Raw genomic sequence first — 57,671 nt, 5'->3', positions numbered from 1 at the left:
ACTTCTTTTGTCACGACAAATCCTCCACATGCTGGTAAGAAGGAATCATGCAGGTGAAACCAAATTGCTGTTCAATCTTGTCTTTGAGCGATTGTGCACTGTGAGGTTCACCATGAGTGATAAAGACTTTTTTGGGTGGCCGAATAAAGTGCTTTAGCCAACCTAACAGCTCCTGATAATCGGCATGCGCAGAAGTACTGCTCATGACAACGACCTTGGCACGTATAGGAATCATACTACCATGAATTTTGACCTCACGTTCCCCATTGACAATCCTGGCACCACGAGTGCCTCCTGCTTGAAAGCCGGTAAAAAGAAGGGTGCTCTTAGGATCAGGGGCAAAGGCTTTCAAATGATGCACAATACGACCACCTTGGGCCATCCCACTGGCGGCTATAATGATTTGAGGCATTTTATGACGATCGAGTTCTTTTGACTCCTCAGGGGTATTGATATAAGTAGCTGCGTTACATAAGCCATGGCATTGTTCCTCATTTAAACGATGATCCTCTTTATAAGTGCAGAGCAAATGGGTCGCATTGATGGCCATTGGGCTGTCTAAAAACACTGGAACGTCTTTGTGAATCTCTCCTTTTTGTTTCAGTTGATAAATAAAATAAAGAAGACTTTGCGCACGCCCTACGGCAAAGGCTGGAATGACGACAGAACCCCCTCGTTTGATGGTTGTATTAATCACTTGCCCCATTTGCGGCAACGGATCAGTTGCATCATGCAATCGGTCGCCATAAGTGGATTCCATGATCAGATAATCCGCTTCTTGAATGGGGGTTGGTGCCTTCATGACCGGATCATAAGGTCGACCAACATCCCCGCTAAACAAAAGGGAACACTTGCTTGTTTTTATTTTGATCATCGCGGCACCCACGATGTGTCCTGCACGATGAAATTCGAAGCTAAATCCATTAAATAATTGGTGCGGCGCATTAAAATCAACGGTTTCAAAATGTTTTAATGCCGTTCTCGCGTCTTTTTCGGTATAAAGAGGAAGCGCTGGCTTATGTTTCGAGAAACCATATTTATTGGCTAATCGTGCTTCTTCTTCCTGAAGATGACCACTATCCGGTAATAAAATAGCACACAATGCTTTTGTGCCGGGTGTTGCATAGATTTTTCCTTGAAATCCATTTTTTACTAATAGGGGCAAATAACCGGTGTGGTCAATATGCGCATGAGTGATAATCACAGCATCAATATCGCGCGGGTCAATAGGCAATGAAGCCCAGTTACGTAATCGTAATTCTTTATACCCTTGAAAAAGACCACAATCGATGAGAATTTTTTTAGAATCGATGGTCAAAAGGTATTTTGAACCAGTAACGGTTTGGGTTGCCCCTAAGAACGTTAATTTCATCTTGCCTCCATTAGACTTCCTTGTTTTTTCAAATCCACTTGCCAGCGCCACATCACATAAACCACGGGAATCACAATTAAAGTCAGCAATAGTGCTGAAAAAATCCCACCCACCATGGGAGCCGCGAGGCGTTTCATCACATCAGCACCAATACCTGTCGCCCACATCACCGGTAACAAACCCAGTATATTCGCAAGCCCTGCCATCGCCATAGGGCGAATACGCGATACGGCGCATTGCTGCACCGTTTGAATCAAGTCCGGCAAGGTTTTGAGTAATCCTTTTTCTTTTTGCTCGTTGTAATCAGAATCAAGGTAAGCGAGCATCACCGCACTCGTTTCAGCAGCCACTCCAGCAAGTGCAATCATCCCAACCCAGACCGCGATACTCATGTTGTACCCTAATAGAAGGAGCAGCAAAAATCCGCCAAGTAGAGCAAAGGGTACACCTAGCATCACCATCAATGTCTCAGTGATGGTGCGGAAGGTAAAGTAAAACAAAATAAAAATAATGGCTAAGGTGAGTGGTACAAAAATTTTAAGTCGTTCATACACGCGTTGCATGAATTCGTATTGACCTGACCAGGCAAGCGTGTAGCCCGGGGGTAATGTGACTTTTGCCTTGACCACTTGCTTTAACTCTTCCACGTAGCTTCCAATGTCTCGTCCGCTAATATCAATGAACACATAACCTGCTAACATCGCATTCTCATCGCGAACCATGGCAGGACCTGAACGAAAGGTTAAAGTCACCAATTGAGCAATAGGTATTTCAGCACCACTGGGTGTTTTCACTAAAATACGATTGATCTTATCCGGATCATCGCGTAATTCTCGCAAATAACGCACATTAACAGGATAACGTTCACGGCCTTCAATTGTGGTCGCTATGTTTTCACCACCCACGGCTGATTCGATGATACGATTGACATCCATAATGGTTAAACCATAGCGCGCAAGCTCGTCTCGATGGATGTCAAAATCAAGAAAATACCCTCCAGCCACCCGTTCCGCATACACCGTACTTGTCCCCGGTACTTCTTTGGCTACCATTTCGATTTCTTTGCCAATGGCTTCAATTTTTTTAATGTCAGGACCAAAAACTTTAATCCCTACAGCGGTTCGAATTCCTGTGGTGAGCATGTCATTACGCGCTTTAATGGGCATAGTCCAGGCATTGCTCACACCGGGAAATTGCAAGGCTTTGTCCATCTCAGCGACCAGGCTTTCATAGGTCACGCTTTTGCGCCAAAATTTCTTAGGCTTAAGTTCAACAATCACTTCCATCATGCTAAAAGGAGAAGGATCGGTTGACGTATTAGCCCGTCCCGTTTTTCCAAACACATAAGCCACTTCCGGGAATGATTTTAATTTCTTATCCATTTCCTGGAGCAGTTCTGTGGCTTGTGTGACCGATATGCCAGGTAAAGTAACAGGCATATATAAAATCGTACCTTCATACAGAGGCGGCATGAATTCTGAGCCAATGAGTTTATAGAGGGGAACCGTGGCTAATGCTGCTACCACAGCAATCGCTACTACAACACCACGGTAATGCAGTGCTAATTTCAAAACTGGTGCGTACATTTTTTGCATCACGCGGGTAATGGGATGTTTTTGCTCGGGGATGATACGCCCACGCACCAAAATAGGTAATAACATGGGGATTAAAGTAATGGCCAGCAAAGCACTCATAAAAATGGCTAAATTTTTTGTATAGGCCAAGGGTGAGAATAACCGTCCTTCTTGGGCCTCCAGGGTAAAAACCGGCATAAACGATATGGCAATAACCACTAATGATGCAAAAATGGCAGGGCCTACTTCTTTCGCTGAATCAATCAACACTTTGTTGCGATCGCCGGGACTTCCTTTTGCTTCCCAATCGGCTAACCGTTTGTGTGCGTTATCGACCATGATAATGGCCGCATCCACCATATCCCCAACCGCCACAATGATGCCGCCAATGGACATGATATTAAGGCCAATATTGAAAAAATAAATGGGAATAAACGAAATCAAAATAGCAAGCGGCAAAGTAATAATTGGAATCAAAGCGGAACGAAAATGCCCCAAGAAAACAATGATTAATAACCCAACCACCACAAGTTCTTCAATCAAATTCCAGTTGGCCGTTGAAATGGCTTCTCGAATCAGATTACTGCGGTCATACACATTGACCATTTTTATTCCTTCTGGAATGGCAGTAGCCAATTCTTTGAGCTTATCCTTGATTCGACCAATCACTTCCAAAACGTCTTCCCCAAAACGCATGATGACGATGCCACCAACGGTTTCGCCTTGACCATTTAAATCGACCACACCACGACGCATGTCTGAGCCTAGCTGCACGGTTGCCACATCTCGTAATAAAATCGGCGTCCCATTGGCATTCGTACCAATGGCTATTTTTTCAATATCATCTGTCGACGTGATATAGCCTCGTCCACGAACCATGTACTCTGTCCCTGAAAATTCAATGACACGCCCACCAGTATCATTATTGCTCATACGAATTTTTTCAATAATTTGGGGTACAGAAAGTTTATAGGAAAGTACTTTGACGGGATCTAAATTAATTTGATACTGCTTAACAAAACCACCCACGGTGGCGACCTCTGATACACCAGGTATAGCTCTTAACCAATAACTTAAATACCAATCTTGAAAAGTGCGTAAATCGGCCAGATTATGCTTCCCGCTTTCATCCACTAAGGCGTATTGATAAATCCAACCGACTGGTGTGGCATCAGGGCCTAATTGAGGGGTCACGCCTTCAGGCAGTTTTCCACTCAATTGGCTCATGTATTCTAAGACACGTGAGCGCGCCCAATAAATATCGGTTCCGTCCTTAAAAATGATATAAACGTAAGAAAAACCAAAATCAGAAAAACCGCGAACTGCTACAACGTTCGGTGCGGATAACAATGCCGTTACAATGGGGTAAGTGACTTGATCTTCCACCAGATCCGGTGCTCTGCCCATCCATGTGGTATACACAATCACTTGCGTATCTGAAATATCAGGCAAAGCATCCATGCGAGTATTTTTTAAACCCCACCAACCGCCCAAGGAGAACCCCACGACAAATAGCAACACGATAAATCGATTGTTTGCGCAGAATTCAATTATTTTCTCAACCATGTAAATCCTTTTATCGTATTAATGCTGCATACCACCCATCGCAGCCTTTAACTGACTTTCAGAGTCAATGAGGAAGTTAGCAGAGGTAATAATGTTATCTCCCTCTTTGATGCCTTGTACCACCTCGATCAAATCACCAGCACGCACACCCAATGTCACATTGCGCCACTCAATTTTTCCATCCCCATGATAAATAAACACCACGGCACGCTCACCCGTTATCAAAACAGCATTTTTGGACACTACAAGTCGCTTGCCTAAAGGAATTTTTAAGTCAATATTGGCGTACATCCCCGGTTTTAATTGATCCTTGGCATTATCCACCACAAAACGAACCTTGGCGGTACGAGTTTTCATATCGACCGTTGGATAAATAAAATCAAGTTTGGCTTTAAACAATTGATTAGGCAAATACGACAAGGTGACATCCGCTGTTTGATCGAGTTTAATATAAGGTAATTCATACTCATAAATGTCGCCTAAAATCCACAAACGAGATAAATCGGCTATGGTATACAGTTCATCTTCTGGTTTGATTCGCATGCCGACTAATGCCATTTTATGAGTAACCGTTCCATTAATTGGAGAATTAATGGTCATCGTATTGGTAATTTTACCGCTTTTTGTCAAATGCTCGATTTCCTTCTCAGAAATTCCCCACAGCAAAAGTCTTTGTTTGGCTGCCTCAAAAGACGCCTGAGAGCCTGATATAATTGAAGTGTTTTTGTTTTTACCAAGAATTTTTTTGGCTTGTAAAGCCAATAAATATTCTTGTTGAGTAGAAACCAGATCAGGACTATAAACAGTAAATAAAGCTTGATTTTTTTTGACTTTCTCTCCGGTAAAATTGACGAATAATTTTTCTATCCAACCATCAAAACGCACATGAATATGGGCAACCAACCGTTCATCTGCTTCAACATAACCCACCGTACGAATCGTTTTTTCAATCCATTGGCTTTTTACCGGCTCCGATGTAATGCCTATGGCTTGTAAGCGAACTGGGTCTATCATGATTAAATTGTCCGAGGTGGATTTTTTCATATCCATCTTGTCATGAGTACTTGTTGTTGATTGCGCAATACCTATTTGAACGGCGATCAATAACACAATAAATAAGACGATTGGCTTTCTAGACTTCATGTGAGCTTCCCTGTAATTTCTTCTATCTGCGTGATGGCTTTTTCGTGATTTGCCAACTCATTATGCAATTCAATTTCATTTTCTTGTAACGTCAGCAGGTTATTAAGCAAGGTTAAAAAATCCACTTTACCAACTCCATAATTGGCTTGTGATGAATTAAACGTTAGTGTGGCCAAAGGAATGATGGAGCCTTGGATCAATTCAATTAACTTTGCAGAACGCTGTTCCACTAAAAAAGCGTTTTTGACCTGGAAAAGAAGCGCTTGATAGGTGGTGTGCAAATCTTCTACTTCAGCATTGTAACGAGAAAGGGATTCTCGCAAGCCATTATTTTGCTTCTCCATAAAATACAAAGGAATAGTGGCTTTCAAGTTGACCATATATCCGTCATTATTCGTTACTGTGTTATGTAATTTTCCTCCTTCAATTTCAACATCAGGAAAATAATTCATTTTACTTAATTTAACCGTTTGGCGTCGTTGCTCAACGCTTCGTTCGCGTGCTTTTAATTGTGGAGAGCGCTGTTTGATGAGGTTATTGAGAAATGCCAAATTATGACGATGATGGGTTACAGATAACTGCGATGGGGTATGAATTGCAATATCCAAGGGTCGATTTAAAAGACGGTTAATATCCGCCTCAAGCGATTCCCGCTCTTGTTTTAAGATAACCAAACGCATATCCAGGCGAGCGATTTCGGTCTGTGCCCGAAAAATATCTTGTTGCGGAACTTTTCCCACGCTGTAATTCACTTGAGCACTTTTTTCAAGCTCTTGCAGAAGCAGTAGGGTTTTTTGCAGGATTTCAATTGATTTATTAACCGAATAAAGGTTGTAATAGATACGCTTTAATTGGGCAATAACAACCAGGCACGTGGCCTGGAAGTCCGCGGCAGCCCGTTTTGCCTTCTCGACTGCTATTTTCCCACGAACTGCCAGCTTCCCTGGAAATGGAATTTCCTGACTTGCACCAATCATTTGTAGCCGCATGGGATCAATATTCATCGGGGAACCAACACTGACTTTAGGATCAGGGAGTGAACGGGCTTGGGGTGCAACACGATTGGCAGCGATCCAGCGCGCATGAGCCGCCTTAATTTGTGGGTTATTTCCCTTAGCCTCTTCAATCAGCTTCTCTAAAACTGGTAATGGCGCAGCATGGCTTAAAGAGAAAACAGGGTAATTGATCAAGCTGGTAATCAGGATGACCCAGAAGCCTTTTTTAAAATTAAAACGCCTCATGAGGTGAATTCCTTAATTTAATCATTTTCTTCAATTCCAAAATCAGTAAAGGGATGGTTCCTAAGACTATCCAAAGCAAGCATTCAGATAAAGTCACTGGACTAATTCCAAAAAGACGTTGCAAAAAAGGGACATGATGAATGAAGATCTGCAACGCAAAACTAATGCTGACAATAAAAAACAAGCGCATGTTTGAAAACAGCCCTACTTGCCATATGGTCTTGGTTTGACTACGAGCCCCAAAGGCTCTTAATAATTCTGCAGTCACTAAAACAGAAAAAGCAGCGTCCTGAGCCTGTATCAAATCCGCATTGACTAAATATTCGTAAGCAAATACACCAAAGGTGACCAGTGCCGTTAAACAACCTATAAAAGATACCTGCTTGAAAAATGAAAAATTCATCAGAGATTGTTGTGATGATCTTGGCGGACGTTTAAGAATTCCAGGCTCAGCCGGATCGGTTGCCAAAGCCAATGCCGGCAAACCATCCGTCACTAAATTTATCCATAACAATTGGATTGGCAATAGTGGTAAGGGCCAGCCGATTAAAAGAACACTAAAAACAACCAGCAGTTCACCCATATTTCCCGCTAATAAATAAGCAAGCGTTTTGGCAATATTGTCATAAATTGTCCGCCCTTCTTCAATCCCATCGACAATAGAGGTAAAGTTATTATCCATGAGAATAATATCGGCAGATTCTTTAGTCACTTCAGTGCCTGTGAGCCCCATTGCGATACCAACCGAAGCTTCTTTTAGTGCCGGTGCATCGTTTACACCATCACCAGTCATTGCAACCACCATGTGATGTTTTTTCCAGGCACGAACGATTTTTAATTTATGTTCAGCAGTAACGCGAGCATAAACAGCAATCTGTTTCACACACGCCATAAAGTCATCATCAGACATCTTATCCAGTTCATTACCTGTCATCAGGCGATCGCCTGGATTCAGTATCTCTAATTCACGAGCAATTGCTTTGGCGGTATCGGGGTGATCGCCTGTGATCATGACTGGTTTAATGCCTGCCATTTTACAACGCTTAACCGATGCTTTTGCATCAGCATGCGGCGGATCCTGGAGTCCTATGAGTCCTAGTAAAACAAGATTATTTTCAATGTCTTCATCAGCAGCCTCCAATAATGAAGAATCGCATTGCCGTTGTGCAAAGGCCAAGATTCGCAATGCTTCACTGGCCATCAATTGACAGGATTGTTGCATACGGGCACGTTCTTTAGGGGTTAATTTTTTGATGCCCTCTCGAGTCAAAATATGGCTACAGCGTTCGAAAATCACTTCAGGTGCCCCTTTGACAAACGCAGTCAGTTGCTCTGCTTGCCTACGGATTATCGTCATACGTTTTCGTTCTGAATCGAAAGGCAATTCTCGTATGCGAGGAAAAGTCGACTCCAGAATATCACGCCAAATATCTCCTTTGGCAGCCGCTACTAATAGTGCAATTTCTGTTGGGTCCCCAACAGTGGATAGTTGTCCTTGTTGCAAACGAATTTCTGCATTGTTACACGCCGAAGCGGCGCTCAAAACAGTCTGTAACAAATTATCTTTGGCGACATCACTCTCTTGACCTTGGGAAATAAAATGACCATCCAAGTGATATCCTTCACCTATGATACTGTACACTTCCTCTGCGGTAATGAGTTTACGGGCTGTCATCTCACCCACTGTTAATGTCCCGGTTTTATCCGTACAAATGACTTGGAGACAACCCAGAGTTTCCACAGCTGACATACGCCTTACCAAGACAGCACGTCGTACCATGCGTTGAACACCTAAGGCTAAAGCAACAGTGACTACCGCAGGTAAACCCTCAGGAATAGCCGCTACAGCCAGACTAACGGAGCTCATAAACAATTCAAAAAATGGAATACGACGTAACCAACCGAGAATAAAAATCAGTAGGACAATGGAAAAACAAAGCCATAATAGCCGGGAACCCACATGATTAAGCCTTTTTTGTAATGGGGATTCATCACGAGAAGCCTCATTCAACATGGTCGCAATACGTCCCATTTCGGTACTCATACCGGTTGCGACTACAATGGCTCGACCTGTACCATTCGCCACGGATGTTCCCATAAAGACCATGTTTTTGCGCTCAGCCAGCGGTGTTTCAGCACTATAAAAATTGAGATTTTTTTCAATAGGCAATGATTCACCGGTTAAAGGGGCTTCCTCCGTCTTTAAGGAAGACAGCTCAAAAAGACGAGCATCAGCTGTAACTAAATCTCCTCCTTCAAAAAGAAGAATATCGCCTGGCACTATATCGGAAGTAGTGATTATCCTGGCATGACCATCCCGAATTACCCTGGCTTTAGGGGAAGCCAATTTTTGCAACGCTAAAATAGCACGATCAGCTCGAAATTCGATAATAAAGCCGATAATGGCATTCAAAACCACAATGGCAAAAATGGCAATGGCATCTACTGTTTCACCAAGTAAAAATGAAATGACTACAGCGCCTAAAAGAACCCAGGTGACTAAACTGTTTACTTGTTGGAAAAGAATTTTCAAAAAAGAAGTTTTTTTCTGTTTGACCAATACATTAGCGCCAGACTCTTCTAAGCGTCGTTGTGCTTCTTCCTCAGTTAAACCAACTGATAAATCAGTTTTAAGTACTTTGGCCACTTCTTGGGGCTTCTTGTCATGCCAAATCTGCGTCATTGTCCATCCTTTGAATCTGCTCACCTATTATTCATGTGAGTTTAATTTCCCTAAAAATTCAAACGCCTAAGTTGGTATTATAAGAGAATCAATACTCATGACAAACCCTTACAATTCAGTCTAAAGCCCCTGATGTTAACGACCACTGCCACCTCCATGGCCTTGCGCGACATGAATATTTTAATTCTTTGTACTATCGTTGGCAGCTCCACTGTTTGTACAAACAGCAAGTAATAAACAGCAGGCTAAAATAAACCAATGACTTTGTTTTATGATGATTTTTATCCATGATTTTAAAAGGAAATAATTAAAATATAGACTGTCATTCAATCACCAGTCAAAATAAATAGCTCTAATTGATTGAACGGATAACATCAAACTCTTCTTCCCAATCCAAAAGATAGACTAGATTATTTTGTGCATGATTACTATTTTTTGGGTGAAAACAGAGAGCTTTTTCTTTTTCCTCTTCGGCTCTTGCTTCAGGAAAATACTCCAAGATCTCCATATCACTCATGATAGTTCCATCGATAAATAGATTACCTAATAATAACTTAAAATAAAGTGAATTATCTTAAGCATATCTAATTTTTCTTATACTTTAATTCGCTAAACTGATTTAAGCAATTGAATGAGATGTTGTATAAACTCTAAAAAAAACAGTAATCATATAAAGCGGTTAATTGAAACCTAGGTAGTTAGTGTTTATCTACGATATAATGATACAGAACGGTTGAGTGTCCTTGGAGCCAAAATTATTGTGAAAAAATTTATCATTGCCCTCATTGGTTTGCTATTAAGCAATTCGTATTATGGAATTGCTATTGCTGGAAATTCACATCATCATGCGATGAAAAATCCCTCAAAAAATTCATCGAAGTCACAGCAAAGTGCTACCATGCGATTATCAATTCAGAGGATAATTGAAAAAAAGGATAAGAAACTAGTCTTCCTCAAGTTATCTAAAACAACAAATAATAACCCAGTTACCCTAAACGATCTTGTTGAGGCACATACACAAAAGATTCATTTATTGATTATTGATGACAATCTCATGGACTACAGCCATGTTCATCCAGTTGAAACAACGACACCCGGTGTTTACCAATTTGAGTGGCAGCCTATCCTCAAAAATGCTTCTTATCGTGCATGGGCCGATCTATTGCCTGCGAATACAAAAATTCAGGAATATATTATTGCTGATTTTCCATCTCCTAAAAACATTAAGGGATTAGGAGGTCATATTGATCACCAGCCTTTATTTGAAAGCACTGTTGATGGCTATCAGTTCAAATTATCTTTTGATAAAACACCATTACAAGTGGGGCAACCAGCCATGGGTAAAATAGATATTGTTGATGCCAAGGGAAACCCAGTTCATACGTTAGAACCAATTATGGGTGCCTATGCTCACATCGTTGGTTTTAATGAAGACTTTAAAACCGTTACCCACGTTCATCCTATGTGGAAAGAACCCCAAAATAAGGCTGAACGTGGAGGACCCGAATTACAATTTCATATTGAGCCCAATAAAGCGGGATTTATTAAATTGTTCACCCAAGTACAAATTAATGGGAAAACACTTTTTGCCCCGTTTGGAATCCCAGTAAAAAATACAATGCAATATTAGATCCGCAATACTGGATACATCACTTGAATCACGAATCCATTCATCTCATATTGAACAAATAAAACTGGAGAAACCATCCATTGGCATGGTGGGTTAATTTTCTGGTAGTTGATTGATTTTCAATTTCATTGAATAGATATCAGATGACTTATCTTTGTGGCTTAAAGGTAAAGGAACTCTTACTTTATAAAGTTCTCCCCCATTTACTAAAACAAAAGCCTGCCCCTTTGGCAAAGAAATAATATCCTCTACTCCAATCATAGGCACAGAAGAAGTTTGTACTCTGTCCTCATTGGTTGTATTAAAATAAACCCCATCTTCCCCATGAGGTGTATCATTAACCATAGAAACTTGGGTATGTCCAATAACTCCAACTTGAGGCAGCACTTTAACCAGTAAATTGGCTGTTTCTTCATTTTTAACACGCAGCATAATTAGGGTATTAAAATTTCCCTCGGATACTTCTGCTTTAGCCCTGGAACCCAGTGCAACTTCCATATCTTGAATAGTTTGAGCGTAAGCGGTCACTTGAAAACCAGCACCGCCCGCTTTATTGAGAATCTTCACAAAAGAATCCTGGATAATCTCTGACAGCTCATCACAATGCAGATTCAATATATAACGAGCATTGGGTTCCTTGTAAATTTTACCAGCTGTAGAAACCAGATCTGACAAAAAAGCTTTACCCACTGCTTGGGCAATATTAGGATTAGTTAAACTATCTAAACCAATATAAAGCACTTTCTTATTTTTAATCACATCCATCAGCTCAATGTCACCTGCTTTGGCCTTTGACGATAGAATTTTTGAAGCATTACTTTTATTGATTTCAGACAATACAGGGCCGACGCTGGCTGTGATTTTTTCATAGTAGTGTTTATCCATAATAGCTGCATCATAAAGGTCTATCAGGATTTGGTCGTGAAGCGCTTCGGCATTGTTGCTTTTGATGGTTTTGTTGATGTGGTCTTTGACATATTGAATGACTGCCTGGTGGCGTTCCATAGGGGATTTGGTTTTATTGTTTTTACCAATCTTGCTGTCATGTTCCTCTATAATAGCTTCAATCTCTTGATGATATTTGGGATAGTGATTGGGTAGAATGGTGTCGGCATATGTCATCAATAGTTGATCTAATCGACTGATATAAAAGGCTATGGATTGGTAGGTAATGGGTTGTTTCATTTCTTCAAGACAAATGGCAACGATATTAACATATTTCCATGCAAAGGCTGCAAATTGCTTCCCTTCACCTTCTGCGGATATTGCATCGGTGATTCGTGTAGCCACTTCACTGATTTGGTCGAAATTTTTGAGAGGATTATATCGTGCGGATTTCTCTGGAAAGCCTAAGTGAACGATTTTGAAATCTTCTGTTCTGCCTGATACCTTACAGGCAGCCATCATGTCTCTAACCAAGTCCTGGTCGCCTTTAGGGTCTACAACAATAACGGCATCACCGTTTCGGATGTCCTGGTTAATCAGAATACTGGCTAATCGAGTTTTGCCGACTCTGGTAGTACCAACCACAAAAGTATGACCTACACGTACATCTTGAGGAATGTAAACTGGTTTATCTTCTTCTCCAACTCCGTGAAGGAAAGGACTTCCTCCGACGGGAGGATCGGGTCTGAATGGATTTAACTTGGAGCGGTTGTTAAGCCATTTTGCTAATCGAGTGTGTTCATGGTTTTGGCAGAATTGTCTGGCCAGCTGATAGCTATAGCTCCTTTGCATGAACTTTTCATTTTTGACCTGTTTGATTTGATGCAGCTTTTGGGTATGGCTTGGTCGCCAGCGGAAACCTTTACCTAGAAATAGCCAGTTTTTGGATAAAGGAATTTCTGTGGTGGATAGGGCATAGGTTGGCATGGCTAAAAGTCTGTGCTGATATCGCTTAACCTTTATTGCTTGCCATGCTCTAAAGACACCAGGGATTGATAGTGTAATCGCTGCATATAGACTCATTGTTTGCGTAAGCAAGAACAGATGTGGTTGGCTATAAGCGAGTAGAGCCAAAGACAAACAGGTAATCGCTGACCAGGCTTCGGTTGGTTCCCGAAATAGGTTATTAATAGGATATTCGCTCATAACATTCTCCAAATCATCAGTGCATCAATAAATAAGAAAATAGCCAGTAGATACCAGCGGACTTTGAGGGCTGTTTTGAGTTGTTCGGATGAGAGTTGATTATTAATCTGTATGCGTGTGACCAGCTTTGGCCATAACAAAATCAAAGCCAGATAAAGTAGTCCATGTAAGCCTAGAAACAACGGTTGTATATTAGCGAATGTATGTTGCCAACGAGTAAGAATATTTGTATTGATAATCCAAGGAGCAATTATCAATAAACCAATGATTGGTAAAATGGCTTGAATCAGTACTATAATGAATGAACGGATGTAATGTTTAATCATAGGGATAGCTCCAAATGAGAAAGGTATTTCGCTTGTTGGCGGTAGTTCTTGATGCCCTTGTTGGCGTAGCCGAGGATAAACCTGCTAAACGCTATTTGACTGTTTATGAGGCTCAAGAAAAATTTGATAAGGGCTTGATTAGTATTCGTGAATACAATGAATCCCTTGAGTCTAAATAAGGTCTTCATCGAAGACCTCCTGATATCACTTTAACGCCTGTTTTAGCTACCTGCATACCTGATTGACTTACGTTATCGCTATGGCGTTCAGTACCGCTGACTAAATCCATAAGACCTGCACCAGCGTCACCGCCAAAATGACTAGATAATCTGAGTAACAAAACGGGTGCTACAAAGTAAAACATTACAGCCATATTCTTCATGGCCGAAATAGCATCGTTTTCCCCTAATGGATCAAGCACAGAGCGTTCGAGAAATCCGACCAGATGCCAGAGGTATTGAAGAAAGATAGCCATAACAAACAAGGCGCACAGACTGCCCAACGCTCTTGGACTATAGCAACTTAAGGACAATACCATTGGCGTTAAAATGATTAAAAAGAACATGAAAAACGCTTGCATGACGGGCAGGGTTTGCATGATTGCTTCTCTTTTTAATGGGGTGGATGTCCATGATTTTGTCCATTGTCCGACATTGACCAGGCTATGGGTAATGGCAGATGCGACCTTTCCATTGTTATTATCCATGAGGTTTTGCACAGAACTGGTCTGCATGTCTTTGCTTTCTTGCAAGAGCATTTTCGCAATAAAATCTTCTGCGCTGATGTCTGCTTTCCAGGCTTTTGGGTGTTTCACTTTATATTGGCGAACTCTATCGAGCATGGCGTAGTAATTTAGATGCTTGTTAAAAACACTGGCCTGATTAGAGACTTCAACCAGGTCAGTTTTGATTTTGTTCCACCATTGCTGACAGCTTGGATATCCATCTTCTGGCAATCGTTCGGGTGGAATATCGCCACGATTAGCTGCTTTTTCAAGATTGCGATTTGGGGCTTGATGAAAGGTAAATCCTGACACGGGTTGGCGAGCGTGAAGTTTGCTGTAATACATCTTTTGCAGAATTTTAGAACCCATCCAGTTTAAATCATCTTCACCACCATAGCGTTTGAGCATAGGATCTAACTCACTGGCTTCATGCTTTTCACTATTGAATTGAGTTCTTGCTTCAATAAAACATTGCCTATGAAAATCCAATGCTTGTTTGCGAACGCTTTGGGGTAGATAGGTTGATACCAAATCGCCTTGAATAGATTGCAAACTATCGGTGCAACCCGTTACCTTCATAAGGCTGTAAGTGAAGCTCGACATGAAATTCTGGATAATGGCAAAGCCTATAGGAATTTTGACCTGGTTAGTCAGTAGATCTGCAAAGGCTTCATCATAAGTTGTGCCGCTGTCGCCAATGACCGCAGTCGTTGGGTTCTTTAGTCCACATAGGGGTTTAAATTGTAAGGCTTTGGTTTCCAATGGTACGCAAGGATAGACAAATAAACTGCATATCAGGAAAGTGACTGCCAATTCATAAAGGAAATTATTTAAAGCATGTTCCACAGCATAAAAAGCGCCAGCTGGATTAAGCACATTTTTAAGAAAGCGATAGCCAATGGCCAAAAAGCCAAGATATAACAGCCCTGTTTGCCACAGGGCGTTAAATAGAACCTCATACTGTTGCCAGCCTAGATAGGTGGTGTAGAGGGATAAAGGGTTAAAGACGATCATGATTAAGCTCCTTTATTTTCTTTGACGTAGATTGCACCATTTTTTACTGTTGGCTGTTCATGATCCTGGCCTGGGATATTTTGGTTTTGTGCTTGGTGGCGAATGTCCATGATGGTTCCCAAAGTCTCATTCATCATTTTTTTGCGGACATCGTTTTCAAATGACAATGAGTGAATGTCATCATCCAGTTTTTTCAGTGCAAAAAGGACCATGTTCATAGCAGGTTTTAAGTTTTGTACTTCTTGTACTTGCAGTCCTGCTTGTAAAATACGACGCATCATTAAGGCTTTATCCAACATGTTTTGGACAGCAATTTCCTCAGCTAACTTCGAGACAGTGAGCATCTGTTCTTCACGAGGTAAATGTTGAATTGTGATAATGACTTCATCAGTAATCAGTAAATTGGAGGCGCTGACTTTATGCAGATTTTCTTCGGTCAGTGTCCATGTACCATTGACTAAATTCCATAAGGCTTTGGCAATGTTCTGACTACAGGTATTAGCGTTCGCACAGCTTTGCAATAAGGCTGATAAGCCTATCCCTGCTTTAGCATCGTGATTTTGTTTGTTTTCACTGCTGCTGACTTGAATATCACCTAGAACCTTAACTGCCCAATTGGCAGCATCAGTAGGCGTTGGCCAGCTTAGTGTCATAGGGATTTTAGTACTTGGTTTCTCCAAGGAATTTAAAGGTTTTCTCTCCAAAAGAATGTTGTACCCAGCAATGACTACATCATTAATCACCTTAATGGGGCGTTGGAATTTACCGCCAGCATTGCCTTTATCGCTGCCTATCCAGGGTAGACCGTATTCATCTCGTTTTTGGGCAATACTTTTTGACGTTTCGGTCACATCGACGTTTTCCTTCTTAGCCCGTTTGGCAGCATCGAGCCATCCCTGACTATCTGATACTGATAAGATGCCTTCCATAGGAGATTGGTTTTGTTCCAATGCTTGTTTGACTTCCTGACAATCTTTAACTTTGAGGGTAAATTCATTTTGCGCGCTAGATGCAGCATTTTGTAGAACATTGTATAAAGCAGGCATGGACTGTTGTAGCTTATAAAGCGGAAATCCTGCGACAGAGCCTTTCAAATTATCAATTACACCGCCAGGGATATTTAATGCTGATTTCTTTAAATCCTGAAAAGTATTGGTAATGGATACCACAGGATTAAAACCGCTACAGGAAAAGCCCATACGGCCATCTATATCTGCACCAATAACCAGTGTTTGATCTTTATTGACGGGTGGAATAAATAAATTAGATGTTCCTCCTAATTCGTAATAGTAATCAGATTGGCTAGGCATAAAGCTGCCAGCTTGGATCAGAGAGGGGATTAGTAAACTAAGTAGTAGTGATTTCTTCATGGCATCGTCCTATCGTTTTTGAGGTTGTTCTACTTTGGGAAAGGTTAAAAAGTTCACGAGTTTGCCTTCGTGCTGGATACAGCCGCGGTATTTACGCCAGAGGACAAATACATAATTACCATTACCCGCTTTGTCATCTTCTGTACCAAAGTCCTGTGCATCCCCTGGGTGAATATTTCGGTTAATGGGGTAGATTTCCTGCCAGATGACCTTGGTGTTTCTGGGGTCATAAATGGCATTAGCTACTACACAGTTTCTCCCACAGGAATTACGAGTTGATTTGGTGACATGTAAGGGATTTTTATTGGTGACGATATCCGCTGCGTGCATGGCCGCTACAACTGAGGCTCTATAGTTATAGGGCTGAGTCACTCGCATTAATCTTGGAATTTCAGAACCCCAATTTTGGGTGAATGTGCCAATGTCATGATTAATTAATAGGTATGGATGAGTTCCCATATACAACAACTCAGCGGCTTCTGTTCTATCCATGACTGCATCAGCTTCGGCAAGATAATAAGGAACACCAAAACCTGTTTCAGGTCTATGTGACAGGTAAGGGATACGATAGAAAGCAGCAGGGCTGCCAATAACATCAACGATACGGGTGCGTTCATCATTAATATGAAGATCGGTGGTTTGGCCGCTGTCATTGCCAAAACCTAATTCAGAACCAGTCGCAGCTTTATAAGCTTGTTGATACAGTGTTCTTGCTGCTTTATTTTCGTAAAGCGTTCGTGCCTCAAGCCAGGGATTTTCTTCTGGCTTATTGCTGACAGTAATGATTAGATCAGGCAAGAATTGCTCAACCGCGGGCGTGACTTCAAGCCTGGGCGGTAGACGGCCTACAGCCCAGGTACAAGAACCAATCACTTTATAATGGCTGTTTTGAAATAGCTTTTGCAAGACCCGTGTGGCTATGATGAAGGTGTTCACTGGGTGAGGAGGGCTAGTGCTTTCTAAAGCAAAGGACAAGTTAGTCATAAAAATAAGTCCTATTGTGAATAGCAGTTTTAGGTTGTTCGAGTTTTTTAGCCATGATTTCGGCTGCTTCAAGTACATCATGTTCTTTCTCCAGAAGGTGACGTTGAGCTTTTTCTGATTTTTCGGTCATTAACAGTGCTAGTAGGTAGCGAGGTGGAATGACGCGAAACAAACCCTGATAACGTGACCCTAATAAAACCGCTTCTGCATACAAGCCTTTTTGCGAATCAATATCTCTGATTAATGTTTCCTGCTGTGGTGTTAGGGATTTAAAGCGTTTTACGTCAGTGATTTCTTTTTCATCTAGTCCCAATAAAATCCAGGTTTCAATCAACGATAAAATTTTGGTGGCCTTTTCTGAATTCATGTCCGTGACGTTTTGGGTAATAGCAACCAGCCAAAGACCGAGCTTTCTTGCTACTTTGGCAATCAGTAAACAAACGGTCACAACAGAAGGGATTTGAAATTGCAAATGGGATTCATCAATAAAGAGAAAGGTTGGTCTGTTATCGTTTTGAGTAGCTTCTGCCATAGCCAGTATTCTTGGCAATAATGAAACCATTACCAAGGCCAGCTTTCCGGTATCATCCTTAATGGCTGAAATATCAACATGAAAAATATCAAAGTCACCTAAAGGCTCTGTCGACACATTAAAAAAACGAGATTTGGCACTGTTAATCACATAACTGTTAAGTCGATCGTGCATATCAAGGATGCGGTCTTTTTTGCGAGCAACTGTTTCTCTATCAAGTCGTCGTTTAAAAGCACTTACAATATGCTCAGTGAGCATTTGCGGTATGTCATTGTTAAAGGACGTTAAAATCGCATCACTTAACACTTCGATTAATAGAGTTTCATCAGCCAAAGTAAATTGTTCTTCTTCCAAAGCATTAGCCTCAGTAATCATGGTACGTAAAGCTAAAGCAAGCTCGGCCAGATAGGAGCGGTGACCATCACCACAGACCACGTCTTCTGAATTAGCAGGTTCTTGAAGGTTGCTCTTTAATTCCATGATTTTTTGAGCAATTAAGGTAGCCTGCTTTGTACTTAAATTATCTGTGATTTCGGGAATAGCTTTATATGCTTCACAAAATGGATTTAATGGGACTGCTTCATCTTTCTTATTGCTTAGTAATAACTGTTTGGTCTTTTTACCGTGCGCTTTGGCGTGAATGAGTATCCTGTCAAAAGAGTTCCCCATTTCAAAAAGCACTATTCGGGCATTTTTCATGGCTAATAAAGATTGAATCATCCAACCCGTTAAAACCGACTTGCCACCACCAGAGTTTGCAAAAATAGCGCAATGAGAATTTTGGCTAACAAAATCATGATGCAGTAAGTCAAAAAAAACAGGTTCACCCAAACGATTGAAAAAGGGGAAACAAGGTAAATGCCTTGCACCTTGGTTGCGTCCATAGACCGGAAGCAGTGCTGCCAGCTCAGTGGCATACATCAGACGATCAAAACATAAATATTTACGGGCATAGTGGGGATCAAAATTAAAGGGCAGAGCATTGAGCCAGGAATTTAGAGGATGGAGATCATAGTTGGAATGAATCAAGGGCATTTTGGCATCGTTGAAAATCGCGTGCAGATTTTTTTCTATGATTTGAGCTTGTTGCTCATCTTCAGCTTGATAGAAAATGGCCTGATTAACCCAGAACAATCGATTGCCCATACTTAACTCATTACGGGCTGTCCTAATATCATCTCGGACTTCCTGAGGTTTTAGACTGGTTCCTACGATTCCTTTTTCCAATCGCGTTAAATGGGAATCAAGATTTTCATCATGACTAAAGACGACTTGGATTGTGTAGATGCTTCCTTCTGGCAAGGTATCTAAAAGTGCGTATCGATGTTTGGGATTAGCTTGCTGTCTTTCTCGTGAGACTAATCCAATGATAGGCGCTTCTTTTAACCCGTCAACATACAGAATTCTTTGTTTGTTTCCTTCAAAAACAAACCCATCTTCATCGCTTACAGGTGGCGTAAAGAATACATTTTGCGCTAGGTTAAATCCTGCTGGTATGGGATTCGGATAAGGGTATTGTTCTAATATCTCGTCAGCTGATTTGGGATTAAACCAACGTATCCACCACTGGTAATAATCTTGCCCTTTGAGGCGTTTGATTTCCAGCCCTGGTGAGCGCAGTTTGGTTTCAATCTGACTAATGACTTCTTGATGTTCGAGAAGAATTTGCTCTCGGGGTAGATTGGTTTGGTGTAATTGTCTATAAAACAAAACTCTGATTCTTCGTCTTCGTCCACGGTAGGGTGCGCCTGTTTTGGGATCAATAAATAAGCCTTCGGGTCGGGTCATTTTATTGTAAAGATCGTGCAGGCGTTTTAAATAATCTTGCGTTAATGGACTGTCTCTAAATTGTTGGGGGATTTGGGTTTTAATATGAGTAATAACGGGATCAAGGCAATATTCGTCTTGAACAAACATCTGCATGACCCAAGGATCAACGGCATGTAGTGGAACTACGGATGCAAAGGTATCCCGAATTTTATGAAATACCGCTTGTAAATACTCAGAGGAGGCTGCTTCTGCCTGAATATCACCTAATTCAAATCCTGAGCCTAGACTTTTGCCATCGGCAAATAAAAAGACCTGCTCTTGTTCATTAAAATCAACAATAGTCAATCTATCGGCAAAAGAAGGTAAAGGATTGGCGTAACGCTTTTTAACAGCTTGTTCTTTTATAGCTTGGGGATTCATTTCTCCAAGCAACCAGTTAGATAATCGTTTCATCATGTCTCCTTAATACAGTTCTGATGCCAAGGCATACTGGTTTTGCTTGTAAAGGAAAAAGCGAGTCGTGTAGGCAGGCTTGATGATTTGTTCATCACCCAATTGCGCCACATGCGCAAAAACATGGATAGGCACTTCGGGGTTAGGCAGTTGCTTAAATTCTTCTCCCGAATCATCAAGACGCATCTGTTGGTAAACAGGCTTTTGTATTGGTTGTTGCAGGCTCTGCTGATACAATTGGCTGACTGTTAAGCCCTGCTCAGGAATGGCGTTTTGCGACATCCTGGCAGTGGAACAAGCGCTTAATGCCAGACTAGCGCAAAGCATTATCAAAGTTTTTTTGTTGATGGTAACCATAATCTAATACCCTCCCTTGGTGTTCTTTATCAATGGCTATGGTTTGGCTGAAATGTAAACTGAGTTGATTAGGGACAAACCCTGTATGGCCGCGGATACTTGCAGGAACAAAGACCATATCGAAGCTGCCCTGGATTCTTTTCTCAAGCCAGTCAGTAATCTTTTGGCTGCCTTCGTTGATTGCGCCACCAGCAGCAAAGTGTGCTAAGTCGCCTGTAGGTGTGGCAATGGCAGAACCTCCGTCTGCCTGATAACTCATTTGCCATTTAGATAGGGCATTTCCTGCACCTTGAATACCGCCAGCTGCCATGAAGGCTGTTAATACTCTAGGGGCATTGGTGATGTATTGTCCTTTGATACAAGGATTACCGAATTGCGTGGTCAGGTAACCAATGCTGTCGTTATTCACCAGCTCTGCGGAGCTTTTCATTTGTTCTTGGCCGACATTCACAAAATGCCCATCCTCAAAGACAAATAAGGCTGAGGTGACATAGGCACGAACACAGCTGATGTTATCGAGAAAGGAACCAACGCCAATCGAATAACCGCTGATTTTCATACCAGTGATTTCTTCGGGTAGTTGCATCCCATTGGCTGTCATTAAATCCCCTCGACTGACAATTGCTGTGAAGGGAAATAAAGGCTGCATGAGTTTGCCTTCAACAGGAACTTCGCCGATTAAAGCTGATAAGAGCGTGATTTTGCTGAAATCGCTGCCAGCTGGAATAGTATAGAATGGCGTTTTTGTTGGACCTTCTTCCTTGATAGGGGATTCATGTTCATTGAAGATTTTGCTTTCAGTTGGGGCTTTATCTAGCAAGGTATCTAAATCTTTGATTTGACCTGTTAAGGGCACTGGTTTTCCTTCCATTGGATAAGATTGTGATTGATGTTCAGTCAGTGCAGTCAGTTGTTCTTTAAGCGCTTGTAACTCATCTTGCAGTGTATGGCTGGCTTCTTGTTTGGGTTGTTTTAATTGTTTTTGCAGCGATTTATTCTCTTTGTGCATTTGATCTAATTTCTTTTCTGTTTCTAATAATCGCGCGGAAACATCACGAATATTGTCATTGAATTGGCTTGCTATAGCTTCGCCAAAATTATTAGGATTGGGCGTGTTGTTGTTAACCGGTGCGCTATGACGGCTATTAATAAGAATCATAATGACCGCAAAAACCACCGAGCCTGCCAGAATTTTAATGCCATTGTTTTTATTCATCGGCTGTACCTCGCTTGTTGAGTTAAAGCTGCTGCAAAAGGCTGATCAGAGACTAAAAAGACAGTGGTGCTTTGATGCTGGTTGCGTGCTGGCAATTCATTTTTGGGATAGAAGCTCGCGGTTTGCCAATGCCCCATCAGTTTGGTGAATGGCAGCTTTATAGGTTGATTCAGCAAATTTTTTAAATCGACTGCGGTGACGTAAAGATTGCCGCCACGCCATGAAGCCAGAGGATGAGCTTCAATGCTTGCACCATAAAACAAAGGGATGGTTTTATTGGTTTGCATAGGTGAGCGGTAAATTCCCTCTGGAATTTCTCTGACCCGTTCAGGCGAATACAAGGCTTGAATGGCAAAACGGGTTAATTGAATAGCGTTGTATTCATATTGACTGGCTCCTGCATTAAGGTTGATTTTGGGATCATCTATCAGAATCTCAATCGGCGTGGTGTTGATTGCTTTCTCATTGGCATTAAGATTAAGAATAACCACTTCGCCTTCAGGCAATAACTGGACAATCAAGCGAGAATCTTTGAATGATTCTTTGGCTTTAAGATACAAGCTACCTTTGACTTTCAGAATATCGAGGCTGGCACTGAGTTGTTGATCAATCACCTTAATGGCTTGGGGAAACTGGACTAACCGCTCTTTATTGATCGGTAATTCAATTGTTAAAGGAACTTTTTCCCAAACCAGGTGTTCACTTTGCAGGGCATGGCTTAGGTGCATCACAGCAAAGCACAGAGCGAATAAGCTAATTTTAATGAGTTTCATGGTGTTCCTCCGTGTCGACCAGTAAATCTTGTAAACGTTCTTCAGGACGGGTATAGCCATCCAGAGCTAATTGAAAAGGGTTGTGAAGACGCGACAGGTTGAGCTTGACCACACGAAGGTGATAAGCCACTACTTTGTCAGCAATGACCATGGCAGAGTTGTCTTTGAGCCTTTGCGTAATGCGTAGTATCAGCTTGACTTCCCAGGTATCGGGACCAATTTTTTTAATGTCTTGCGGTTCCATAAAGCGATAGAGACTTGCTACTTGAGTGCGGTCAAAGAGTTGAGCGTTTTTATAAGCTGCCAGGGTTTCACGAAGTAACTGCTCATGCCGTGATGTGAAGTAATAATGAAAGGCTTTAATGTTTAGGTTGAATTCTTCTTTGCCTTTATTAGACCAGCTGTAGAGTGTCGGCATTAAGGAAGTCACATATCCTTGCACGTATTCATTCGGTATTTCGCTTGCCTTCATTAAACCGCCATTAGCAGCCATATTAGGACTAAGCCAGAATTCATAGCGTTTGGGCATGATCATCAGGTTAATAATTAATGCTAAGATGATGATTGATAACACACCGATAAAAGCCAGTAATAAACGATTGTGATGTTGTAGGCTGTCGATTTTTTTCCAGTAGTTAAACATGCGGCTCTCCAACAGATTTATTCTTTTGCCAAGTTCCCTGGTAATGAATCCAAGGTGAATGTTTGAGCCTTAATCGCACCATCCACTGAATCGTTTTCTTCATCACATAACCATAGGGCTTACCTGCTTTGATGCGGGAAACTCCTTTAGGCCACACAGTAATAGACAGAATGAATCCAATCACAAAACCGATGCAGCCAGAGGCCAGCGGAAACTCAACCATTGCTCCTAAGAGAACGAAGAACAGGGTAGTTGCTGGGGTTGTGGTGATAACAATCCAAAATAATTCACGAAGACTTAAACCTTTCCAGGCTGGGAAGTCGTGTGACAGATGGCGCGAAGAAGGCTGACTCATATTTCACCTCCTATATTTTGAACTTGGTAATCATGGTGTAACCCACATAACCAGAAGCAATGCTAATGGCTAAATAGGTGATGCCCATTACGGCAAAAGTACCGAAGGCCACCATGGATCCTTCGTTCTTTTTAGACTCTTCAATACCGTGTTGTACCGTGGTAATGAATTTAATAAAGGTCACAACAGCGGTAATGAAGAGCAATAAACCCAGACCTTGTTTGACGTAATTCCCTGTCACGGTCATCATGCTTTTAGAGCCGTCCCCGATGTTGTCCGCGTCGGAAATTTTAGGGAACCAGTTATCTGCCAATAGCACAGGGGCATATAAGATATTTACTACTCCAAGGCAGATTGAGCGAAGCATTGTTTTCATGTTGTCTCCTTAACAAATAAAACTAAAATGAAGATCATCAGACCAATCACTAATCTGATGAGCCGAGAACCCAGACGCAGTAAGTATCCATGTTGTTGTTTTTCCTCTGCGTCCATCATGTGGTTGACAGACCACATCACCGCTAATATCACCAGGGCTATGGCAATAAAGCGGATACTGCCGGAAAAGACTTGTGCCGATATGTTATTGCTTGCTTGTTTAAAGGTGGTGGCAAACATTCTGGCTATTTCGTCTTTACTCATTAGGGTTTCCTCACAAAGTCCATTTCCAAGGCCTTGATCTTGCGTGGTGCAATGATTGGTTGATTGATGTAATCAATCAGGCCATTGCGAATATTCAGTAAATCTTCTCTTAAACCTGCATGATATTGGCCTTGGACATCTTCAAATCCTTCAATTTGTAATTGGATACGGGTATTGGGGGTTATCTGTGTTTGTGCTTCATCAAGCAGGGGCATGATGGCGTTAATCTGGTTAATGATGCGCACCAGCGTTTCATTTAAATCAGGGTTATTCGCCCAGCTGTGTAGGCTTATCATCATAAAGGTCAAACAAAGCAATCGTTTCATGGTTTCTCCCTATAAATACTTTTTAAAGCGACTGGCCGTCATGGCCACCATTAATCCCATCAATAAACTGATAGGAACAAAGACATAAGCAGGGGTGATGCTGACAGGCAGGGCAAGCCAGAGCATGAGTAAAATCACAAGTCCCTTTTTTAAATAGTGGTTAAGTCTGTGGAATAAATAAGAGGATTCACGGCCTAAGCAAGCGGTGCGTATTGCTCTTTGGTTAAGACCATCAACTAGACCTGCAACCATAGTCAGGGCAAATAAAGGCATGGCAGCGAATAAAATAATAAGTTTGATTAATAGACATTGACTGCTTAATAAAACCAGCTGGAAAAACTGTTGTGATTTTTCGAGTAAGTCTGCTGCAAATTCATTAATCGCTAATTTGTTTAAATAGGGAATAGTCAGCGTCCAGCTAGGTTTGGCATCTAAGGGTAGGGCTGCCAATAGTGAACCTTGATAAACAGGGGTGATGGCTTCTCGTTGAGTATTTACAAGGACATTGACCTTATCAAAGGCAAATGGATAGCCATGAAGCATCCATTGACTTACAGCCCAGATAAGCAACGCTAACCAACCCAAGAAAAGAACTAAAGTCAGCTGCATAGTCATTTGTCTGGAATATTGTTTTACTGCCATACAGCCCCCTCAGCAATGATTAAGGGGTAATGTTGTTCACGGATGTAATTCAGCAATGGATCAACATTGACGGGTAATAGTGGCAATTTAAACTTTTCTTGCAGAGCTACAATGGTTTCAAAGTCATTCACATTGGTGATGAACCCAGTGGCTTGCATGGATTTTAATTGCTCTTGATGTTGTTCTAACCATTTGATGGATTCTCTATCCGCGCCTATGACAAATAGAGCCATGTTTAACAGATTGGTATCCAATTTTTTGCGGCTTACTTTGCCAACAGTGGCTTTGCTCTTTGCTGGTACGCCAATAGGGCTAGACAGATTAAGTCTTAATGACGCATCACTTTGTGACAGCGTTAAAGGAATCACATTCATGCTATGAACATTTAAAGCGACCAACAGCAAGAGCAAAATCCTAATCATTAAAATCTCCCTAAATCGACGACTTGCGAAGTTTTGCCTTTTGCCAGTAAGAGCAAGGGTGTTTGTTTCTTGTCGAGTTTTAAGCCCTCATACTGTTGGCTACCTGGGTTCAAGGTGATTTGTTGACTGGTCACCAAATGGATAGGGATTTGATGTCTGTTAGCCCAAAGTTGGATAGCGCTATTGTCCATATCCAGAAAGAGAAGATTGAGCTTGGTGTTTGGTGTACGGCTAATAGCATCGACCAGTTGCAGTACAATGGTGGTTACAGCGTCATCGGCTCTTATAAAGAAATAGAGCGTTTCACTTTCTTTTAATTGAATGGGTTGATGTGCATAGGGAGAGTAAGGAGATGGATCAAAATCACCGACTACAGGCACATCTTTAAACAGTTGGTTATAGGCTTTGTAAAAGGCATTATTCCAGGCTATGTTTTGCGCGACCTTTTGGGCTTCTTGAAGGGCAGCAAGTTCGGCGAAATGAGCTCGTTCAGCGTCATTCTTGGCATTTAGTCCAAGAATATCAACGGGTGTCATACGTAGGTCTTTGTAGTAAATACCACTTCTGCTTTGTATTAATTGCAGATAGCGTTTTTCTTCTGCCTCACTTAATCCCCATGCTTTGGCTTCCTGTTTTTGTAAGTCGTTAAGTTGAAAATCTTTGTCTTCAATAACTTCATCATGAAATTCGGCCAGACCTGCTTTCGTCAACGCATTATCAGCACTGAGCATAGGTGGTGTGGCAATACCTGGGATATACAAACCGGCAATTGCCTGTTGACCCAGGAGTAACCCGATTGCCAGTGTGGACAGCTTAAGCATGGCTCACCTCTTGTTGACTTAGATGAACCCGCAGATGCGCATTGTCAGCATTTTCAAATTCTATGGTTTGCTTCGCAAAGTCGATCTCAAAGACAGTCCATCCTGCCAAGGAATCGCCTTTTTCCAACGCTTGGGTTTTGTAGTGGTAGGAAACAGAGGCAACAGAAACTTCTTGGATACTGTCTATGCTTAATACTTTAAACGGTAGTTGATTTGCAGGAAGCATTTTGACAGGTTGCTTTTTCTCATCCAGATGGCGTAATAAATCAGTAATGCCTTCAAGCTGTTTCTTAATTGCGATTTGTTCAGTTGTAAACATTTCACCTAATTGGTGTTCATCTTTATTTTGTATTTGTTGAATGAACGCTCCCAATTGTTTTATGTTTTTGGTAATAGGCGATAAATCCGGTTGTTCAACAGGTTGATTGAGTTGTTTTTGTATAGTGGTTAATCGCTCATCCAGCGTATTAAATTTATTGTTCTCAATAGAGGGTTGGCTTTTTAAACAAATGAATACGACCAACAATCCGTTTAACAAAAGAAGACTAAGCCATTTGGCATCAAAATACTTTTTCATCCTGCTCTCCTTGCTATCAGACTAAAATTGATTTCTCTTAACAGGTCATCCTGCTTGAGATTGAATAGATGCTGACCGACCAATACCGTCAATCCATCGGTAATCGTTAAAGGTCCTAAATTTCTACTAACCTGTGGTAGTGGTTGTTGAAATACTTGTTGTAGGCTTTCGCTTTGTTTTTCTTTTGGAGCAAGGTGATACCCTGAATAACGAAGCCAGTAATTCACTGCTTCTCCTATAGTTTGTATGGATGCAGGAAAATGAATCTGTTGAACAGTTTTCAATGGATTTATCTGAGCTGCCAAAGGTTGATTGTTGAGCGTGGCATAGCGACCGACTTGGGTTATATTAGCTGCCTGAGCATTTAGGCTACATAAAACAAAACTACAAAGCAGAAATTTTCTAAGCATGATTGCCTCCTGATTCTGTGGATTTATCCCTTAATTTTTGAGCCAGGGCATGTTGTTCCATTGCTTTTTGGATAAAGACCTCTTTACGTTCAACATCAATATGTTTGGGAGCATCTATACCTAATTTGATTAGTCCTTCCTTTTCAGAGATAAGAAGTACTTTGATTCTGCCTTTATCAATGTAAATTGCTTCGCCCATACGACGGATTAGAATTAGCATGATGTTTTCTCCTTAGCTTCTTTGAAGAGGTAGTCTTTCATTTGGTCGATATGAAGTTGGACGATTTTGGGATCGGTAGGGATATGCGGTTCAGTTTTTTGTTTTAACACTTCTTGACGGGCTTGGATGCCTTTTTGGATGTTGGTGCAGTACTCATAAAAAATCGGCAGACAAGGAGGAACAGCCAGCTTTTTCTTTATTTGTTCTAAAGCAAGTTTCAACACTTGATTGTCAAATTCTTTCAAGCCTTCTGACCATTCACGTTTTGAGACCTCGAGAAAATTAGTGTTGCTGTAAGTTGAGACCCACAGATAGCCATAAATTGCTGCAAGGCGCATAAACAGTGTATCCATTCTCTTATCGTACTCTGGAGTTGTCGAATGAGAGGACATTGCTTCCTGACTCTGGGGGTTCATCAAAGTCGAAATCGAAGTTTGCATCTTTGCAGGATTCAGTAAGGATATCTGTTGCTGATTTTTTTCGAGAACGCGCTTGATTGGCTTCATTTTGCTGCTCCTCTTGGGTTTTTAAGGTAAGTAATTCATCGTTCCAACATTTGCGTGAAAGCCAGGTGGCTGGGTATTTCCAGTTTGGCAGCCACTCGCCGAAAAACTCCATTTCCTCACGGTTATTAATTTGGGCTTGCAAGCCTGTTAGTATTTGTTCAATCAACTGTTCATCTGGTTGCAGATAACCAAACTCACGCCAGGCTTTAGTTCGGTCTTGTTTTAAAGGATAAAGAGACCAAAATTTTTCAAATTGCTGCTGTAAAAAAATAAAACGATCTTTGGAGTTATGAGGTGTGTCGGGTTTTGTGTTTTGCGCTGTGTTGGGTTTTTGATATTTTTTGTCGTAACTTGATGATTTAATATTATTTTTATCGTTCGGGTTTGTGCTGGGTTGAAGTGTCGGGTTTGTGTCGGGTTTATTTTGAACAGACAAATCCGAATTGGCTAATAAGCATTTTAAAATGAGTTGTTTACCAATAGATTTGATCTCCACTAACCCAGCGCGCTCAAGCGCATAGATGATACGGCGTAATTGCGGACGACTAGGGCTACCTGAATGTTCAAAACCTTGGTGGGGTTCAACATAGAGGGCTTCAGCAAGCTGTTGATAGCTGATTTTACGCTTAACACCTACCAGAAAGGTATTACGGTCCATATACGGACGAATCCCCAGCAAATAGGCTGATTGCTGGATATAAGGTAACCCCATCAGAGCTGATAATTCATCGGTATTAACAAACAAAAATCCCATTTTTCTATTTCATCCCTTCAAAAGCACCATCAAAAAACAGCGCTTGCACTATCAAATGATTTCAATTAGTATCAATCAATAACACGAAGTGTGTTGTTGATAACCCATTGTAAATAAGCACTTTTTAGTGTCAATGGGGTATTTCCGTTTGATAGCAAATGAACCTAAATGAACATGAAAAAAATTATTGGCAGTAGGATTGCACAGGCAAGAAGGGCGAATGGATTGACGATTAAGGTTTTGGCTGATAGGACAGGATTTGGGGCTGCCAGGATTGGGAATTGGGAGCAGGGAACCAGGAGTCCTGGGCCGGAAGAGGCTAAGAGCTTGTCTAAGGAATTGCAGGTTGCGGCTTCTTGGTTGCTTTGTTTGACAGATGACCCATTAGGTGAACGAGTTGAAAAGAGCATAATTGCCAACACAAAATACGAGTAAATGTTTTCACAAGAGCTTATTTTGAAAGATCAAGAACAAATATTTTAGTTTTATCAGAAATATCTTTATAACATTCATTGAGTTTATTTTTCATTTCTTGTAGAGATTGAGGACGTTTTCTTTTCCAAGCTTTTGGGAGTTTAGATGTGGTTTTATTTCCAAACCATAATACTAAATAAACACCAAATCCGTTGGCATGATAATCTGTTGAATAATTTTGTAGTTGATCTATTGCGGCAGACCATAGATCAGTATGCCATTGACCTTTTATTTCTATTGGCACATCTAATAAATTATAAGTACTAAGAAGATCACATCGTTTATCATCAGATCTAGCGCCCTCTACGTGCGCGCGTGCATTATATTTTTCAAGATGCGGTGTTAGTGCTGATGCTATTAGATCACGACAATAATTTTCTTTATGTGGGTTTTCGTTATCCCAATAAAATTTAAAATCACTTGTTTCACTACCTTTGAGTCTTAACTGTAATATTTCTAATTGGTCAATTAGTAAGGCTTGTAAATCCTTGTGTCCGGTGGGTTCTTTGCTCAGTAAGATATTTTGTACATCTTGTAATGAAAAATATTTTTTATAGCTTTCTGATTTATGCTTTTTATTCTCAGTTAACGCATGTTTAAGTTCATCGCAATATTGACATAAATCGTTTTTGTTAATGAGATCAGAAATTAAATCTTGTGCTTCTTGCGTTGTAATTAAAGAAAGTTCAGTTATACATCCTTTAATAAGTCTGGATGCATCCCACGGATGTTGATTTCCTTCCCAACTGCCAGTGGGGTATGGCACCGGTGGCCATATTGAACCAAATTTCAAAATAAAAAAATATAATTGCTGTGCATTCATCTTTGGCCAATAAGTTGAAATTTTCTTATCAACGAAGATAAACTCACTTAATACCCAAATACTTATTTTATCTTCTGAAGTATATTGATTGAGTATTTCAAAATGAGATTCAAAGTCCAGAAGAAAACAAGTGCTTATCCAAATATCCCGTTGAGGGCATTTATCAAATTCTTGCTTACTAATTTGTTCTCGAATTAACTTAATAACATCATTAGGTGAGTAACAAATAGCTATGGTAAGGACTGTTTTCAAGCTATCATAAGCTAATTTTTGGTAATTATTAAGCCATTTTAAAGCTACTTTTCCTGCTATATCCTGGAATAAACTGTCAGTTTGAATTCGATATAATCCAGGAACATATCTTTCTTCAGAATATAAATAAGGTTCTATCGTTTCATAAATAAAATTTTCTTTTGACAATGAGTCTTTGAAAAGAATAAATTCAAGCTCTTTTTGTACAGAAGAGGATATATCATTGCTTTTGAAGCTAGCTCCCCAATGACAAGCAGCTAGAGCTGAATGAGCAATATTTAATGGAATTTCGTCTAACTTTTCATTGCGAGATAAAATAATATCGCAGTATGCTAAAAGAATAGCCTCAAAGGGGGAAATCAAGTTTTGATTAATACGTAGTTGTATTATCTCATGGACGGTTGGTATGTTATTTTCTTCAATAGCTGAACAGATTCCATTTATTGCTAGTGGTAAGAGCTCTATACCTAAAAGTTCAACTACACGTTTTTTCGGTTCATTTCCCTGAATATCACTAAACCAACCTAAATAAGCTTTCGCTATTTGATTTAAGCCATTTATATGTTTTCCTGAAACTAACTGATCTCTAATTTCATGATATTGTTGGTGTCTTTCTATTACTTTTTTCTTTTGTCTACTACGATGAGCTGCTTGCTTTTTTTCATATTGTTCAATTTCTTTTTTTCCATTAGCTCTTTGCAGTTCTATATCATGTATATGTTTTTTTAAATTTATATTTAGAATGGCTTGATCCTGAGCATGTTTCAAAGCAGCACCAGTAAAAGGCTGATAGGCAAATATCCAACGAACTAGTTCTTTCCATTTTAATTCGTTATCCGACGTATGCAGTCCCATAATATTATCGAGATGAAATATTATGTCTTCCTCTATTACCCATAACCATGTATGACTTAAACAGAATATTAGCCAGAGTTTATCTGGCTTTGAGCTTTTAATTGCAACTGATTGAAGAGATCTACGATAATCAGTATTTTCAGACAAATATTTAGTAATTTCATCATACTCATTATGATGCCGAGAAGCATTTGTTTCAATTATGCTTAACCAAGTCCATAATTCTTGAGGTACAGGTTTAGAAATTCGTTTCATTCTCTCTTGAGTAAACTGTAATACTAATCTCTTTATTTTGTTTTGAATTTTTTCATTTTTTTCTGATGATGCTGAGCCTAATTCCTTCAGAAAAGATCGGATACATCCTTCAATTTGTTCAATAGACAATTGTTCGAATAATTTATAACCTAAAGCTATCAAAGATATTTGTTTATCTTCAGCTGATTTTTTTAATATTTCTAAGAAAATTTCTGAAATTTTGTCTGAATTATACAGTTTGGTAGCAACTCTAAATATATCTAAAATGAGATATAGAGAATTAATTTCGTCATGGTGATGTAATTTATCAGATATTATTATCCAATTGGGTTCTATCGTACATTTTTTTAAAGCTGTTACAACAGCTTCTCTTTCTACAAGAGTTACAGTTTGTTCTAATAAAATAGATATGAGCTCATCTTTTATACTATCAATAAAATTAGGAGATGCGGTATGTTCAATGGATTGAATAATTAAATAAGATAATTGAAACGGCGTATCTTTAGTATGTAAAATACTTAAAACATCGTCTCGCAACTCAGGTCTTAACAGACCGTCTCCCACGCTGATATGCCAATCTTCGGCTCGGAAATAGGGATCGTCCTTTGCAATTTTTTGTAAAGACTTCAGAAGAAATTTTAACTGTTCTGTAGTTAAAATTGTGGGATCACTATATTTTAAGAATCCGTAAGGATCTCGGTTAATAAAACTATTCCTTTCTGGCTGACAAAAAACTGCAAGCCAAGCATGGAGTCCTCTAAGAGCAGAAGGAACTATATATCTATCACCATAAAGCAACGCTTCTAGACGTCGTATAGATAATTTATTATTTAACTTATTGCCGAGCCATTTTGCAGCTAAAAATTCTGCTACTGTTCTATGGCATGGCACTAAAATATTATTAGAATCTGAACGGAATAACATTGTTGATAAGATATGTTGCATTAATTCATTAGAACTATTCTCATCGAAAAATTCTTCAATTTTAGGTGCAGATAAATCTTTATTATTAATAGATACGCCTATTTTTCCTGAAAGCAAAAGTTGAGCACAAATACAACCAGCTGTTTCAATTAGCTTATGGATATTTGGAGGTGTTTTAATAGATGCATGAATTTCACTATGTTCCTCAAGAAGAGTCAAACAAGCATTTTCATACAAATCTAATTTAGAGCTCGGCCATCCACCATTTTGTTGATGTGCTTTTAAAAATAATGACAAATTATTAGGATTTCTTAGTAAATCTACAACACCTCGTTTTTGAGCTTCTATAAAAAAGTCGTTACCATCTATTTCTTTACCTTCGTTGTTAATGAACTCTATAATTTCTCGGTCATTTAAGGATAATAAATGCCCAAGAATTGGTTTTTTATTCCATCTGTTTTGAATGATTTTACTATTTACCGCATCCTTCCAGTCAGCAGTGCGACATGCCAATATAAAGTTTGGGCTATGATGATGCGAGATTTTTGATAAAATATTATCGGATATAAGCTCTTTTTTATATACTGTTACCTCATCAATTCCATCAATGATAATTTTAGAGGGCTTAGAAACTGCTTCGATTGCTGGAGATAACATTATGGATACTGCATCATAACAGATAGAATTTGTTCTTTCTTTGAATTCTCTTAATAGAGTAGACTTCCCACTGCCAGGCTCACCTAGTAGGATTAAAGGACCATCCATAGCAAAAAAATCCGCATCAGAGCAAATTTTTTTCTTGTCTGAATCATCAATAATTTCTATTCGTCTTGGAATATAGTTCATTCAGTGCTCTCTGTCTTGGCTTTGTAGGCTCTTAATTTTGGGTATATTTTATCTATAACATGCTCATATCACCACCCAAGCGATGATTGAATAATATAATAGGTTTTGTCAGCTTTAACCAATGAATGTACCAATATAAAAAATAATGGGGGGAGTGTGCAAATTTAGCATATGTAATCGTTAAACTATTTTATGCAGGTAACTGAGAGTATTTTTGTCTATTATTAGAATGCTTCACATACATAGTAATAAAAGCACTAGCCACCAAAGTAAATACTAATATAGAAGGCGATGATGCAATACCTGTTTTTTTAACCAGTATTAAAGAAACTAACGGAGCAAGTCCAGCTGATAAACTTGCAGCAGTTGAATATAAAATTGATAAAACAGTGCATCGTAACTTAATCGGAAACATTTCAGCTAACATCACCGGTACTGTTGCATAATAAGCTCCAGCAGGAATTGCAATTAATGCTTGTCCTAATAAGAGCTCATAAATATCATGGTGCGATAAAACATAAAAAAATGGCTGGGAAAGAATCAATAAACCAACACTAGCAAAGATCACAATTTTTTCTCGATTGATTTTATCAGATAGTTTTCCAACTAAAGGAAATACAGCTAATAAAACAATTAATGAAAGTATATTTGATAGGATAATTTCATGATCCTGAAAATGACTATATAAATGGGCTTGCATAGGACCATAAATGTAAATCTGGAAAGTCGTTGTTACTCCTAGGCAACTTAAAACAAATACATAAAGAGATTGAATTTTATTGTCCTTGATGTAGTTGACTGATTCTGAAAGTAGACTCTTAAATTTAGGTTTTGGCCTGTCTGCATAGTACATGATGTACTCCATACTCTCAGGAATACACAACCGGATATACAAGCCAATGGAAGAACCTAGTAGTGCAAGGACAAAAGGTACACGCCAGACTAGCCAATCGTGTTCAGGATAGTGATTGGTAAAATAAGTAACTAATAATGCTACCAATGATGCTACGAGCATTCCTGACATGGCACCAAACGAAGCCCAGCTGCCCGAGTAGCCTTTTTTGGAGGCTTCTGCATTTTCAACCAGATAAGCTGAAGAATTTAGATATTCTGCACCACAGGAGAAGCTCTGAATAACTCTTAACACTAATAAGGTTATAACAGAAAAAGTACCTATGGTGCTGTGTGGGGGGATAAACCCGATAAGGGTTGTTGACACGCCCATCGTTAAGATGGACGCTGCAAGGATAATTTTTCTGCCATAGATATCGGATAATAAGCCCATTATCATAGCCCCAATAGGTCTGGCTAGATATCCAGCAAAGAAAGTAAGAAATACTAGAAATAAACCCTTTGAAGCATCACCAATTAGGTATTTGGCAATGTAGACTGAGAGTAGGCCGCAAATGGCCATATCAAAAGATTCTATTAAATTGCCTAGTGTGCCTGCCAGTATGATTCGGGTTTGATGCTTCATAGGATTATCCTTTACTTTGCATTGCCGATAGAGTGGTTAGTGAGTCCTGATCTTCTACTCGGTCTAAAAATAAAAATCCATTCAGGTGATCAATTTCATGCTGAAGAATACGGGCTTCCAAGCCGGAAGCTTTTTTGGTAATTCTATTTCCATCTATGTCAAAGCCTGAATATTCAATTTCCATGGCTCTTGGAACCTCTCCCATTAATTCACCGCAATTAAGGCATCCCTCGTAGCCAGTTTGAATTTCTTGGGACAGGATTTTTAATGCAGGATTAATTAATGCAGTATCGGGGATCGGGTATTCTGGTTTTCTCCGTTTGGTATAATTAGTACCAAATACAATAACTCGTTTGCTGATGCCAATTTGGGGAGCAGCTACCCCTACGGCACCTTTGTCAGCCATAATGCCGAACATAGTCTTAATCAGCTCTTTTAACCAACTGCTACCAAATTCTGATTCTTTAATTGGCTCAGCGGTTTGTCTTAAAATAGGATCGTTTTTATCCAGGAGTGTGTTCATAGTTCACCTGATTGTTGATGATTAATGTGAGTTTGGGCTTAGTCTTCATGCAGGACTGTTTGTCTGGTAAAGTTAAATACTCTTGAATTTGCCTTAACGCAAACTTGCCCATGGCTAACAGTTTTTCGCAATGAATGGAGCTTTTGTTTTGGATATAGGGATTTATTCGTTTTAATCCAAATGAAAAGATTGCTCTATGAGAATCATATTCAGTGGGGATGGAAATACCTGTGATGAGTCCAGGTTCTATCTGTTTGTATTTTGTAATTGCTTCTATACAGCCTATATGAGGAAGTTCGCTCCATAATTTCGGTTGATCCTGGCTGATGAACTCTGGTTGATAGCAACCATCAAATAGCCAGAGACTTTTCTCAATTAAATTTTGCTCTATAGCTGGGTTGGAGGACATGAAAAAGATCTGTCCTGCTTGATTGATGAGGGCAATGGAAGCATAGTCTGTTTCTACTTGCCCGAGTACGTCAGAGAACACTTTTCGCATGGTGATATAATGTTCAAAGAGAAAATCTTTTGCTTTAGGGTGAAGCCTTACTTCAACAGCTGTTACATCCATATCTACAAACTTCTTAAACGGCATGACTGTGCTTTTTTCTTTGTTCTTCGTAGGAAGAAATGGAACCAATGGCCAAGTCAATGATTTTTAGTAAATTATTTTCCGATGTGTCAATTGCACGTACTTCTTTGATTAATCCTAACACAAAATCGGCGTAATCGTCATTACTTCCATGAGAAACAGGGTATAAATGATGGCTTTGCTTCAAGATGTAATGAAGTAGTGTTTCATCGACTTCATTTTTCTTAGGAGCTGCATGTCCTTCCTCACCAAATAATAGCCAGCCTGGGTTTACATGAAGATGATGAGCTAATTGTTTAACTTTCTCATAATCAGGTAGAGCATCACCTCTTATATAGCGACGGCAGATTTGTTCTGATGCACCTGTAAATTCTGCTAGGGCTTTAATACAGATCCCATTAGGTGAACGAGATGCAGTATGTCCTTTATCTTTGAGGGTATGGATCAAGCGATTTGCAAACGATTGATAGGGTCCCTTACTCATAAAATTATCCTTTTAATCGAACGTCGTAAAAAAATTATCATATAAAACGGTATCATTCAATATCATATCGTATCTTAATTTAAATTTCTTAAAAATACATATTGATAATTATTTTAATATCGTTTTAATATTAGTTTCGATAAATGATACTTAATGTTCATTTTGCGCGATTTGGACTTTATTACACATGTTTTACAGGAGTATATCGCATGTTTTACGATCAAAAGATCACCATCTATAAGGGTATTATTCAGTATCTACTGGATTCAACCAATTATTCTCTACAACGAATCGCTAATTTATCAAACTCCCCAATTGCTCATTTGCAGTTAATCTACCAGCACAATCGTTTACCTAAAGAAAGTAAGGTTGAATTGAATTTGCTGAAGCTGTTTATCACAGTCATTGATATGGAACACAAGGGTGAATGGAAGGCTCGTTTACAACTTAAATAACAGAGGGATTTGGAGAATCAATGATGCAACCAGTTAATGATCTATTTACACAACAGATTCTGTTTATCAATGACGTAGAAGTCATTATCGGAAAGGACCGATTGACTTTACGCCGTTGGTGGAGTGAAGGGAAATTTCCCAAGCCAGTAAAATTACATGGCAGAACTTTAGCCTGGCATAAAGACGTGATTGATAACTGGATTAATCAATATGTCAGATAAATCCATTTTCATTGCCTGAAGTGGTCAATGACTGCTTTAGACAATGATTAATTTCTAAAGGTTTATAAGTAATACTTATCATCCCCTTTTTCTAAAATGACTTTAAAACCGCAAGTGTGAGAGATGTTGAGGAAGTTACTAAGCTTTACATCTTCTTGCTCACCGGAGCGAATTTTTTGAATTACAGTTGGAGAAAGCCCTGCTTTTTCGGCCAGTTTTCTCACGGTCATTTTGCCATTCTTCATGAGTGCTTTGATGATTTCAGATAATAGAAACTCATCATATTCTTTTTCAAATTGTTCACGAAAAAGAGGGTCCTGCATTTCTCGTTCAAAAGTAGATAAATGTTTCTTAGTCATAATAATCACCTGTTTTTACTCTACTGGTATATTGATCCATAACCTTTAAGGCTTTTTCCTTTTCGGTTAAAGGTAACTTATCCTGCTTCTTCCTAAAGGCATTAGTTAAAATTATTTTTCTGTCTTCAAAAAAGAAACATAAAAATCTATCTGGCTTAGGTTTGAAGGCATAAATTTTGTCTCCTTCATGTCTAAACTTGGTTTTATCGTGAATGATACCGGCATCGCCCATTCTCTTTAATAGCTTCAACAACTGAATGCGTTCGTCTTTATTCAAAGAATAATAATATTCTTGAGATTGGCTATGCTTCTTTTCGTCAAAGTACCATTCAATCGTAAACTTTTCGCCTTGATAGGCAATATATTCAATATCTCTATTCATTATAATTGTACCACTATAGTTGCACAAATTCAAATTTGTTTATTGTTAGTTCTTCTATCAGGCTACTCCATTTATCTAAAGCCTCTTTGCGCTGGTACAGCATTTCGTCTTTGTTATAAGTCGCCATGATCTTAGGCATTTTATGTCCAAGACATTTTTCTATAACTACTGGGTCGATTCGCAATGTTTCTCCAAGCTGAGTGGCAAAAGTGCGTCTGAGATCATGGGCAGTCCATTGTGGGATACCTACTCGTTTTTGTATGCGTTGAATAGCTTTAGATATCGATTTATCGCCTAGTGGGGAATCATCATCGACCCCAGCTAAAACAAAATTAGATAAGCTGATTTCTTTTATTTCCAACAGAAGTTTTTTAGTAAGCTCGCTCAGATGAATCTTCATGCTAAGTCCGATTTTATTATTCTCGGGAGGAATAATCCAAAGAGATTTCTCGAAATTAAATTCAGACCATTTTGCTAGTCTTAGTTCACCAGTCCTTGCACCAGTTAATAATATGATTTTAATGGCGTTTTTAATCTGAATTGACATCGAGTGATTATCACTATCCAAAAATAGCCATATTTTTTTTATTTCATCAAGATCGAGATTGCGATCACGAGGTTTTTCTACTCCACCTATGTCTCTTGCTCGAATATTTATGGCTGGATTAATTGTAATTTCTCCTCGACTTACCGCGTAATTAAATACTTGTTTCAAGGTACTAAGCACTTTATTGGCGTGAACAGGGGAGCCTCTTTGAACTATATTATCCAAGGCCTTTGCTATGTCTCGAGGCTGTATTTTTTCAATTTCTAATGTTCCTAATAGAGGGATAATGTCAGCATCAATTTGTTGTTTAATCTGTTGAGGTTGCTTACGGTGTTTAACAATATAATTGTTGTACCAATCAGAAATTAACGTTTTCACATTATTATTTTTTTGGAGCAATTTTTTTTGGATAATGTCTTCTGGGTCTTGGTCAGACTGCCTTATCTCCCATAAATCATTAAAGGCTTTTCTAGCTTCAGCAACACCCATTACTGGGAAATTACCAATAGTGAGCCATTTCTCTTTACCGCCAAATTTATAACGGTAGAACCAGGTTTTCGTACCTTTAGGAGAAACCCTTAAACAAAAGCCATTACCCTCAGTAATATGGTAACGATTTTTTTCGGCACTTAAATTTGCAATTTTGTTATGAGTAAACTTTTCCATAATTATGCTCTTATTAGGATATCAGAAATTGGCTACACTTCTGGCTACACTTTTTTGTTTGCTTGTATGAAATCAATTTATATCATTTGAAATATTGAAATGCAAATAATCCTTTATTTAAAAGGATGTTATGGTTATAATTGAATTTGTTTGAAATTAAATGAAATTGGTTGTCACTAGCATGGGGTGCTAGTGGTCGAAGGTTCAAATCCTTCCGTCCCGACCAATCCCCGTAAGGGTTTTAAGAAATTCGCCTTCCCCATACAGTTCAAATCGATCCAAATAACGATCCAAAATTATTTTTTTACCTTGTAATATTCCCTATATTTTAATAGAAGTATAAGAGCATGACAGAAATAGAAAGTACAGATACAGACGAATCGCTTTTTGGTGATAGAAATATTAAATCGCATCTTGCGAAAGTTATAGAAAAATTTGATGAAATGTATGGAGCTTCAGAATCTTGTTCTGGATTAACAACAGGATTAGGTGATTTTGATCAATTAACGAGTGGGTTGCATCCCTCCGATTTAATTATTATCGCGGGACGGCCTAGCATGGGGAAAACCGCTTTAGCAATGAGTATGATTGAGCATATTGCCCTTTGTTGTAAAAAAGCAGCGATTTTTTTCTCCTTAGAATCCACACCTGAAACTCTAGCTTTAAAGTTTATAAGCTCTGTAGGCCGTATTAATTCTCATTGGCTTAGAACGGCACAAATAGAAGATGAATACTGGCCTAGAATTACATCTGCTGTACAACTTTTATCAGAAGCGCCAATTTATATAGAAAATGTTCTTGGTGAAACAATTAGTAGTATTTGTGCAAAGGCACACGACATATCTGAGATCTGTGAGGAAGTCGGTATTGTAGTTGTTGACTATGTTCAGTTACTTTGTCGTAGTGGTTCAAGTCCTGAAAATAGAACAGCAGAGCTCTCCGCCATTATTCGGCAGTTGAAAATATTAGCAAAAGAATTAAATGCACCTGTCCTCGCTATTTCTCAATTAAATCGAAGCCTTGAGCAACGTTATGATAAACGCCCTATTATGTCTGATTTACGAGATTCTGGTTCAATTGAAGATGATGCAGATATGATCTGTTTTATTTACAGAGATGAATATTACAATCAAGATAGCCCTGATAGGGGGACTGCTGAACTGATTGTTGCAAAACATCGAAATGGTCCAATAGGAAAAGTTAGAACAGCGTATATTGATAAATATAATCGATTTGAAGATTTAGTCTTCTCTTTTTCAAGCGATGTATAAAAGCTGCTCCGGTTCAAATTTATAGCTGTTCTAACCAGTGCTCATGCTGATTGATATTTTTTGTACACCAATCAATAAATTTTTCTGAATATCTTGAAGTGCTTTCGTTTAGGTAAAAAAATTCTGATTTTGTTTTAATCTGGTATTTTTTAATTATTTTATAAAAAATACCAGAACCTATTTTTTGAGGGATTATTTTTGAATTTATTACGCCTATTGCCTCAAAGGTTTTGTAGGGGTGAGAACGAGTTGGATCAATGGGTTGGTATATACGGATAGCCTTTGCACCATTACTGCCAGTTGAAAATGAAATATCAGAATCTGATTCTGTTTTTGTCAAGCATAGTTTGTACTCTATGGGGATTGCGAAATCAGTACTGTTTAATTCGTTCGATTGTATTTTTAGTTTATTAAGAAATTCTTCCATAATTTTAGTGGAACTCGTACCGTAACGTTGTTTTAGGAGGGTTATGGAGGTTGAATGTCCATCTACAATCAGATTTAATAAACCTGAGTTCATTGGAGGTAAGGGAGTAGCTCCTGTTAATTCGTTGAATTTTTTATTGTAATTAAATATTGTGGATTGGAAAATTCGACATAAATCATGCTGTAACTCATTGAGTGCCAAATGAACAGCTTGATCTCTTATATCTAATATTACTTCTATGTTTTTCCTAATATTATTATTTTCAGAATAAACTTTATTTAAGGCATTCCGACAGCTAATAGTATCTTGGTTATGTTTTTTATAAATTGAATTTAATCCCTCTTTTTGAACAATTTCAGCTTTTAATAAAAGCTCCCAAGAATTAGCAATTAAAATAGTGAATAACTCAACTCTAGATAATTGGTTCGGATTATTATAGAGCTGAATAGAGGACAAAAATGCATTTTTACTTTTTAGAAAAAGATTTTGGACAAGCTTATCTATGTCCGTTAGAGAATCGTTGATTTTGTTCTGGCTCATTAAAGCCAAGAAGTCATAATCTGTAAGATTCGTAATTCCAGAGCAATACCAAGAATTATTTTCCTTACTAAAAAAACAGTATTCTCGTAAAAATGAGCTCAGATATTTTCTAACCGAAGATGCTTTATAGGGTGTTTCATCAGCAATTGATTGCGCAGTAAATTCTTGTCCAAACTGTTCTTTATTTTTGAGAGAATGTAAAAGTTTCAAAAGATTGTTTATATTTTCTGTTCTCAAGATTCAATTCCATTTTGATCTAATTGTATAATATTATAGCATGTCGTGATGAATATTTTGGGCTGAGTGTTACAAAACTATCTATGCAGTTGATCAGAATATAAAGTAGCTAAACGTTTTATATCTCGTGTTGTATATTCTTTCTAAGAGAATTATCAAGATCGTAAGGAAGTTAGAGTTATTGAAGTGCGCAAAAATTTGTTTGGTGAAATTATTAATTAGTTTGAAAACTAAAGAGCTTTTTAAATTATTTCTTTGTTATCCAATCTTTTTCTATACGGGGGCTGCAATTCCTTTAAAGGAGGGAAGATTTCTCCCACTTCAACCTCTAGCGTAAGAGCAATTTGAATCAGGCTCTGCATAGAAATATTCTGTTCCCCACGCTCAACCCGTCCTGCGTAACTCCGGCCTAATTGTGCGGCAGCAGCGAAGTCCTCCTGAGAAAACCCACGTTTTTTGCGTAGTTCTCGGATTCTTTTGCCTATCTTGATAAGGTTAGGGTGTTTTTTCTCCATAGAACAAGTACAACGTATTGCGCCTACAAGAGCCACGCCTGAGAGATGCTATTTTTTAATAAATGAGCTAATATAGAGCATCAAAACAGGATTGAATAAATATTAGCCAAAGGAGTTGATGTTAGATTTTTATTTAAGAGGTTTAAAATATATGAGTACATTTAAAGAAATTGCCTTTCAGATTTTACAGGAAACAGGTAAACCTCTGCACAGCAAAGAGATTACTGCCATAGCTTTAGAACGAGGTTGGCTAAAAACTGCTGGCAAAACCCCTGAGGCAACTATGAATGCTCAACTCATTGTTGATATTAATGAGAAAAAGAAAACGTCTCGTTTTTTAAAGATATCACCTTCTGTTTTTACTCTGAATACTGATTTACCTTTAGAAAATATCGTATTAAATGAGGAAGTAATAGAGAAAAATTATAAGATATCCAGCAATATTTCTACCAAGCAAAAAGGGGATATTGCTGAGGCGCGTATTGCTGAATTAATTACTTTATACGGAGATACCAATCTGTCATGTTACAAGCCGATTTCTGATGATGATGGAATAGATTTGATCATTAAAGAGAAAGGCACGCTTAAGACCATGTATGTACAAGTCAAAAATCGTTATGGTTCTGAGCCTAACGAAGTATTTACGGCAACGGTTAAAGCTAGCAATATGATTGAACACTACTCTGTTGGCGTTATATTTTGTTATTTTGATACAGAAAAAGGCGATCTTTGGGATTATCTTTGGTTTATTCCAGCACCATCATTTGCTAAATCTGCTCATAAATTGGATAATGGGCGAGCTTTTGGTTTTGTTGCAGGTCGTCAGAAAAAGCAAACCAATAAATGGGATGATCATCTAATCGATAAGCGCGACTTGGCTAATCAAATTTTGGCTCAGATGAAACGCATCATCTAATATTTCAATTTACTTGGATTCAATAAAAATAATTAAAACACGGAATAGTTAAGAATAGGATTCTTCAGAAATCTTAACTAAATGAGAAAATAATGAACAAAATAAAGTCTTTAATTTTTGTTTTTACTGCGTTGACTGCATTGCTTCAATCTAATATTGCTCTAGCCGAAACAAAAGCTCGTCTACTGTATTGCCCTGAAAAAATAGAGTGTGCGAAAGATAAAAGTATTAGTTCGTGTAAAATTGTTGGACAATATTCAGAATGGGGAAACATTCGAGCTTGGTCAACGACAAGAAAAGGAGTCTATACACTTACCTCAGTGCAATCTTCTTATCAAAATCCTTTGTGGTGGCAAGGAGCATATACCATTTGTTATTACTCAAATATAGACTATGCTGCTTCAATACTTAGTGTGGAACCTATACGCAACAAAACTCCTCGATTGTCTCAATGGGAGGCAGCAGTATTAAATACTAATAACTGGCAAACTCTTGGATATAATGCATCCTGTCATGTTGAGAATGCAGATCCTAAAGTATGTCCTTTAGAATTAGTGTCTTCTATTGAAATTGAATCACCCACTTATTTTAGTTCTAAGCTTTCAGTTTATGCGAATGGGATACTCCTTAATAAAAACAATGAAGGTTGGTTTGGCATAGATTCTTCTTATTACCATATAATTAACATGTATCAAGCTTGGGATGCTTGCTCTGATACAGGTTTATGTACCCTAGAGCTTATGGCTACAATTAATGAAGCTCTTGTCGATGTTGGAAGTATTGTTGTTGATATGGATAATAAAATGAACATAGTTCATGTTCACGCAATAACGGGGTTTGAAATTTCTCATAATAAACAATCGAACTCCATTGAGATTAAGCCCGTCTCCTAATCAATAAACGTTCTCTAGGGGGAGTTACCGCCCCTTAATCATAATTTGCTGATATATTCGAGCAGCTTCATTTGGATCGGTAACTCCTTTCAATGTTGGCAAAGTTAAGGATGACTTTTCTTCCAAAGGTAATGGCTGAACCCCATAAACTTTAGGGACAAGTTTACAGGCTAGCCATTTTCGAGTATCAATTCTTAGCCTTGCTCTTTGGACAGCTTGGCTATTAATCACTATTTGTCCATCAGCATTAACCATAGAGTCATTCGAATCGTTGTCCGCAATTTCCAACAGTTCATCAACTACACATTCAATTTGAGACCTTTTGGCTCGCGCGTATTGGTCGGAAAAATCCTTGTTATTTTTTAACCAACTAAAAATAGTGTCCTTATTAGGCCAGTGTGGATTTTCAGCACAAAGCTTTTTAAGTCCATTACTAGTTGAAGCAATTTTGTTGCAGATCTCCTCCGCAAGCTTAGTCGAGTATATTGTTGGCCTGCCTTTTTTTGATACGGATTTCATAATGATTACTCCTAATTAGCCTATTTGTTTGCCGGAATAATGGGGCTTGCCTGCTTTTATCCATACTTCTATGTGCAGTTTCAATGATTCTATTGGTATCTCACTGTTGATTATATCTTGTTCATCTTCTAAAGACAGTAGATGATCAATAACCTGTTGGGCAGATACAGAAAAACCTGAGCAGCATTGCTCTACAAACCGATACAAATTAATAGGTTGTTTTTTTAATTCCTCTTGTAGCATTAAGTCCCATTTGTTCATAAGTTCTCTCTGAAAAGGTTAATTTTATTTTTTCTTTAGATTTAAAACCTACATCACCTACATTTGATCATTATTCTTTCAAATGTAGGTGATGTAGGTTATTGGATTGAGATATTAAAAATTATTCATTTAAATGATCTGGGTTAATGTAGTACTTGTTATTACTTGGTTTAGAAATATGCCCCATTTGTATCAAGACATTAATTGCCTCTCGTCTTTCTTCCTGTGTTGTCAAATCAGCCCAGTCTTTCGCTCTAATTTGGCTTCTAGTGAAGAAAAAGAGATTATTATTTGAATCAAAATGTTCTGTTTTTAGCGCAGGTATTCCAGTGAGTTTGATCAGCTTTTTAGATAATGAACGAGCAGGTAAGTTATCTTTGTAGACTAAGCCATACATGCGTTTTGCATGACTAAAAAAATAATGACCAAGCTTTATGGCACTTAAAATTTGTTTGGTAGATATTAGTTTATCAGGAGTTATCAAGCCGTTGTTTTCAGCCAGATATAAGTACACTGCTAATGAGGCAACGAATTCATATGATTTGACTAAATAAGCTTCAAACGGATGCCCTAAGGATTGAGCATTCTCGGCTGTTTCATTGCGCCATTGATCGAATAGCTGCTGGGCTGTTTCATCAAGATGTAACAAGGTAGCACCGTTCACACCATTCAAATTCGAGAATAATTCATTAATTTTGGTAACCAGAAAAAATGATTGTGGTCTATCCTCTAACTTTTGGGTATGTTTGTCTGGATAGACAACTCCTTGGAAACGTTGAAGTAATCCGTCATCTTGATAACCTGTCCGTGCTTCATTGAGAAAACGCTTAAGTTTTGATGGTTGTATCCCTCCAAAGATGGATAATAGCAATCTCGGAATAAAAACTGTTCCACGCTTTACGGTATCGTAGGGATATTCAAGACTGCCATTAAATCCTGAAAGATATAACCCTCTTTCATCTGCGTTATCATCTTTTGATAGTCTGACAAAAAAAGAGGATAATTCATCAACTTCTAACATTACGCCATCAGGGTTTTCTTCCAATGTTAAGATTAATTTTTCAACAGTGACTTTAGAAAAAGTGTATCGCTTTAGTTTTGGTTTATTTTCTTCTAAATCAGCTAAATCCTGTAGATATGCTTTTAGAGTAGCTTCAAATTTAGCAACTACAGCTGGATTAGCAGCTGCTTTTTTTGCTTCCGTTTCCATTCCTTTCTTTGCTGATGCGATTTTAGATTCTAAAATTTTTACGTTTTGAATGTATTGTTTAAAGTCTCCTTTATATTGATCCCTCGCTTGCTTACTTAGCAATTGAATTGGTTTATTGGTTGAGCTTAAGGCATTAGATTTACCTGAGGAGGGATCTCCAATCATTGCCCAAAAAAAGTTTGGTGAAGCATACCAATCGGTTTTTTTTGTTAGTGCGATTTGAATTTTTCCTGAAAATACGCAACCCATTCTTGCAAGTAATGAAACTAAAATGAAATCCGCTGGACACCCTCTAATAAGGGATTGCTCTTTAATGAAGTCAGCCAGAATTTCAGGTAAGGCTTCATAAGGTATGTTTTCTACTGGTAATAGATCATCATTAAAAGGTTGGTATGGATTAAAAATGATTTCGGTGAGGGCATTGCTATCTGGTTTGTTTTTTCTGAAAACACTTTTATTGTATTCATCAATTGTTCTGCCATCAGGTGCTTTGGTTTGTTGGCTAGCGAATCTAATTGCTTCATCATGGGATAGCCCTTTCAGCAACCTCATTACATCAAATGAATCGTGACTATAGCCATCATTTAGACAATCATTGTGATGGCTAAAAACTCTTCCTGTACCCAAATATTCGACTACTCCGCCTCGTCCACTAGTTGAGTTGGGAGAAAGCCATCTACATGTATTTTTGTTTTTAAATACGTGTTTATAGCCATACTCTTGAAGGACTGTACCTATTGGCACTTGGTTGTTCCATGCGGTAATAGGTGATATCTGAGTGCCTTCTGTTGAAAAGATAGGTCGTAAAGCTTGCTTCACCACAGGTTCTAATTGTTTATCTTTTACAGGAAACAATTGGCCTTGAGCATATTCGAGATATAAAATTTCTTTATTACAGTCATTAGGCATACTTGGTGTATACCATCCTTGTGCATAAATTTTGTTTTCGTTTGCATATTCAAGAAAACCATGTGTAAGAAAACAGTTAATTGTTTCAACGACTGCTTCGCTTGTGGGTTCTAATTGATCTTTGCTATATGACGAATCACTGAGTAATAAAATACGAAAGCGATTTTTATTTTCTGCATAATAAGAATGAGTTCCTACTAGAATATGAGCTATGTCTGCTTTCTTTAATGCCTCATGTATCGCTAAATGGGTGGCTGTTGTTTCATCCACATCAATAATTATTAGCCTTCCTTCTTCAGTGCAATTAATATCTGCTCTGGATAAACACACTCCTTGTTTATCACATTTTAAATCGGTGCGTAGGAAATGAGTACCATTTTTGTGACCAATGCGAGGTTCTTTTAATAATTTCCATAATTCCCTACCAGTGATATTGTTGTAATTTCCAGTAGACTGGATATTATCTGCATTATAAGCGACTGTTAATGAATTAAATTTTTCTGTAAAATTGTCTATTAGTCTCTCGGCCAAAGAGCTATCGATATTTGCCCCTGACTTTTGTTGAGGGGCAGGATCATTATTAAATGTTGTTATCATGATTTTCCCTTCCTTGTATATTTTCTTCTATCCATTGCATAATTATTTTTGTTGACCAAATTAAGGTCGAGCCGTTTAATTTTTGGGGGCGTGGAAATTTATCTTCTTCCCACCAACGACGAAGGGTTGAACGATGAAAGCCTGTCAATTTTTCAACATGATTGATTTGGGCAACTGGCGGAATAGATAATTCAAAAAGGGTGAGGCTCGGAACAATTAAATCGATTTTTGATTGGGTCATACCATATACTCCCGGTTAGATTTATTTAAAAAACTAGGAGTAGATTACTGATGGGTATGCGCGACATATTGCGCACATTGCGTGACAGATTACGTAATATGAAATTTTTTTATGATTAAATTAAATTTTAAAAGCTTTTTTATAGTCACCGACTTTTTTTGTAGCGTTAATTTTAGTTAAAATACAGCCCGATACAGTAAAATTGTCCTCATTAATGTCTTCAAGATTGGCCAAAGTAGCGCGATTATGGTTTCGACTAATATGTTCTTCAATAAATTCTTTTACCGTTGACCACGTAATATCTTGGCGTTTAAGCTTAAGCAGCATAATCATGACTTTGATAATTAACCTATGAGGTGCTGAAGTTTTTTTATGTATTTTTCCGGTGTAATCGGGGAATGTTTCACGGATTAAAAGACCAAAATCCTGTTTTAAAATACTATCGATAAGCATTTCAGCAGCAAATTTACTCTTAACTTTATAAATGGATTTATTTGATATTATATCAAGTATTATATTTGGTGGTATTTCGTAGAAAATTTGTTGGGTGACATGTTTACTATCACGGAAATCTACCTCATCAAACCATTTTGCCTTTAATTTATCGAGGTGGTTAATTTCTCGTAAATGGTCGATTATTTTTTTATGAGTTTGTTTTGCCAAGGAGGTAAGTTCTTTCAGTTCTGGTGGTGTCACGTCTTCAAAATGGTTGAATTGTTTATTGCAGATCACAATAACCCAAGCCAACTCATATGATTGTACAGGCGCAATTATCTTTTCTGCTTTAATTTCTATGGGGTTTTCAACGCATATTTGATTGAGTAAGCTTATTATTTTATCGGTGCGAATTTCTTTATTGCGTTCTTTAATCCAAGGCATCATTTGCAGAGGATCATCAGATTCCCTTGGTTGTTTTGCGTTGATAGACGAGATAAGCCTGCTGAGAGTGATGTTTAATAGTCTTGTGTTAACCAATGAGCAAATTTTATAGATGAAGATTTCTTGTTTTTCGTTGTCGAGGCAGATCTCTTGCTGTATGTCCATGAAGTTATGTATAGCGTCCATACTAGCCTTATGTACCAATGAGGCCATTTCTACGCTTTCTGAATATTCTTTAGTATCTAGATTTATTTGCTCTATAAAAACGCTTTCTAATCCATCAACACGGCCTTTCAATACTGGAAATTCCCACGGAATATTTGGATAGGAGTAACCGTTCTCACAAATGGCAATTAGCCAAGCAAGCTCTCTTAAGGTTAATGGAAATAAATCCACTAATTGTTCTAAATTAATACCATGTGGGGTCGGAGCACATTTCTTGAGACAAGAACTTATTTTTTTCTTAAACTCAGGTCGCGACTCATTAATCATGCTTGTATTATTCCATCAAAGTAAAATCATCACAGAGGGCGCCAAGCAAAAGAGGTGATGAAACCCTTTGTTCTCCCCGTCGGGATAGCTTGGCTAGGGGATTATACATTTTTTCTAACTTGTGACAATTTGTCACAGGCTAATAAAGAAGAACAATATATCCTGCACTCTTGCATTAACTGAATAAACGAATCAGTCGCTGGTAATAGTTTAATTGCGTCTAATCTAGAACAATTGTTAGAAATCGAGTATTATCGCTTCGTGCTTTAAATTAGTTCAAGCATTCTTAAATAAAACCAAAAAAGGAGTAAATTATGGAAAATATGATAGAAAATAATGAGTTAGATACCAATTTAGATGCTGTTCTTGAAATCGAAGAAGTAACTGAATGCATTGCAGCTTCTCTTCAATCCGATCAATAGATAATTTATGTATCCACTTTTCTAATATTTAGGAAAGTGGAATTAATTTTTATTGTAATCGGAGCGCGTTGATGCCCAACCTTCAAACAAGCCTGGCAACAAGAATACATCCTCCATCAGAACTCACAAATAATAAATGGTCTGCTGAAGATTTTGACTCTCGTAGAATATTTTCTATACCTGAAGTTGTTGTTGCTCTTCTAATTTATTGTATAATCCCACAAAAAAAAGAAAAAATCATAACTGAAATATCTACTTTTTATAAATTAAGCCCTCAAAAAATTAATTTATTAATTTTGTCTTTGATTGAAAAAAAGTTAATTTTTTTAAAAGACGAATCTCAAATTTCTGCCGATAAAAATAAATTGAATTCAGAGCTATTTTTAGAGCAATACCCAATCTGGAAGAAATATAATTGGGAAAGTGCTGCTGAGTATCATTTTTTTACCTATGATTATCCCTTCCTAAATTATGCTGAAGGCGCGGAAGGCTGGCGTATAGCTAACCAAAGAATGAATGAGTATAGTGCGAAATACCCTGATACTAATAGAATAAAAGTATATTCTGAGGAACATAAAAGACTTAATGTACCGTTACCTTTTAATGATCATTCGCTCGGTGCAAAACAATTCCACGCTGAAGAAAATAATTTAAAGTTAATATCCATTATTACTGCCTACGGTTTTGCAAAAACAGCTGAAGCTCCAATCCGCTGGGAGGGAGTGCCTCTTATTCGGCGCACAAGTCCATCAGGAGGTTCTCGCCACCCAACAGAAGGGTACTTAATTGCTCTCGATATAGAGGGAATTGATAAAGGGCTTTATCACATTCAATCCGATCCTTTTTGTTTTGTTAAGATAAAAGAACAAGAAAAAATTGATACTCCAGCTATATTTCCCGAGTTTTTCCCTAATGAGTTAAATAATCAACCAATGGCAATTATAGTTTTAACATCAGTCTTTGAGAGAAATATGTTTCGTTATCGCGAACCGCGAACATTTCGAACTATCCATATGGATGCTGGGCATATACTTGGAACTATGGAACTAATTTCAGATAGTATAGGGATGAAATCTCAAATTTCTCATCAAATAGATGAAAAGTTAATAGAACAATTAATTGGTATTGATGGCTTATCAGAAGGTGTCATAACAAGCATGGCTATTTTTAATGCTAGCGGAGGTAATTAATGTCGGCAAATAGCAATTCTTTATTAACCCTTCTAAGACAGAATATTGATAGAGAGAACAATACAGTATTAGAGATTTATAATCCTGAAAAAAATACTGTGAATATTATCCCTCAAGATATGTTAACTAGCTTAGATAATATACAACAAGTTATTAACTCTGTTAAATCACAGCTCGATCATAATACACCTAGCAATGCTCATTACTCTTATTGGCAGGAAAAAGGATGGTATAAATCTATCGATTATTATGTTTCCTCCCGAGACTCTTCTTTTAAAGAGACGAATGCTGAGTCATCAGTTTTATCAAAAAAATCCAATATAGATAGCAAGGTGCTGGATGTTTCTTCAGCTAATAGCGTTGAAAAACAATTTTCTGTTGATCAAGCTTTAATTCATAGAAGAACAAAAAGAGTTTTTAAAAAGCAGCCTGTCAGCAAAGAAATTTTTTACGAAGGAATTGAAAATGCGAGCATTTGCAATGCAATTAATGGGATTAAATTATATTTTATTGTTTATAATGTTGAAGAAATAAATCCCGCTGTTTATTGCTATAACTTTCAAAATTCGCAATTACAATTGGTTCAAGATGGCCAATTTTTCACAGAAATGTCACGTAACATTCAAGGTATGAACACTCCAAAAACAGCTGCTTTCACTATTATTTTAGTGGCCGATTTTGACAATTTAATGAAGGCAATGCCTTATCCAAGAGGCTTGAGAGATACTTATATTGAGGCTGGACGTTTGTCTCAAAAATTGGTGGTTTCTTATCTGCAATATGGGGTATTTAGTTTAGTTACACCTGCATTGCGTGATAGAGATGTTTCGACGCTTCTTAAATTAAATGAACAAGAGTTCGCGCCACTTTATTCAATAACTTTTGGCTATCCTGTAAAATAGGTTAATTTATCAAATATGTTTATTAAATTACAAAATTCCTGCAATCATCATGTTTACAACGATTATTTCGAAATAAGCTCCGATATTTTCAACGTAGCATTTAAATTTAAAGGATTTACTTTGGATTTTTCAAAGAAATTACTGCAACAACTACAAGAAGGAATCCAAGAAGATTTGTTATTGGATAGCTTTTCTAGGGAGCAAAAATCAAACAGGAATAATGTTAAAAAATTAATTAGCTTTTTGAAGGAAAAAAAACTCTTGATAACGTGTAGGGATGTATCTAATCCTCCTCCAGAAGATACGCTTTATGATAGGCAAATAAGATTCTTGAACTCCTTTGAAACCAATGAGCATACAGGTAAAGATTTTAACGAAAAACTACAAAATAGTAAGGTTGTTATTGTTGGTCTAGGTGCCTATGGTAGTTGGCTCGCTTTACATTGCGCCAGATTGGGCATCAAACATATTGTTGGTATTGACCATGATGTGGTTGAGCTAAGTAATTTACATCGTCAAGTACTATACACTAAAGACGACATTGGCTTAAAAAAAGCAGAAGCATGCTCCAAAATAGTCACAGGATCCGATGCATCAGTGAATTATGAAGGAGTTTGCAGGAAAATTGAAAGTGAAGCAGATCTATTGCCTTATTTGGTAGATGCTGACTTCATTTTTAATGCCTTTGGTTATTATCCTGTCGAAGAGGCTCAGGATGCAATCTCCGGACTTATAACAAAAGCCTGTATTAAGGCAAAAATACCAATGCTATGCTTGAGCACTAACTGGATAGGTCCCTTGTATTTACCAGAATCAAGTGCTTGCTATTTCTGTGCTGTAACTAACTCAAAATTAGAACCCATTTTAAGGAAGGTCAAAAAAAATCCTCGTATTGATAAAAGAGCTTTTTGCCCCATTTTAGCAATGACTTGTTCATTAGCCGTGCTTGAAGCTGTACGTTATTTGACAGGCATTAATATACCCAGTGCTGTTGAAGGAATCCGATCTATCGATCCTTTTTATATTGAAAAAAGCACATTTTTTCCAATTGAAAAAAACAAGGATTGCTCATTTTGTAGCTCTAATAACGAGCAAGTGTATGTTTAATTCGAGGATAAGTTTAATAAAAGACATTATTGGTTTGGCAATTCCTATCTCAGTATTTAATATGACAATTGTGTTTATTTCAATTGCAAATGGTTTAATGTTAGCAAATTTAGGTAATACTGCACTGGCAGCCGGAGCTTTAATTGGCATTACCCAGATACTAGTAATGATGATATGTACCTCACCCTTATTTGCAATCAGTTCCTTAGTATCAAGGATGTACGCAGAAAAAAAATTTTTCGAAATAGGAAACTTTGTACAACAAGGCTGTTGCTTGGCGTTCTTATTTTCAATTCCGGCAATTGCAGTCATGTTCCTTATAAAACCCTTACTACATTTATTTAATCAGCCTCATGAGGTAATTGAATTAGTAGATTTATATTTTAAATCATATCTATGGGGTATCCCAGCTGCATTTTTATTAACTTGCTTACAGCAATTTATGTTGGGGCTAAAGAAAACACGTGTAGTTACCACAATAGGAATTATAAGTTTAGTTCTTTCTATTTCTATAGGATATATATTGGCATTTGGAAAAATGGGCTTCTTTTCGTGGGGAGTTAGCGGATTAGGTTTTGCTCAAGCTTGTCGTTCAATTGTTACCTTAATTATTCTTATTAGCTATCTTGCACTTAAAAAAGAATTTAAAGTTTTTGAGTTATTTATAAAAAGACCGATCAATAGATTTTTACAACTTAGAGAGATATTTAAGCTTGGCTGGCCAATATCAATCCATGCTGCCTCGGAATATTTGGCAATTTTTAGTGTGGTCATTATTGCAGGCAGAATGGGGCAATTAGAATTAATAGCTCAACAAATAGCTAATCAGTATGTTCAATTTCTTTCAATTCCAATGCTTGCATTTTCTCAAGCCTCTAATATTTTAATTGGAAATAGTGTTGGTAATAAACAGTGGGCAAAAGTACGCCAATATGGTTTTACAGCTTTGATATTAGGAGGGGGGGTAGGATTAGTTGCGCTGTTAAGTTTTTGTTTCTACACTGACACACTATTATCACCCTATGTAAGCAACGATATTGCATTAACCTTCAAATCTTTTCTCATTATTACAATGTGTGGTCAATTATTAGTTGCAGGAAAAACAGTTTCTATTGGTTTATTACGAGCACTTTATGATACCAAAGTTCCAATGTTAATAAGTGTAGTTAGTGCTTGGGGAGTAATAGTACCTTTTGCATGTGTCACTACGTATTTATTAGGATGGGGAATTAATGGTCTTGCCATCGCGCAAGTTTGCGGTATGGCATGTTGCGTTTTGTTATTATTAGATAGATGGAGGGTGTTAAGCTTCAATTGTTCTAGTCCTCCGGCACAATTAAAAACTATTTACGCAAAAATTTTGGTATTTGGAACAAGGGTTACAAGGCAAGTAATGAATCCAGTTAACAATTAATTCATTCGGATTAAGTGTGCTCAGATTCAATGGGGGCAATCATTAATTTTTTTGTCATTTCAACGCAGTCTAGATTTATTCCTGATGACAGTTTAAAAATGCTTTTAACTTCGCCTTGATAGCCCATTTGATGATAAAATTCAACAGCATTTAATGTAGAGGCCAAATTCAACATTTCTATTTGATTTTGTTGCGCTATTTCCTCAAGCTTTTGTAGAAGTAATTTTCCTATCCCTTTGCCAGACATATGGGGCTTTAAATAAAGACTATCAATACTCTTTTTGTTCAAATTTATTAAGCCGAATCCTACTATTTCATTATCTTTTTCAGCAACAATAATTATTCTATTTGATGAATGGTTTTTGTATTCTTCTGGTGATTTTAACTCTAGCCATGCTGTTATAGCATTTTCAGAATAAAACTCAGAACAATAATGTTTAATCGAATTAACATGGAGGTCATATATTTTAAAGCAGTCATCGTTTTTAGCGTTTCTTATATGCATGCGATTTATCCGAACGTTATAAAAGCATTTACTCACTATACAATACCATATTTAAACAATAGATCATTGCTGCTATCAATTACCATAGCTTTATTTGTATTTAGCACATCTATTTTATTTATGATTTTATCTTTATTTCCTTTTAATTTCTCGTGCCTAATTTTTAAAGCTGACTCTAGCCGTGACTCTAGCTGCAACTCTAGCCGTAACTTATTAAGTTGATGATGAAGTGAATCTCTATATGAAAGGATAGGGACAAATTGTCACCATCCTTTATCAGCATGACAACTATATATTATCCTTATTAGGCTTTAATCTACGTTTTATTTCCCGATCAAAATCTGACTCAATATGTTGCTGCTTGTTATATTTCTCATATTCTGTAAGTGCTTTTTCCTCTCTTCCGCGAAATTTTGCCATAACCCTCTAGGACTTTATATTCATTAAACTCAAGAAATTTATTTACGCTTTCTGCGAAATTTTCCATCGTAAAGGTGTTTCGACGTTCAATAATACCTTCAATATAATCAAAAAATGCTGAGACAGTTCTTTCAAGTGTCTTAATTTCTTGCTCATGCAGATAATTTTTGCCAACGGTGGTATCCGATTTTAAAACACGGCCATGAGGTGCATGTTTGTAAGTCATCATCCCCATCAATGGTTTGCTTGCATCTGCTTGAGTATAAATAATTTCTGAAGCTGTTTTACCAGTAATGGCAAAGTGAAATTTATCTTGCACATGCGCATAAAATTGGCGTGTAATTTCCGATTTAGGATCATAATCAATGCTACATTCAGCAAAAATATCAGTTATTTTTTGGTAAATTCGTCTTTCACTTGCTCGAATGGAGCGAACACGCTCAAGGAGTTCATTGAAATAGTCTTTTCCAAAATAACGGCCATTCTTTAACCGTTCATCATCAAGCGCAAAACCTTTGATGATATATTCTTTAAGCAACTCAGTAGCCCAAATTCTGAATTGAGTTGCTTGGCTGGAGCTCACACGGTAACCAACTGAAATCACAGCATCAAGATTGTAGTATTCAACATTACGCTTTACCGAACGGTCGCCTTCTTTTTGAACAGTTTCCAAAATGGAAATAGTTGCTTCGCGATTTAGTTCGCCTTCGTTATAAATATTGTCTAGGTGTTTGGAAATGGCGGGGACACCCACGCCAAATAGTTCAGCAATTCGCTTTTGGGTCAACCATAGCGTTTCATTGTTTAATAATACCTCGACTTTAACCTCCCCATTTGGAGCGGTATAGAGCAGAAATTCAGTGAGCTCATCCTTGATGCTTACTTTCTTTAAAGATCCTTTATTCATAGGATTAATCCTTGTCTAAATAATTTTTAATTCGTGACAATTTGTCACGGGTTGAAATTCATGTACTACGAACATTTACTTAATGAAAGTGGTACTACATTGTCTTGTAATATATTTTCAAGGTAAGAACTCCATTTAGTTAATGCTTCTTTACGCTGAACAAGCATTTCATTTCTATTATACGTGGCCATGATCTTAGGCATTTTATGGCCTAGGCATTTTTCAATAACCACTGGATCAATATGTAGTGCTTCGCCAAGCTGTGTGCAAAAGCTTCGTCTTAAATCGTGTGCTGTCCAGTGAGGGATGCCTACACGCTCTTGAATGCGGTTAATAGCTCTTGAGAGTGCTTTGGGACTTAGTGGGACATCTTCCTTAGCAGACAGTACAAAATTAGATTTTGAGCCGTACTGTAGCTCCCTAAACATATTTTTTACAGGTTCAGTTAAATGAATCCGCATTATTTCATCTTGCTTTGTATGTTCTTTGGGTATTGTCCAGAGGGAGTTTTGATAATCAATTTCAGACCATGTTGCGAGCCGAAGTTCACCGGAACGAATGCCTGTATGTAAGATAATTTTTATGGCGAGTTTTGTCTGTAGTGACATGCGGCTATTATCGCTGTCTAAAAACAATAACAAGGTTTTAATTTCATCTGTTGTTAAATAGCGATCCCTCGGCTTTTCAATTCCACCAATATCTCGCCCTTGTAATAATACAGCAGGGTTTTCTTTTAAACTTCCCCGTCTCACTCCATAGTTAAATGCTTGTTTTAATGCTGACAAAACTTTATTGGCATGAACTCTCGCACCACGCTTCACAATTTTATCAAGCGCGGTTGTTACTAAAGCAGGGGAGAGCTTGGCTAATTCAATATCGCCCAGCAAAGGGATAATATCCGCATCGATAAGTTGTTTGATTTGTTGGGGTTGCTTGCGTTCTTTTTCGATGTAATTTTCGTACCATCCTAGGACAAGCTTTTTAACGGTATTTGTTTTGGCCTCATCTAGTTTGGCTAAATGAGCTTTAGGATCAACACCTGATTGCCAAAGATCAAAAAGTGCTTGATAGGCTGCTCGCGCTTGCCCTAAGCTCATTGCAGGATAGTAGCCTAGTGTGATGCTATGATCCTTCTCTGCGTAATAATAACGATATAGCCAAGCTTTCTTCCCTTGAGGCGTTACACGAATATAAAAGCCATTTCCTTCGGTTTCACGATAAGTCTTATCTTTGGGTTTTAAACCATTGATGTAGGAGTCTCTAAATACAGTTTTCTTCATTTTAATTTTATTCTCTTCGATCCAAGTCGATCCAAATAACGATCCAAATTATTTTGGATCGACATGAAATCATTTGGTAATAATTGGAAACGATGATATAGAGATAACCTTTATATATCAATGGTTATAGGTGTTATTTGGAAATTTATGGAATCATTTGAAAACGTCAAGAAACAGCATGGGGTGCTAGTGGTCGAAGGTTCAAATCCTTCCGTCCCGACCAATAGAATCAATGAGTTACGAATAAAATCCGGCTCATCCCCAAATCCGGGGGCATTAATCAAGAACACAAAACTTTAACCCTTAACCTATAATTTTCAAAATTTCTAAACCCATAAGCACGTCGTT

59 protein-coding genes (1 of these 59 only partly in view) are annotated in these 57,671 nt (G+C 38.1%); 12 read left to right on the top strand and 47 right to left on the bottom strand.

The window, feature by feature from the left end; genetic code table 11:
- From T345_RS0112690 to T345_RS15135, 7 genes are all read right to left on the bottom strand, one after another.
- Positions 1–14: the beginning of a thymidine phosphorylase family protein gene (locus T345_RS0112690; RefSeq protein ID WP_014842607.1), read on the bottom strand. It extends 1,501 nt beyond the left edge of the window; only the first 14 of its 1,515 coding nucleotides appear in the window; it begins with the start codon at positions 12–14; its stop codon lies beyond the left edge, outside the window.
- Positions 11–1,372, bottom strand: coding sequence for an MBL fold metallo-hydrolase RNA specificity domain-containing protein (locus T345_RS0112685; protein WP_014842606.1), 1,362 nt, complete (start codon positions 1,370–1,372; stop codon positions 11–13). The genes T345_RS0112690 and T345_RS0112685 overlap by 4 nt, the downstream gene beginning before the upstream one ends.
- The gene (locus T345_RS0112680) at positions 1,369–4,512 is read right to left on the bottom strand and encodes an efflux RND transporter permease subunit (protein ID WP_010652852.1); all 3,144 of its coding nucleotides are present in this window, start codon (positions 4,510–4,512) and stop codon (positions 1,369–1,371) included. Before T345_RS0112680 ends, T345_RS0112685 begins: the two co-directional genes overlap by 4 nt.
- A gap of 18 nt (positions 4,513–4,530) precedes the next feature.
- Complete coding sequence (locus T345_RS0112675; protein WP_014842605.1) at positions 4,531–5,655, bottom strand: efflux RND transporter periplasmic adaptor subunit; 1,125 nt, start codon at positions 5,653–5,655, stop codon at positions 4,531–4,533.
- The gene (locus T345_RS0112670; RefSeq protein ID WP_014842604.1) at positions 5,652–6,896 is read right to left on the bottom strand and encodes a TolC family protein; all 1,245 of its coding nucleotides are present in this window, start codon (positions 6,894–6,896) and stop codon (positions 5,652–5,654) included. The genes T345_RS0112675 and T345_RS0112670 overlap by 4 nt, the downstream gene beginning before the upstream one ends.
- A complete protein-coding gene (locus T345_RS0112665) occupies positions 6,883–9,579 on the bottom strand; it encodes a cation-translocating P-type ATPase (RefSeq protein ID WP_014842603.1) in 2,697 nt (898 codons plus the stop codon). The genes T345_RS0112670 and T345_RS0112665 overlap by 14 nt, the downstream gene beginning before the upstream one ends.
- Positions 9,580–9,931: 352 nt before the next feature.
- Positions 9,932–10,096, bottom strand: a complete 165-nt coding sequence (locus tag T345_RS15135) for a hypothetical protein (protein WP_154080663.1) — start codon at positions 10,094–10,096, stop codon at positions 9,932–9,934.
- Between the two features lie 243 nt (positions 10,097–10,339).
- Between T345_RS15135 and T345_RS0112655 the strand changes: the two genes are divergently transcribed.
- On the top strand, positions 10,340–11,209 hold the full coding sequence (locus T345_RS0112655; protein ID WP_028389632.1) for a hypothetical protein: 870 nt from the start codon (positions 10,340–10,342) through the stop codon (positions 11,207–11,209).
- 93 nt (positions 11,210–11,302) lie between these two features.
- Here T345_RS0112655 and traD read toward each other — a convergent pair whose 3' ends face one another.
- Together traD and T345_RS0112645 are read right to left on the bottom strand one after the other, a co-directional pair.
- Positions 11,303–13,300: a type IV conjugative transfer system coupling protein TraD gene (traD, locus tag T345_RS0112650; RefSeq protein WP_014842601.1), complete on the bottom strand. Its 1,998-nt coding sequence runs from the start codon at positions 13,298–13,300 to the stop codon at positions 11,303–11,305.
- Entirely contained in the window at positions 13,297–13,626 is a 330-nt protein-coding gene (locus tag T345_RS0112645; RefSeq protein WP_014842600.1) for a hypothetical protein, read from the bottom strand. The genes traD and T345_RS0112645 overlap by 4 nt, the downstream gene beginning before the upstream one ends.
- A gap of 14 nt (positions 13,627–13,640) precedes the next feature.
- Between T345_RS0112645 and T345_RS15130 the strand changes: the two genes are divergently transcribed.
- Entirely contained in the window at positions 13,641–13,805 is a 165-nt protein-coding gene (locus tag T345_RS15130) for a hypothetical protein (RefSeq protein WP_010652859.1), read from the top strand.
- 5 nt (positions 13,806–13,810) lie between these two features.
- On the opposite strand, the gene T345_RS0112635 is transcribed toward T345_RS15130, so the two are convergent.
- From T345_RS0112635 to T345_RS0112540, 20 genes are read right to left on the bottom strand one after another with little or no spacing between them, the layout of a single operon-like run.
- Positions 13,811–15,364: a conjugal transfer protein TraG N-terminal domain-containing protein gene (locus T345_RS0112635; protein ID WP_014842598.1), complete on the bottom strand. Its 1,554-nt coding sequence runs from the start codon at positions 15,362–15,364 to the stop codon at positions 13,811–13,813.
- Positions 15,365–15,366: 2 nt separating this feature from the next.
- Entirely contained in the window at positions 15,367–16,734 is a 1,368-nt protein-coding gene (locus tag T345_RS0112630) for an integrating conjugative element protein (RefSeq protein WP_014842597.1), read from the bottom strand.
- Positions 16,735–16,743: 9 nt separating this feature from the next.
- Complete coding sequence (locus tag T345_RS0112625) at positions 16,744–17,718, bottom strand: TIGR03756 family integrating conjugative element protein (protein ID WP_014842596.1); 975 nt, start codon at positions 17,716–17,718, stop codon at positions 16,744–16,746.
- Positions 17,711–20,473: a conjugative transfer ATPase gene (locus tag T345_RS0112620; RefSeq protein ID WP_028389631.1), complete on the bottom strand. Its 2,763-nt coding sequence runs from the start codon at positions 20,471–20,473 to the stop codon at positions 17,711–17,713. Before T345_RS0112620 ends, T345_RS0112625 begins: the two co-directional genes overlap by 8 nt.
- Before the next feature lie 9 nt (positions 20,474–20,482).
- On the bottom strand, positions 20,483–20,830 hold the full coding sequence (locus T345_RS0112615) for a hypothetical protein (protein ID WP_010652864.1): 348 nt from the start codon (positions 20,828–20,830) through the stop codon (positions 20,483–20,485).
- The gene (locus T345_RS0112610; protein WP_014842593.1) at positions 20,787–22,046 is read right to left on the bottom strand and encodes a TIGR03752 family integrating conjugative element protein; all 1,260 of its coding nucleotides are present in this window, start codon (positions 22,044–22,046) and stop codon (positions 20,787–20,789) included. The genes T345_RS0112615 and T345_RS0112610 overlap by 44 nt, the downstream gene beginning before the upstream one ends.
- Positions 22,043–22,819 carry a TIGR03749 family integrating conjugative element protein gene (locus tag T345_RS0112605; protein WP_014842592.1) on the bottom strand — a complete coding sequence of 259 codons (777 nt, stop codon included), beginning with the start codon at positions 22,817–22,819 and terminating at the stop codon, positions 22,043–22,045. Before T345_RS0112605 ends, T345_RS0112610 begins: the two co-directional genes overlap by 4 nt.
- Entirely contained in the window at positions 22,806–23,462 is a 657-nt protein-coding gene (locus tag T345_RS0112600) for a DUF2895 family protein (protein WP_014842591.1), read from the bottom strand. Before T345_RS0112600 ends, T345_RS0112605 begins: the two co-directional genes overlap by 14 nt.
- The gene (locus T345_RS0112595) at positions 23,455–23,817 is read right to left on the bottom strand and encodes a TIGR03750 family conjugal transfer protein (RefSeq protein WP_010652868.1); all 363 of its coding nucleotides are present in this window, start codon (positions 23,815–23,817) and stop codon (positions 23,455–23,457) included. The genes T345_RS0112600 and T345_RS0112595 overlap by 8 nt, the downstream gene beginning before the upstream one ends.
- Before the next feature lie 10 nt (positions 23,818–23,827).
- Positions 23,828–24,193, bottom strand: a complete 366-nt coding sequence (locus tag T345_RS0112590; protein ID WP_010652869.1) for a hypothetical protein — start codon at positions 24,191–24,193, stop codon at positions 23,828–23,830.
- Positions 24,190–24,456, bottom strand: coding sequence for a hypothetical protein (locus T345_RS0112585; RefSeq protein WP_010652870.1), 267 nt, complete (start codon positions 24,454–24,456; stop codon positions 24,190–24,192). Before T345_RS0112585 ends, T345_RS0112590 begins: the two co-directional genes overlap by 4 nt.
- Positions 24,456–24,782: an RAQPRD family integrative conjugative element protein gene (locus T345_RS0112580; protein ID WP_014842590.1), complete on the bottom strand. Its 327-nt coding sequence runs from the start codon at positions 24,780–24,782 to the stop codon at positions 24,456–24,458. The genes T345_RS0112585 and T345_RS0112580 overlap by 1 nt, the downstream gene beginning before the upstream one ends.
- A gap of 9 nt (positions 24,783–24,791) precedes the next feature.
- The gene (locus T345_RS0112575; protein WP_028389630.1) at positions 24,792–25,424 is read right to left on the bottom strand and encodes a TIGR03747 family integrating conjugative element membrane protein; all 633 of its coding nucleotides are present in this window, start codon (positions 25,422–25,424) and stop codon (positions 24,792–24,794) included.
- Positions 25,415–25,846, bottom strand: coding sequence for an integrating conjugative element protein (locus T345_RS0112570; protein ID WP_010652873.1), 432 nt, complete (start codon positions 25,844–25,846; stop codon positions 25,415–25,417). Before T345_RS0112570 ends, T345_RS0112575 begins: the two co-directional genes overlap by 10 nt.
- Positions 25,846–26,667 (bottom strand): TIGR03759 family integrating conjugative element protein, encoded by an 822-nt coding sequence (locus tag T345_RS0112565; RefSeq protein ID WP_010652874.1) that lies wholly within the window; start codon positions 26,665–26,667, stop codon positions 25,846–25,848. Before T345_RS0112565 ends, T345_RS0112570 begins: the two co-directional genes overlap by 1 nt.
- A complete protein-coding gene (locus T345_RS0112560; RefSeq protein ID WP_014842588.1) occupies positions 26,660–27,244 on the bottom strand; it encodes a hypothetical protein in 585 nt (194 codons plus the stop codon). Before T345_RS0112560 ends, T345_RS0112565 begins: the two co-directional genes overlap by 8 nt.
- Positions 27,241–27,654: a PFGI-1 class ICE element type IV pilus protein PilL2 gene (gene pilL2, locus T345_RS0112555; RefSeq protein WP_010652876.1), complete on the bottom strand. Its 414-nt coding sequence runs from the start codon at positions 27,652–27,654 to the stop codon at positions 27,241–27,243. Before pilL2 ends, T345_RS0112560 begins: the two co-directional genes overlap by 4 nt.
- Positions 27,647–27,874: a carbon storage regulator gene (locus T345_RS0112550; protein WP_010652877.1), complete on the bottom strand. Its 228-nt coding sequence runs from the start codon at positions 27,872–27,874 to the stop codon at positions 27,647–27,649. Before T345_RS0112550 ends, pilL2 begins: the two co-directional genes overlap by 8 nt.
- Complete coding sequence (locus tag T345_RS0112545; protein ID WP_014842587.1) at positions 27,868–28,227, bottom strand: hypothetical protein; 360 nt, start codon at positions 28,225–28,227, stop codon at positions 27,868–27,870. The genes T345_RS0112550 and T345_RS0112545 overlap by 7 nt, the downstream gene beginning before the upstream one ends.
- Before the next feature lie 4 nt (positions 28,228–28,231).
- Positions 28,232–29,134: a hypothetical protein gene (locus T345_RS0112540; RefSeq protein ID WP_010652879.1), complete on the bottom strand. Its 903-nt coding sequence runs from the start codon at positions 29,132–29,134 to the stop codon at positions 28,232–28,234.
- A 168-nt stretch (positions 29,135–29,302) separates the two neighbouring features.
- Here T345_RS0112540 and T345_RS0112535 point away from each other — a divergent pair, with 168 nt between their 5' ends.
- The gene (locus T345_RS0112535; protein ID WP_010652880.1) at positions 29,303–29,569 is read left to right on the top strand and encodes a helix-turn-helix domain-containing protein; all 267 of its coding nucleotides are present in this window, start codon (positions 29,303–29,305) and stop codon (positions 29,567–29,569) included.
- A 16-nt stretch (positions 29,570–29,585) separates the two neighbouring features.
- Here the strand turns inward: T345_RS0112535 and eruA are convergent, their stop codons facing one another.
- The 5 genes from eruA to T345_RS0112510 form a co-directional block, all read right to left on the bottom strand.
- Positions 29,586–33,563: an NACHT domain-containing antiphage protein EruA gene (gene eruA, locus T345_RS0112530; RefSeq protein ID WP_010652881.1), complete on the bottom strand. Its 3,978-nt coding sequence runs from the start codon at positions 33,561–33,563 to the stop codon at positions 29,586–29,588.
- Between the two features lie 190 nt (positions 33,564–33,753).
- Complete coding sequence (locus T345_RS0112525) at positions 33,754–35,040, bottom strand: MFS transporter (RefSeq protein ID WP_010652882.1); 1,287 nt, start codon at positions 35,038–35,040, stop codon at positions 33,754–33,756.
- A 4-nt stretch (positions 35,041–35,044) separates the two neighbouring features.
- Complete coding sequence (gene def / locus T345_RS0112520) at positions 35,045–35,563, bottom strand: peptide deformylase (protein WP_010652883.1); 519 nt, start codon at positions 35,561–35,563, stop codon at positions 35,045–35,047.
- Positions 35,544–36,158: a hypothetical protein gene (locus T345_RS0112515; RefSeq protein WP_028389628.1), complete on the bottom strand. Its 615-nt coding sequence runs from the start codon at positions 36,156–36,158 to the stop codon at positions 35,544–35,546. The genes def and T345_RS0112515 overlap by 20 nt, the downstream gene beginning before the upstream one ends.
- Positions 36,148–36,639 (bottom strand): helix-turn-helix domain-containing protein, encoded by a 492-nt coding sequence (locus tag T345_RS0112510; protein ID WP_010652885.1) that lies wholly within the window; start codon positions 36,637–36,639, stop codon positions 36,148–36,150. Before T345_RS0112510 ends, T345_RS0112515 begins: the two co-directional genes overlap by 11 nt.
- Before the next feature lie 209 nt (positions 36,640–36,848).
- Here T345_RS0112510 and T345_RS0112505 point away from each other — a divergent pair, with 209 nt between their 5' ends.
- Positions 36,849–37,094 carry a hypothetical protein gene (locus tag T345_RS0112505; protein WP_010652886.1) on the top strand — a complete coding sequence of 82 codons (246 nt, stop codon included), beginning with the start codon at positions 36,849–36,851 and terminating at the stop codon, positions 37,092–37,094.
- Between the two features lie 23 nt (positions 37,095–37,117).
- Entirely contained in the window at positions 37,118–37,315 is a 198-nt protein-coding gene (locus tag T345_RS0112500) for a helix-turn-helix transcriptional regulator (RefSeq protein ID WP_010652887.1), read from the top strand.
- Positions 37,316–37,377: 62 nt separating this feature from the next.
- On the opposite strand, the gene T345_RS0112495 is transcribed toward T345_RS0112500, so the two are convergent.
- The 3 genes from T345_RS0112495 to T345_RS0112485 are packed head-to-tail and all read right to left on the bottom strand — an operon-like array spanning position 37,378 to position 39,269.
- Positions 37,378–37,674, bottom strand: coding sequence for an AsnC family protein (locus tag T345_RS0112495; protein WP_010652888.1), 297 nt, complete (start codon positions 37,672–37,674; stop codon positions 37,378–37,380).
- On the bottom strand, positions 37,667–38,056 hold the full coding sequence (locus T345_RS0112490) for a type II toxin-antitoxin system RelE/ParE family toxin (RefSeq protein ID WP_010652889.1): 390 nt from the start codon (positions 38,054–38,056) through the stop codon (positions 37,667–37,669). Before T345_RS0112490 ends, T345_RS0112495 begins: the two co-directional genes overlap by 8 nt.
- A gap of 13 nt (positions 38,057–38,069) precedes the next feature.
- On the bottom strand, positions 38,070–39,269 hold the full coding sequence (locus T345_RS0112485; protein ID WP_010652890.1) for a tyrosine-type recombinase/integrase: 1,200 nt from the start codon (positions 39,267–39,269) through the stop codon (positions 38,070–38,072).
- Between the two features lie 347 nt (positions 39,270–39,616).
- Here T345_RS0112485 and T345_RS14390 point away from each other — a divergent pair, with 347 nt between their 5' ends.
- The gene (locus T345_RS14390) at positions 39,617–40,540 is read left to right on the top strand and encodes a replicative DNA helicase (protein ID WP_051555271.1); all 924 of its coding nucleotides are present in this window, start codon (positions 39,617–39,619) and stop codon (positions 40,538–40,540) included.
- 19 nt (positions 40,541–40,559) lie between these two features.
- On the opposite strand, the gene T345_RS0112470 is transcribed toward T345_RS14390, so the two are convergent.
- Together T345_RS0112470 and T345_RS0112465 are read right to left on the bottom strand one after the other, a co-directional pair.
- Positions 40,560–41,744 (bottom strand): DUF3644 domain-containing protein, encoded by a 1,185-nt coding sequence (locus T345_RS0112470; protein WP_028389627.1) that lies wholly within the window; start codon positions 41,742–41,744, stop codon positions 40,560–40,562.
- A gap of 242 nt (positions 41,745–41,986) precedes the next feature.
- Positions 41,987–42,259, bottom strand: coding sequence for a helix-turn-helix domain-containing protein (locus T345_RS0112465; RefSeq protein WP_028389626.1), 273 nt, complete (start codon positions 42,257–42,259; stop codon positions 41,987–41,989).
- 118 nt (positions 42,260–42,377) lie between these two features.
- Here T345_RS0112465 and T345_RS0112460 point away from each other — a divergent pair, with 118 nt between their 5' ends.
- On the top strand, positions 42,378–43,175 hold the full coding sequence (locus tag T345_RS0112460) for a group I intron-associated PD-(D/E)XK endonuclease (RefSeq protein WP_242604581.1): 798 nt from the start codon (positions 42,378–42,380) through the stop codon (positions 43,173–43,175).
- A 92-nt stretch (positions 43,176–43,267) separates the two neighbouring features.
- Positions 43,268–44,068, top strand: a complete 801-nt coding sequence (locus T345_RS0112455; protein WP_028389624.1) for a hypothetical protein — start codon at positions 43,268–43,270, stop codon at positions 44,066–44,068.
- Between the two features lie 24 nt (positions 44,069–44,092).
- Here T345_RS0112455 and T345_RS14385 read toward each other — a convergent pair whose 3' ends face one another.
- The 5 genes from T345_RS14385 to T345_RS0112430 form a co-directional block, all read right to left on the bottom strand.
- A complete protein-coding gene (locus T345_RS14385; protein ID WP_207385051.1) occupies positions 44,093–44,587 on the bottom strand; it encodes a terminase small subunit-like protein in 495 nt (164 codons plus the stop codon).
- A gap of 15 nt (positions 44,588–44,602) precedes the next feature.
- Positions 44,603–44,848 carry a hypothetical protein gene (locus T345_RS0112445; protein WP_028389623.1) on the bottom strand — a complete coding sequence of 82 codons (246 nt, stop codon included), beginning with the start codon at positions 44,846–44,848 and terminating at the stop codon, positions 44,603–44,605.
- A gap of 121 nt (positions 44,849–44,969) precedes the next feature.
- Positions 44,970–47,564 (bottom strand): DUF3987 domain-containing protein, encoded by a 2,595-nt coding sequence (locus T345_RS0112440; protein ID WP_028389622.1) that lies wholly within the window; start codon positions 47,562–47,564, stop codon positions 44,970–44,972.
- Positions 47,548–47,805 (bottom strand): helix-turn-helix transcriptional regulator, encoded by a 258-nt coding sequence (locus tag T345_RS0112435; protein WP_084273813.1) that lies wholly within the window; start codon positions 47,803–47,805, stop codon positions 47,548–47,550. The genes T345_RS0112440 and T345_RS0112435 overlap by 17 nt, the downstream gene beginning before the upstream one ends.
- Before the next feature lie 120 nt (positions 47,806–47,925).
- Positions 47,926–49,176, bottom strand: a complete 1,251-nt coding sequence (locus T345_RS0112430) for a hypothetical protein (RefSeq protein ID WP_028389620.1) — start codon at positions 49,174–49,176, stop codon at positions 47,926–47,928.
- Positions 49,177–49,669: 493 nt separating this feature from the next.
- On the opposite strand from T345_RS0112430, the gene T345_RS0112420 reads away from it, so the two are divergent.
- From T345_RS0112420 to T345_RS0112405, 4 genes are read left to right on the top strand one after another with little or no spacing between them, the layout of a single operon-like run.
- A complete protein-coding gene (locus T345_RS0112420) occupies positions 49,670–50,788 on the top strand; it encodes a SagB/ThcOx family dehydrogenase (RefSeq protein ID WP_028389619.1) in 1,119 nt (372 codons plus the stop codon).
- Positions 50,788–51,690 (top strand): nitroreductase family protein, encoded by a 903-nt coding sequence (locus T345_RS0112415; protein ID WP_028389618.1) that lies wholly within the window; start codon positions 50,788–50,790, stop codon positions 51,688–51,690. Before T345_RS0112420 ends, T345_RS0112415 begins: the two co-directional genes overlap by 1 nt.
- A 15-nt stretch (positions 51,691–51,705) precedes the next feature.
- Positions 51,706–52,797 (top strand): ThiF family adenylyltransferase, encoded by a 1,092-nt coding sequence (locus T345_RS0112410; RefSeq protein ID WP_028389617.1) that lies wholly within the window; start codon positions 51,706–51,708, stop codon positions 52,795–52,797.
- A complete protein-coding gene (locus tag T345_RS0112405) occupies positions 52,790–54,211 on the top strand; it encodes an MATE family efflux transporter (protein ID WP_028389616.1) in 1,422 nt (473 codons plus the stop codon). The genes T345_RS0112410 and T345_RS0112405 overlap by 8 nt, the downstream gene beginning before the upstream one ends.
- Before the next feature lie 10 nt (positions 54,212–54,221).
- Here the strand turns inward: T345_RS0112405 and T345_RS0112400 are convergent, their stop codons facing one another.
- From T345_RS0112400 to T345_RS14375, 3 genes are all read right to left on the bottom strand, one after another.
- A complete protein-coding gene (locus T345_RS0112400) occupies positions 54,222–54,716 on the bottom strand; it encodes a GNAT family N-acetyltransferase (protein WP_028389615.1) in 495 nt (164 codons plus the stop codon).
- Positions 54,717–55,089: 373 nt separating this feature from the next.
- A complete protein-coding gene (locus T345_RS14380) occupies positions 55,090–56,043 on the bottom strand; it encodes a virulence RhuM family protein (protein WP_207385052.1) in 954 nt (317 codons plus the stop codon).
- Positions 56,044–56,108: 65 nt separating this feature from the next.
- Positions 56,109–57,323: a tyrosine-type recombinase/integrase gene (locus tag T345_RS14375; protein WP_035919083.1), complete on the bottom strand. Its 1,215-nt coding sequence runs from the start codon at positions 57,321–57,323 to the stop codon at positions 56,109–56,111.
- Positions 57,324–57,671 lie beyond the last annotated feature (348 nt).

It is taken from the genome of Legionella fairfieldensis ATCC 49588, assembly GCF_000621525.1.
Classification (GTDB): domain Bacteria; phylum Pseudomonadota; class Gammaproteobacteria; order Legionellales; family Legionellaceae; genus Tatlockia; species Tatlockia fairfieldensis.
The sequence above is the reverse complement of the archived record's forward strand: the minus strand, read 5'-3'. Positions and strand labels throughout refer to the sequence as shown.

Coding starts and splice junctions, on each gene's coding strand:
- traD (WP_014842601.1), bottom strand. CDS start 13,300: ATGAGCGAATATCCTATTAATAACCTATTTCGGGAACCAACCGAAGCC.
- T345_RS0112505 (WP_010652886.1), top strand. CDS start 36,849: ATGTTTTACGATCAAAAGATCACCATCTATAAGGGTATTATTCAGTAT.
- T345_RS15130 (WP_010652859.1), top strand. CDS start 13,641: ATGAGAAAGGTATTTCGCTTGTTGGCGGTAGTTCTTGATGCCCTTGTT.
- T345_RS0112645 (WP_014842600.1), bottom strand. CDS start 13,626: ATGATTAAACATTACATCCGTTCATTCATTATAGTACTGATTCAAGCC.
- T345_RS0112590 (WP_010652869.1), bottom strand. CDS start 24,193: ATGAAAACAATGCTTCGCTCAATCTGCCTTGGAGTAGTAAATATCTTA.
- pilL2 (WP_010652876.1), bottom strand. CDS start 27,654: ATGCTTAGAAAATTTCTGCTTTGTAGTTTTGTTTTATGTAGCCTAAAT.
- T345_RS0112460 (WP_242604581.1), top strand. CDS start 42,378: ATGTTAGATTTTTATTTAAGAGGTTTAAAATATATGAGTACATTTAAA.
- T345_RS0112500 (WP_010652887.1), top strand. CDS start 37,118: ATGCAACCAGTTAATGATCTATTTACACAACAGATTCTGTTTATCAAT.
- T345_RS14385 (WP_207385051.1), bottom strand. CDS start 44,587: ATGAAATCCGTATCAAAAAAAGGCAGGCCAACAATATACTCGACTAAG.
- T345_RS0112585 (WP_010652870.1), bottom strand. CDS start 24,456: ATGAGTAAAGACGAAATAGCCAGAATGTTTGCCACCACCTTTAAACAA.
- T345_RS0112560 (WP_014842588.1), bottom strand. CDS start 27,244: ATGAAAAAGTATTTTGATGCCAAATGGCTTAGTCTTCTTTTGTTAAAC.
- T345_RS14375 (WP_035919083.1), bottom strand. CDS start 57,323: ATGAAGAAAACTGTATTTAGAGACTCCTACATCAATGGTTTAAAACCC.
- T345_RS0112485 (WP_010652890.1), bottom strand. CDS start 39,269: ATGGAAAAGTTTACTCATAACAAAATTGCAAATTTAAGTGCCGAAAAA.
- T345_RS0112495 (WP_010652888.1), bottom strand. CDS start 37,674: ATGACTAAGAAACATTTATCTACTTTTGAACGAGAAATGCAGGACCCT.
- T345_RS0112405 (WP_028389616.1), top strand. CDS start 52,790: ATGTTTAATTCGAGGATAAGTTTAATAAAAGACATTATTGGTTTGGCA.
- T345_RS0112440 (WP_028389622.1), bottom strand. CDS start 47,564: ATGATAACAACATTTAATAATGATCCTGCCCCTCAACAAAAGTCAGGG.
- T345_RS0112570 (WP_010652873.1), bottom strand. CDS start 25,846: ATGATTAGGATTTTGCTCTTGCTGTTGGTCGCTTTAAATGTTCATAGC.
- T345_RS0112580 (WP_014842590.1), bottom strand. CDS start 24,782: ATGAAACGATTGCTTTGTTTGACCTTTATGATGATAAGCCTACACAGC.
- T345_RS0112685 (WP_014842606.1), bottom strand. CDS start 1,372: ATGAAATTAACGTTCTTAGGGGCAACCCAAACCGTTACTGGTTCAAAA.
- T345_RS0112680 (WP_010652852.1), bottom strand. CDS start 4,512: ATGGTTGAGAAAATAATTGAATTCTGCGCAAACAATCGATTTATCGTG.
- T345_RS0112575 (WP_028389630.1), bottom strand. CDS start 25,424: ATGGCAGTAAAACAATATTCCAGACAAATGACTATGCAGCTGACTTTA.
- T345_RS0112430 (WP_028389620.1), bottom strand. CDS start 49,176: ATGATTAATGAGTCGCGACCTGAGTTTAAGAAAAAAATAAGTTCTTGT.
- T345_RS0112635 (WP_014842598.1), bottom strand. CDS start 15,364: ATGATCGTCTTTAACCCTTTATCCCTCTACACCACCTATCTAGGCTGG.
- T345_RS0112490 (WP_010652889.1), bottom strand. CDS start 38,056: ATGAATAGAGATATTGAATATATTGCCTATCAAGGCGAAAAGTTTACG.
- T345_RS0112610 (WP_014842593.1), bottom strand. CDS start 22,046: ATGAATAAAAACAATGGCATTAAAATTCTGGCAGGCTCGGTGGTTTTT.
- T345_RS0112600 (WP_014842591.1), bottom strand. CDS start 23,462: ATGTTTAACTACTGGAAAAAAATCGACAGCCTACAACATCACAATCGT.
- T345_RS0112525 (WP_010652882.1), bottom strand. CDS start 35,040: ATGAAGCATCAAACCCGAATCATACTGGCAGGCACACTAGGCAATTTA.
- T345_RS0112595 (WP_010652868.1), bottom strand. CDS start 23,817: ATGAGTCAGCCTTCTTCGCGCCATCTGTCACACGACTTCCCAGCCTGG.
- T345_RS14390 (WP_051555271.1), top strand. CDS start 39,617: ATGACAGAAATAGAAAGTACAGATACAGACGAATCGCTTTTTGGTGAT.
- T345_RS0112420 (WP_028389619.1), top strand. CDS start 49,670: ATGCCCAACCTTCAAACAAGCCTGGCAACAAGAATACATCCTCCATCA.
- T345_RS0112615 (WP_010652864.1), bottom strand. CDS start 20,830: ATGGTTACCATCAACAAAAAAACTTTGATAATGCTTTGCGCTAGTCTG.
- T345_RS0112545 (WP_014842587.1), bottom strand. CDS start 28,227: ATGGATACACTGTTTATGCGCCTTGCAGCAATTTATGGCTATCTGTGG.
- T345_RS0112675 (WP_014842605.1), bottom strand. CDS start 5,655: ATGAAGTCTAGAAAGCCAATCGTCTTATTTATTGTGTTATTGATCGCC.
- T345_RS0112410 (WP_028389617.1), top strand. CDS start 51,706: ATGTTTATTAAATTACAAAATTCCTGCAATCATCATGTTTACAACGAT.
- def (WP_010652883.1), bottom strand. CDS start 35,563: ATGAACACACTCCTGGATAAAAACGATCCTATTTTAAGACAAACCGCT.
- T345_RS14380 (WP_207385052.1), bottom strand. CDS start 56,043: ATGAATAAAGGATCTTTAAAGAAAGTAAGCATCAAGGATGAGCTCACT.
- T345_RS0112445 (WP_028389623.1), bottom strand. CDS start 44,848: ATGAACAAATGGGACTTAATGCTACAAGAGGAATTAAAAAAACAACCT.
- T345_RS0112510 (WP_010652885.1), bottom strand. CDS start 36,639: ATGAGTAAGGGACCCTATCAATCGTTTGCAAATCGCTTGATCCATACC.
- T345_RS0112630 (WP_014842597.1), bottom strand. CDS start 16,734: ATGAAGAAATCACTACTACTTAGTTTACTAATCCCCTCTCTGATCCAA.
- T345_RS0112550 (WP_010652877.1), bottom strand. CDS start 27,874: ATGCTAATTCTAATCCGTCGTATGGGCGAAGCAATTTACATTGATAAA.
- T345_RS0112670 (WP_014842604.1), bottom strand. CDS start 6,896: ATGAGGCGTTTTAATTTTAAAAAAGGCTTCTGGGTCATCCTGATTACC.
- T345_RS0112465 (WP_028389626.1), bottom strand. CDS start 42,259: ATGGAGAAAAAACACCCTAACCTTATCAAGATAGGCAAAAGAATCCGA.
- T345_RS0112415 (WP_028389618.1), top strand. CDS start 50,788: ATGTCGGCAAATAGCAATTCTTTATTAACCCTTCTAAGACAGAATATT.
- T345_RS0112515 (WP_028389628.1), bottom strand. CDS start 36,158: ATGCCGTTTAAGAAGTTTGTAGATATGGATGTAACAGCTGTTGAAGTA.
- T345_RS15135 (WP_154080663.1), bottom strand. CDS start 10,096: ATGAGTGATATGGAGATCTTGGAGTATTTTCCTGAAGCAAGAGCCGAA.
- T345_RS0112665 (WP_014842603.1), bottom strand. CDS start 9,579: ATGACGCAGATTTGGCATGACAAGAAGCCCCAAGAAGTGGCCAAAGTA.
- T345_RS0112400 (WP_028389615.1), bottom strand. CDS start 54,716: ATGCATATAAGAAACGCTAAAAACGATGACTGCTTTAAAATATATGAC.
- T345_RS0112565 (WP_010652874.1), bottom strand. CDS start 26,667: ATGCTTAAGCTGTCCACACTGGCAATCGGGTTACTCCTGGGTCAACAG.
- T345_RS0112455 (WP_028389624.1), top strand. CDS start 43,268: ATGAACAAAATAAAGTCTTTAATTTTTGTTTTTACTGCGTTGACTGCA.
- eruA (WP_010652881.1), bottom strand. CDS start 33,563: ATGAACTATATTCCAAGACGAATAGAAATTATTGATGATTCAGACAAG.
- T345_RS0112625 (WP_014842596.1), bottom strand. CDS start 17,718: ATGACTAACTTGTCCTTTGCTTTAGAAAGCACTAGCCCTCCTCACCCA.
- T345_RS0112605 (WP_014842592.1), bottom strand. CDS start 22,819: ATGAAACTCATTAAAATTAGCTTATTCGCTCTGTGCTTTGCTGTGATG.
- T345_RS0112535 (WP_010652880.1), top strand. CDS start 29,303: ATGAACATGAAAAAAATTATTGGCAGTAGGATTGCACAGGCAAGAAGG.
- T345_RS0112620 (WP_028389631.1), bottom strand. CDS start 20,473: ATGAAACGATTATCTAACTGGTTGCTTGGAGAAATGAATCCCCAAGCT.
- T345_RS0112435 (WP_084273813.1), bottom strand. CDS start 47,805: ATGACCCAATCAAAAATCGATTTAATTGTTCCGAGCCTCACCCTTTTT.
- T345_RS0112540 (WP_010652879.1), bottom strand. CDS start 29,134: ATGGGATTTTTGTTTGTTAATACCGATGAATTATCAGCTCTGATGGGG.